Origin of the sequence: Roseomonas sp. OT10 (assembly GCF_020991085.1) — a bacterium.
Classification (GTDB): domain Bacteria; phylum Pseudomonadota; class Alphaproteobacteria; order Acetobacterales; family Acetobacteraceae; genus Roseomonas; species Roseomonas cutis.
The window spans coordinates 4,682,630-4,740,300 of sequence record NZ_CP087719.1 but is presented as its reverse complement, the minus strand read 5'-3'; the positions used below and the strand labels follow the sequence as shown (position 1 = coordinate 4,740,300).

Annotated in this window: 43 protein-coding genes (1 of these 43 cut by a window edge); 34 read left to right on the top strand and 9 right to left on the bottom strand. The window is 72.7% G+C overall.

All coding sequences use genetic code 11. The annotated features are described in order from the left end of the window. The 7 genes from LPC08_RS21575 to LPC08_RS21545 form a co-directional block, all read left to right on the top strand. Positions 1–851, top strand: the 3' portion of a protein-coding gene (locus tag LPC08_RS21575; RefSeq protein WP_230450287.1) for an efflux RND transporter periplasmic adaptor subunit. 130 nt of this gene lie to the left of the window's left edge; the window shows 851 of its 981 coding nt (coding positions 131–981); its start codon lies off the left edge, out of view; it ends in the stop codon at positions 849–851. A 1-nt stretch (position 852) separates the two neighbouring features. Further along, on the top strand, positions 853–3,912 hold the full coding sequence (locus LPC08_RS21570; protein ID WP_230450286.1) for an efflux RND transporter permease subunit: 3,060 nt from the start codon (positions 853–855) through the stop codon (positions 3,910–3,912). A gap of 106 nt (positions 3,913–4,018) precedes the next feature. After that, complete coding sequence (gene glsA / locus LPC08_RS21565) at positions 4,019–5,032, top strand: glutaminase A (RefSeq protein ID WP_230450285.1); 1,014 nt, start codon at positions 4,019–4,021, stop codon at positions 5,030–5,032. 23 nt (positions 5,033–5,055) lie between these two features. Then, complete coding sequence (locus tag LPC08_RS21560; protein ID WP_230450284.1) at positions 5,056–6,717, top strand: MFS transporter; 1,662 nt, start codon at positions 5,056–5,058, stop codon at positions 6,715–6,717. Then, a complete protein-coding gene (locus LPC08_RS21555) occupies positions 6,714–7,694 on the top strand; it encodes an asparaginase (RefSeq protein WP_230450283.1) in 981 nt (326 codons plus the stop codon). The genes LPC08_RS21560 and LPC08_RS21555 overlap by 4 nt, the downstream gene beginning before the upstream one ends. A gap of 139 nt (positions 7,695–7,833) precedes the next feature. Continuing rightward, positions 7,834–8,964 (top strand): patatin-like phospholipase family protein, encoded by a 1,131-nt coding sequence (locus LPC08_RS21550; protein WP_230450282.1) that lies wholly within the window; start codon positions 7,834–7,836, stop codon positions 8,962–8,964. Positions 8,965–8,968: 4 nt separating this feature from the next. Continuing rightward, positions 8,969–10,429 carry a GntP family permease gene (locus tag LPC08_RS21545; RefSeq protein ID WP_230450281.1) on the top strand — a complete coding sequence of 487 codons (1,461 nt, stop codon included), beginning with the start codon at positions 8,969–8,971 and terminating at the stop codon, positions 10,427–10,429. 443 nt (positions 10,430–10,872) lie between these two features. Here the strand turns inward: LPC08_RS21545 and LPC08_RS21540 are convergent, their stop codons facing one another. Then, positions 10,873–11,934 carry an AI-2E family transporter gene (locus LPC08_RS21540; protein ID WP_230450280.1) on the bottom strand — a complete coding sequence of 354 codons (1,062 nt, stop codon included), beginning with the start codon at positions 11,932–11,934 and terminating at the stop codon, positions 10,873–10,875. Positions 11,935–12,146: 212 nt separating this feature from the next. On the opposite strand from LPC08_RS21540, the gene LPC08_RS21535 reads away from it, so the two are divergent. The 3 genes from LPC08_RS21535 (at position 12,147) to galE (ending at position 16,101) form a co-directional block, all read left to right on the top strand. Next, positions 12,147–13,595, top strand: coding sequence for an alpha/beta hydrolase (locus LPC08_RS21535; protein ID WP_230450279.1), 1,449 nt, complete (start codon positions 12,147–12,149; stop codon positions 13,593–13,595). A 48-nt stretch (positions 13,596–13,643) separates the two neighbouring features. Beyond that, a complete protein-coding gene (locus LPC08_RS21530) occupies positions 13,644–14,654 on the top strand; it encodes a lipid A deacylase LpxR family protein (protein WP_230450278.1) in 1,011 nt (336 codons plus the stop codon). 403 nt (positions 14,655–15,057) lie between these two features. Further along, positions 15,058–16,101 carry a UDP-glucose 4-epimerase GalE gene (gene galE, locus LPC08_RS21525; RefSeq protein WP_230450277.1) on the top strand — a complete coding sequence of 348 codons (1,044 nt, stop codon included), beginning with the start codon at positions 15,058–15,060 and terminating at the stop codon, positions 16,099–16,101. On the opposite strand, the gene LPC08_RS21520 is transcribed toward galE, so the two are convergent. Next, positions 16,083–16,736, bottom strand: coding sequence for a TetR/AcrR family transcriptional regulator (locus tag LPC08_RS21520; RefSeq protein ID WP_230450276.1), 654 nt, complete (start codon positions 16,734–16,736; stop codon positions 16,083–16,085). The genes galE and LPC08_RS21520 overlap by 19 nt on opposite strands. A 245-nt stretch (positions 16,737–16,981) precedes the next feature. Here LPC08_RS21520 and LPC08_RS21515 point away from each other — a divergent pair, with 245 nt between their 5' ends. Both LPC08_RS21515 and LPC08_RS21510 read left to right on the top strand, forming a co-directional pair. Continuing rightward, positions 16,982–17,728, top strand: a complete 747-nt coding sequence (locus LPC08_RS21515; protein WP_230450275.1) for a maleate cis-trans isomerase family protein — start codon at positions 16,982–16,984, stop codon at positions 17,726–17,728. Between the two features lie 367 nt (positions 17,729–18,095). Further along, positions 18,096–19,082, top strand: a complete 987-nt coding sequence (locus LPC08_RS21510) for an SMP-30/gluconolactonase/LRE family protein (protein WP_230450274.1) — start codon at positions 18,096–18,098, stop codon at positions 19,080–19,082. Between the two features lie 16 nt (positions 19,083–19,098). Here LPC08_RS21510 and LPC08_RS21505 read toward each other — a convergent pair whose 3' ends face one another. Next, entirely contained in the window at positions 19,099–20,388 is a 1,290-nt protein-coding gene (locus LPC08_RS21505; protein WP_230450273.1) for a leucine-rich repeat-containing protein kinase family protein, read from the bottom strand. Between the two features lie 89 nt (positions 20,389–20,477). Between LPC08_RS21505 and LPC08_RS21500 the strand changes: the two genes are divergently transcribed. The 5 genes from LPC08_RS21500 to LPC08_RS21480 all read left to right on the top strand — a co-directional run bounded on the left by LPC08_RS21500 (position 20,478) and on the right by LPC08_RS21480 (position 26,219). Then, positions 20,478–21,251 carry a GntR family transcriptional regulator gene (locus LPC08_RS21500; RefSeq protein WP_255702289.1) on the top strand — a complete coding sequence of 258 codons (774 nt, stop codon included), beginning with the start codon at positions 20,478–20,480 and terminating at the stop codon, positions 21,249–21,251. Then, positions 21,248–22,198: an NAD(P)-dependent oxidoreductase gene (locus tag LPC08_RS21495; RefSeq protein ID WP_230450271.1), complete on the top strand. Its 951-nt coding sequence runs from the start codon at positions 21,248–21,250 to the stop codon at positions 22,196–22,198. Before LPC08_RS21500 ends, LPC08_RS21495 begins: the two co-directional genes overlap by 4 nt. Positions 22,199–22,220: 22 nt before the next feature. After that, positions 22,221–23,894 carry a thiamine pyrophosphate-binding protein gene (locus LPC08_RS21490; protein WP_230450270.1) on the top strand — a complete coding sequence of 558 codons (1,674 nt, stop codon included), beginning with the start codon at positions 22,221–22,223 and terminating at the stop codon, positions 23,892–23,894. A gap of 283 nt (positions 23,895–24,177) precedes the next feature. Next, entirely contained in the window at positions 24,178–25,461 is a 1,284-nt protein-coding gene (locus LPC08_RS21485) for an NAD(P)/FAD-dependent oxidoreductase (RefSeq protein ID WP_230450269.1), read from the top strand. Continuing rightward, entirely contained in the window at positions 25,458–26,219 is a 762-nt protein-coding gene (locus LPC08_RS21480; RefSeq protein ID WP_230450268.1) for an aspartate/glutamate racemase family protein, read from the top strand. The genes LPC08_RS21485 and LPC08_RS21480 overlap by 4 nt, the downstream gene beginning before the upstream one ends. A 779-nt stretch (positions 26,220–26,998) precedes the next feature. Here the strand turns inward: LPC08_RS21480 and LPC08_RS21475 are convergent. Then, positions 26,999–27,706, bottom strand: a complete 708-nt coding sequence (locus tag LPC08_RS21475; RefSeq protein WP_230450267.1) for an alpha/beta fold hydrolase — start codon at positions 27,704–27,706, stop codon at positions 26,999–27,001. 720 nt (positions 27,707–28,426) lie between these two features. Between LPC08_RS21475 and LPC08_RS21470 the strand changes: the two genes are divergently transcribed. The 6 genes from LPC08_RS21470 to LPC08_RS21445 all read left to right on the top strand — a co-directional run bounded on the left by LPC08_RS21470 (position 28,427) and on the right by LPC08_RS21445 (position 35,368). After that, a complete protein-coding gene (locus LPC08_RS21470) occupies positions 28,427–30,196 on the top strand; it encodes a DEAD/DEAH box helicase (RefSeq protein ID WP_441295847.1) in 1,770 nt (589 codons plus the stop codon). Between the two features lie 214 nt (positions 30,197–30,410). Next, positions 30,411–31,613 (top strand): acyl-CoA dehydrogenase, encoded by a 1,203-nt coding sequence (locus tag LPC08_RS21465; protein ID WP_230450266.1) that lies wholly within the window; start codon positions 30,411–30,413, stop codon positions 31,611–31,613. A 21-nt stretch (positions 31,614–31,634) separates the two neighbouring features. Continuing rightward, complete coding sequence (locus LPC08_RS21460; RefSeq protein WP_230450265.1) at positions 31,635–32,069, top strand: DUF2721 domain-containing protein; 435 nt, start codon at positions 31,635–31,637, stop codon at positions 32,067–32,069. Continuing rightward, complete coding sequence (locus tag LPC08_RS21455) at positions 32,066–33,355, top strand: class I SAM-dependent RNA methyltransferase (RefSeq protein ID WP_230450264.1); 1,290 nt, start codon at positions 32,066–32,068, stop codon at positions 33,353–33,355. The genes LPC08_RS21460 and LPC08_RS21455 overlap by 4 nt, the downstream gene beginning before the upstream one ends. Positions 33,356–33,587: 232 nt before the next feature. Then, entirely contained in the window at positions 33,588–33,872 is a 285-nt protein-coding gene (locus LPC08_RS21450) for a hypothetical protein (RefSeq protein ID WP_230450263.1), read from the top strand. 521 nt (positions 33,873–34,393) lie between these two features. Next, complete coding sequence (locus LPC08_RS21445; protein ID WP_230450262.1) at positions 34,394–35,368, top strand: MBL fold metallo-hydrolase; 975 nt, start codon at positions 34,394–34,396, stop codon at positions 35,366–35,368. Here the strand turns inward: LPC08_RS21445 and LPC08_RS21440 are convergent. Then, entirely contained in the window at positions 35,335–36,261 is a 927-nt protein-coding gene (locus tag LPC08_RS21440; protein WP_230450261.1) for a LysR substrate-binding domain-containing protein, read from the bottom strand. The two genes, LPC08_RS21445 and LPC08_RS21440, sit on opposite strands and share 34 nt — an antisense overlap. Positions 36,262–36,399: 138 nt before the next feature. Here LPC08_RS21440 and pcaH point away from each other — a divergent pair, with 138 nt between their 5' ends. From pcaH to LPC08_RS21400, 8 genes are all read left to right on the top strand, one after another. Continuing rightward, positions 36,400–37,167, top strand: coding sequence for a protocatechuate 3,4-dioxygenase subunit beta (pcaH, locus tag LPC08_RS21435; protein ID WP_230450260.1), 768 nt, complete (start codon positions 36,400–36,402; stop codon positions 37,165–37,167). 5 nt (positions 37,168–37,172) lie between these two features. Next, complete coding sequence (gene pcaG, locus LPC08_RS21430; RefSeq protein WP_230450259.1) at positions 37,173–37,802, top strand: protocatechuate 3,4-dioxygenase subunit alpha; 630 nt, start codon at positions 37,173–37,175, stop codon at positions 37,800–37,802. A 193-nt stretch (positions 37,803–37,995) separates the two neighbouring features. Further along, a complete protein-coding gene (locus tag LPC08_RS21425) occupies positions 37,996–39,429 on the top strand; it encodes an NAD-dependent succinate-semialdehyde dehydrogenase (RefSeq protein ID WP_230450258.1) in 1,434 nt (477 codons plus the stop codon). A gap of 213 nt (positions 39,430–39,642) precedes the next feature. Continuing rightward, positions 39,643–42,120, top strand: coding sequence for a glycogen/starch/alpha-glucan phosphorylase (locus LPC08_RS21420; RefSeq protein ID WP_370643262.1), 2,478 nt, complete (start codon positions 39,643–39,645; stop codon positions 42,118–42,120). A gap of 300 nt (positions 42,121–42,420) precedes the next feature. Continuing rightward, positions 42,421–43,149, top strand: a complete 729-nt coding sequence (locus LPC08_RS21415; protein WP_230450257.1) for an IS701 family transposase — start codon at positions 42,421–42,423, stop codon at positions 43,147–43,149. A gap of 39 nt (positions 43,150–43,188) precedes the next feature. Then, positions 43,189–43,779 (top strand): hypothetical protein, encoded by a 591-nt coding sequence (locus LPC08_RS21410; RefSeq protein WP_230450256.1) that lies wholly within the window; start codon positions 43,189–43,191, stop codon positions 43,777–43,779. A 270-nt stretch (positions 43,780–44,049) separates the two neighbouring features. Then, positions 44,050–45,087 carry an NAD(P)-dependent oxidoreductase gene (locus LPC08_RS21405; protein ID WP_230450255.1) on the top strand — a complete coding sequence of 346 codons (1,038 nt, stop codon included), beginning with the start codon at positions 44,050–44,052 and terminating at the stop codon, positions 45,085–45,087. A 27-nt stretch (positions 45,088–45,114) separates the two neighbouring features. Further along, positions 45,115–46,650: an ABC transporter substrate-binding protein gene (locus LPC08_RS21400; RefSeq protein WP_230450254.1), complete on the top strand. Its 1,536-nt coding sequence runs from the start codon at positions 45,115–45,117 to the stop codon at positions 46,648–46,650. Between the two features lie 483 nt (positions 46,651–47,133). On the opposite strand, the gene pcaB is transcribed toward LPC08_RS21400, so the two are convergent. Together pcaB and pcaDC are read right to left on the bottom strand one after the other, a co-directional pair. Beyond that, positions 47,134–48,489 (bottom strand): 3-carboxy-cis,cis-muconate cycloisomerase, encoded by a 1,356-nt coding sequence (pcaB, locus tag LPC08_RS21395; protein WP_230450253.1) that lies wholly within the window; start codon positions 48,487–48,489, stop codon positions 47,134–47,136. After that, entirely contained in the window at positions 48,486–49,664 is a 1,179-nt protein-coding gene (pcaDC, locus tag LPC08_RS21390; protein WP_230450252.1) for a bifunctional 3-oxoadipate enol-lactonase/4-carboxymuconolactone decarboxylase PcaDC, read from the bottom strand. Before pcaDC ends, pcaB begins: the two co-directional genes overlap by 4 nt. A 154-nt stretch (positions 49,665–49,818) precedes the next feature. Between pcaDC and LPC08_RS21385 the strand changes: the two genes are divergently transcribed. Next, a complete protein-coding gene (locus LPC08_RS21385; RefSeq protein WP_230450251.1) occupies positions 49,819–50,844 on the top strand; it encodes a M14 family metallopeptidase in 1,026 nt (341 codons plus the stop codon). 393 nt (positions 50,845–51,237) lie between these two features. On the opposite strand, the gene LPC08_RS21380 is transcribed toward LPC08_RS21385, so the two are convergent. Together LPC08_RS21380 and LPC08_RS21375 are read right to left on the bottom strand one after the other, a co-directional pair. Further along, positions 51,238–52,032: an IclR family transcriptional regulator gene (locus LPC08_RS21380; RefSeq protein WP_230450250.1), complete on the bottom strand. Its 795-nt coding sequence runs from the start codon at positions 52,030–52,032 to the stop codon at positions 51,238–51,240. A 4-nt stretch (positions 52,033–52,036) separates the two neighbouring features. Continuing rightward, a complete protein-coding gene (locus LPC08_RS21375; RefSeq protein ID WP_230450249.1) occupies positions 52,037–53,185 on the bottom strand; it encodes an FAD-dependent monooxygenase in 1,149 nt (382 codons plus the stop codon). Between the two features lie 224 nt (positions 53,186–53,409). Here LPC08_RS21375 and LPC08_RS21370 point away from each other — a divergent pair, with 224 nt between their 5' ends. Both LPC08_RS21370 and LPC08_RS21365 read left to right on the top strand, forming a co-directional pair. Beyond that, positions 53,410–54,621, top strand: coding sequence for a M20 aminoacylase family protein (locus tag LPC08_RS21370; protein ID WP_230450248.1), 1,212 nt, complete (start codon positions 53,410–53,412; stop codon positions 54,619–54,621). A 244-nt stretch (positions 54,622–54,865) separates the two neighbouring features. Next, positions 54,866–57,427 carry a cation:proton antiporter domain-containing protein gene (locus LPC08_RS21365; protein ID WP_230450247.1) on the top strand — a complete coding sequence of 854 codons (2,562 nt, stop codon included), beginning with the start codon at positions 54,866–54,868 and terminating at the stop codon, positions 57,425–57,427. Positions 57,428–57,671 lie beyond the last annotated feature (244 nt).

Here is a 57,671-nt window from a genome sequence, read left to right as displayed (position 1 = left end):
TCGGCGACCGCGTCCAGGCCGGCCAGCTCGTCGCGCATCTCGAGGATTCCACGCAGCTCGACGCGCTGCGCGCTGCGCGCGCCGCGGTCGCCGCCTCGCAGGCTCAGCTCGTGCAGGCCCGCAACCATTACGACCGGCAGAACCAGCTCCTGCGGTCCGGCTTCGCCACCCGCGCCGCCTACGACGATGCGATGCGCGCGCTGCAGGCCGCGCAGTCGCAGCTCGACGCCAACCTCGCGCAGCGCAGCACCGCCGAGACGCAGCTCTCCTACACGGATCTCTTCGCGGATTCGGACGGTGTCGTGACCCGGCGCGGCGCGGAGCCGGGGGAGGTGGTGGCGCCGGGCCAGATGGTCGTGACCATCGCCCGGGAAGGCGGCCGCGACGCGGTGTTCGACGTGCCGTCGCGGGTCATGGAAGGCGCGGCCCCGGACCCCGTGGTCACGGTCGCCCTGACCGCCAACCCGGCCGTGCGCGCCGTCGGCCGCGTGCGCGAGATCGCGCCGCAGGCCGATCCGGTGACGCGGACCTTCCGGGTCCGGGTCGGCCTGACCCGGCCGCCGGAGGCGATGCGCCTCGGCTCCACCGTCAATGGCAGCATCCAGATCGGCGGCGTCGCCGGGATCGCCATCCCGGCCACCGCCCTGACGCGCGCGGAGAGCCGGCCGGCCGTCTGGGTGGTGGACCCCGCGGCCGCGACGGTCTCGCTGCGCGCCGTGGAGGTCGCGCGCTACGACGCGGTGCGCGCCGTCGTCGCCTCCGGGCTGAAGGAGGGGGAGGTGGTGGTCACCGCCGGGGTGCAGGCGCTGCGCCCCGGGCAGAAGGTGCGGCTGCCGGGCCAGGCGTCCTGACGTGAAGCGCTTCAACCTGTCGGAATGGGCGCTGAACCACCGGTCGATCGTCGTCTACATGATGATCGTCGCCATCGCCGCCGGCACCCTCGCCTTCCTGCGCCTCGGCCGCGCCGAGGACCCGGTCTTCACCATCCGCACCATGGTCGTGCAGGCCAACTGGCCCGGCGCCTCGATGGAGGACACGCTCAACCAGGTGACGGAGCGGCTGGAGCGGCGCCTGCAGGAGACGGAGGGGCTGGACCGGCTGCGCAGCTTCACCCGCCCGGGGCAGAGCCTGATCTTCATCGACCTGCTCGGCAGCACCAGCGGCGCCCGCATCCCCGACATCTGGTACGAGGTGCGCAAGAAGGTCGGCGACATGCGCCACACCCTGCCCGCCGGCGTGCAGGGACCCTTCTTCAACGACGAGTTCGGCGACACCTTCGGCATCATCTACGGCTTCACCGCCGACGGCTTCACCCATCGCGAGCTGCGCGACTTCGTCGAGGATGCCCGCTCCGAGCTGCTGAAGGTGCCCGACGTGTCGCGCATCGAGATGATCGGGGCGCAGGACGAGCGGGTCTTCGTCGAATTCTCGATGGAGAACCTTTCGGGGCTGGGCATCGACCGCGCCATGCTGATCGCGGCGCTGCAGGCCCAGAACATCGTCGCCCCCGCCGGGACCATCGAGGGCGGGCCGGAGCGGCTGCTGCTGCGCGTCTCCGGCCAGTTCGAGTCGGAGCAGGACATCCGCGCGGTGAACTTCTCCGTCGGCGGCCGCATCCTGCGGCTGAGCGACATCGCCGAGGTCCGCCGCGGCTTCGCCGACCCGCCGCAGCCCATGTTCCGGGTGAACGGCAGGGAGGCGATCGGGCTGGGCATCGCCATGCGCGACGGCGGCGACGTGCTCCAGCTCGGCCAGAACATCGACCGGACGATCCGGCGGATCGTGGCCGACCTGCCGGTGGGGGTGGAGGCGCATGCGGTGGCCGAGCAGCCCCGCACGGTGGACATCGCCATCGGCGAGTTCATGGAATCGCTCTGGCAGGCCATCGCCATCATCCTGGTGGTCAGCTTCATCGCGCTGGGCGTGCGGCCGGGCGCCATCGTCGCCATCGCCATCCCCCTCACCCTCGCCATCGTCTTCCCCATCATGCAGGCGGTGGACATCGACCTGCAGCGCATCTCCCTGGGCGCGCTGATCATCGCCCTGGCCCTGATGGTGGACGACGCCATGACCACGGTGGACGCCATGATCAGCCGGCTCGCGGCGGGCGACACGATGGAGGCGGCGGGGACCTACGCCTACAGCAAGCTCGCCTTCTCCATGCTGGCGGGCACGCTGGTCACCATCGCGGGCTTCGTGCCCGTCGGCTTCGCGCAGAGCTCGGCGGGGGAATACACCTTCTCCATCTTCGCCGTGGTGGCGATCGCCCTGCTGGTCTCGTGGTTCGTGGCCGTGATCTTCGCGCCGCTGATCGGCGTGCTGATCCTGAAGCGGCCGAAGCCGGGTGCCGCCGCGGGGCCGGGGCGGCTGGTGCGGGCCTACCAGTCCTTCCTGGGCGGCGCGATCCGGCTGCGCTGGGTGACGCTGGCGGCGACGCTGCTGCTGTTCGGCCTCTCCGTGGCCGGCATGCGCCTCGTCAGCCAGCAGTTCTTCCCCGCCTCCGACCGCAACGAGCTGCTGGTGGACCTGACCCTGCCGCAGAACGCCTCCATCCACGCCACCGATGCGGCCGTGGCGCGGCTGGAGGAGCTGCTCGCCCACGACCCGCAGCTGGCCCCCGAGGTGGCGGAGTGGAGCAGCAACATCGGCCGCGGCGCCATCCGCTTCTACCTGCCGCTCGACGTGCAGCCGGCCAACGACTTCTTCGCCCAGATGGTGGTGATCTCGAAGGGCCTCGCCTCCCGCGAGCGGCTGCAGGACGCGCTGGAGAAGGTGCTGGCCGAGCAGTTCCCGGAGGTGGTGAGCCGCGTCTATCCGCTGGAGCTGGGCCCGCCGGTGGGCTGGCCGATCCAGTACCGGGTGAGCGGCCCCGACGTGGAGGTGGTGCGCGGCATCGCCATGGACCTGGCCCGCATCGTCGCCGGCCGGCCCGAGACGCGCCGCACCAGCTTCGACTGGATGGAGCCCGCCCGCCAGCTTCGCGTCCGGGTGGACCAGGACGAGGCGCGGCGGCTGGGCCTCAGCTCCGCCGCCGTGGCCAGCGCGCTGAACGCCGCCATCTCCGGCACCACGGTGACGCAGATGCGCGACGGCATCTACCTGATCAACGTGGTGGTCCGGGCGGTGGAGGCGGAGCGCATGTCCGTCGACACGCTGCGCACCCTCCAGATCCCCATCGCCGGCGGCCGCACCGTGCCGCTGAGCCAGTTCGCGACCTTCGACTACGAGCAGGAATACCCGCTGATCCACCGCCGCAACCGGGAGCCGACCCTGACCGTGCAGGCGGACCTGCCGCGCGGCGTGCTGCCGAACGACGTGGTGGAGGCGCTGGCACCGGCCATCGCCGAGGCCGCGGCGAAGGTCCCGCCCGGCTACCGCATCGAGACGGGCGGCATCGTGGAGGAGAGCGCGCGCTCCCAGGCCTCGGTGGCCGCGGTGGTGCCGGCGATGCTCTTCATCATGGCGACCGTGCTGATCTTCCACCTGAAGACCTTCGCGCGGCTGTTCCTGGTGATCAGCGTGGTGCCGCTGGGGCTGATCGGCGTGGTGATCGCGCTCCTCGCCTCCAACAGCCCGCTGGGCTTCGTCGCGATCCTGGGCGTGCTGTCGCTGATGGGGATGATCGCCAAGAACGCGGTGATCCTGATCAGCCAGATCGAGGACGAGCGAGCGGCCGGGCACAGCGTGCGGGAGGCGGCGGTGCTCGCCTGCTCCTCCCGCCTGCGGCCGATCCTGCTCACGGCGATGTCCACCGTCCTGGGCATGATCCCGATCACGCCGACGGTGTTCTGGGGGCCCATGGCCTTCGCCATCATGGGCGGGCTGATGGGCGGCACGCTGCTGACCCTGGTCTTCCTGCCGGTGCTCTACGTGACATGGTTCGAGAGCCGCCTCGCCACGCGGGCCGGCTGACCCGCCGTCGCGCGGCATGATGTAACGGGTGGCGCGTTCCTGTTTACAGGGCCGCGCCGAAGCCTCTCTTCTGCGCTCCGGGGGAAACCGTCAGGAGTTCCGCGTGATGCACAGCCGATTGTTCGCCGACGAAGCCGATGGGGAGGGCCTCGTCTCCACCGGCCGCCTGCCGCCCAGGGAGCGCGTGGACCTGCTGCTGGCGGAGGCGCACGAGCGCTACCGCGGGAATGACGAGGGCAAGGTCGCCGACTACATCCCGGCGCTGGCTGCCGTGCCGCGCCACCTCTTCGGCCTCTGCGTGGTCGAGACGGACGGCACCGTGCATGCGGTGGGCGACGTGGACCACGCCTTCTCGATCCAGAGCGTCTCCAAGCCCTTCGTCTTCGCCCTGGTCTGCCAGGCGATCGGCGCGGAGCCGGCGCGCGAGAAGGTCGGGGTGAACGCCACCGGCCTGCCCTTCAACTCGGTGATGGCGATCGAGCTGAATGCCGACCGCACCATGAACCCGATGGTCAATGCCGGCGCCATCGCCACCGCCAGCCTCGCCCCCGGCGACACGGCCGAGGCGAAGTGGCGCTTCATCCGCGACGGCCTCTCCCGCTTCGCGGGGCGCGAGCTCGCGCTGGACGAGGAGATCTATCGCTCCGAGGCGGAGACCAACCTGCGCAACCGCGGCATCGCCAAGCTGCTGGAAGGCTACGGCCGGATGTACTTCGACGCGCTGGAAGCCACCGACGTCTACACGAAGCAATGCTCGCTGCTCGTCACCGCCCGCGATCTGGCGGTGATGGGGGCGACGCTGGCCGATGGCGGGGTGAACCCGGTGACCGGCGAGCGGGTGATCGACGCGGCGCACTGCAAGCGCGTGCTGGCGGTGCTGGCCACCGCCGGGCTCTACGAGGAATCCGGCGACTGGCTGTACGAGGTCGGGCTGCCGGGCAAGAGCGGCGTGGGCGGCGGCATCGTCACCGTCGCGCCGGGCAAGGGCGGGCTCGGCACCTTCTCGCCGCCCCTCGACGAGGCGGGCAACAGCGTGCGCGGGCAACTCGCGACCAAGCTGCTCTCCGAACGGCTGGGGCTGAACCTGTTCGCCTCGCAGCCCCAGGACGTGGCCTCATGACGATGGCAAAGGAAGGGACGGCAATGCAAGGAACGGCAACGGCGCCGCAGGAATCCTGGGTGCCGATGATCGCGATCGCGCTCGGCCAGGCCATCATGTCCTTCAACGTGGCGGCGCTGCCGGTCTCCCTGGCGGGCATGGTCAACAGCTTCGGCGTGCCGCCCACGACCGTCGCGACGGGGATCGTGATGTACTCCCTCGCGGTGGCGGGCTTCGTCATGCTCGGCGCCAAGCTGGTGCAGCGCTTCGGCTCCACCCGGGTCTTCCGGATCGTCGTCGCGCTGTTCGGCGTGGCGCAGGTGCTGATGGTGGTCAGCCCGGCGGCGACGATCATGCTGCTTGCCCAGCTCCTCGCCGGGCTGGCCGCGGCCGTGATCGTGCCGGCGCTGGTGGCGCTGATCGCCCACCACTACCATGGCCAGCAGCAGGCGACGGCGGTGGGCGCTCTGGGCTCCGCCCGGGCCGCGGCCGGGGTCGCCGCCTTCCTGATCGGCGGGCTGCTGGGCACCTTCATCGGCTGGCGCCCGGTCTTCGGCATCCTGATCGCCGTCTCGGCGCTGGTCTTCTTCCTGAGCTTCCGGCTCAAGCCCCAGGCGGAGCGGCCGGAGGTCAGCATCGACCTCGTCGGCGTGGTCCTGGCGGCCGCCGCGATCGTGATGACCGTCTTCGGCTTCAACAACCTCAACCGCTGGGGCCTGGGGCTCGCGCGGCCGGGGGCGCCCTTCGACCTGCTGGGCCTCTCGCCCGCGCCGGTGATGATCGTGATCGGCCTCGTGCTGCTGCAGGGCTTCATCGCCTGGACGCGGCGGCGGCAGGCGTCGGGCAAGACGCCGCTGCTGGACCTGCGCGTCATCACCTCGGGGCAGGAACGGGCGGCGGTCAAGGCCATGTTCGCCGTGGTGGCGCTGGAGGCGATGCTGAACTTCTCCGTGCCGCTCTACATCCAGATCATCCAGGGCCGCTCGCCGATCGAGACGGCGGTCGCCATGCTGCCCTTCAACCTGACGGTCTTCTTCACCGCCATGCTGGTGGTGCGGCTCTACCCCATCCTGGCGCCGCGCCACATCGGCCGTCTCGGCTTCGCCCTCTGCACCCTGGCGCTGCTCTGGCTCGCCTGGGTGGTGCGCAACGACTGGTCGGCCGTCGCCGTCATGTTCGGGCTCATCGCCTTCGGCATCGGCCAGGGCGCGCTGGTGACCCTGGTCTTCAACGTGCTGGTCACCGCCGCGCCGAAGGAGCTGGCAGGCGATGTCGGCTCGCTGCGCGGCACCACGCAGAACCTGGCGGCCGGGGTCGGCACCGCGCTCGCCGGCGCGCTGCTGGTCGGGCTGCTGAGCAGCGCGATCCTCTACCGCGTCGCGGAGAACCCGCGCCTGCCGGCCGCGGTGGTGTCGCAGATCGATCTCGACAGCGTCAACTTCGTCAGCAACGACCGGCTGCTGGAGATCATGCAGCGCACCGGCGCGCCGCCGGAGGTCGTCGAGGAGGCGGTGCGCGTCAACGCCGAATCCCGGCTGCGCGCGCTGAAGATCGGGCTGCTGATCATGGCGGCCGTGTCGCTGCTGGCGATCATCCCCGCCGGGCGCCTGCCGGCCTACCGTCCCGGCGAGATCCCGGACAGCCCGCCGGTCCCCGCCCCCGGCGCCGCCGCGGCGGCGCGGCAGGAGGAGGAGGCCCCGGCATGACGAGGCCACGTCTTCTCGTCCTCTCGCTGGGCGGCACCATCACCATGGTGCCGGGCGAGGGCAGCGGGATCGCGCCGAAGCTGGGGGCGGCCGAGCTGGTCGCCTCCGTCCCGACGCTGGCGGAGGTCGCCTCGATCGAGGCACGCTCGCCGCTGCGCGTCGCCAGCCCCTCCCTGGGGCTGGCCGAGCTGGTCGCGGTGGCGGCGGAGATCGAGGCCGGCTTCGCCGCCGGCTGCGACGGCGCCGTGGTGATCCAGGGCACCGATACCATCGAGGAATCGGCCTTCCTCCTCGACCTGCTGGTGCCGGGGGAGCAGCCCGTGGTGGTGGTCGGCGCGATGCGCGGGGCGACGGCACCGGGCGCGGACGGGCCGGCCAACCTGCTGGCCGCCGCCCTCGTCGCCGCCTCGCCCGAGGCGCGCGGGCTGGGCACGCTGGTGGTGCTGAACGACGAGATCCACGCGGCGCGCTTCGTGCAGAAGTCGCACACGGCGCTGACCTCCGCCTTCGCCTCCCCGGGCTTCGGGCCGCTGGGGCTGGTGGCGGAGGGCCGGGTACGGCTGCACGCCCGGCTGCCGCGCCTGCCCACGCTGCCGGCCGCGGCGGGCGCTCCCGCGCCGGTCGCGCTGCTGCGCATGGCGATGGGCGAGGATGGAAGGCTGCTGCCAACCCTGCCCGGTTTGGGCTATGCTGGGCTGGTGCTGGAGGGGATGGGCGCCGGCCACGTTCCGGCCGGCCTGGCGCCGCTGCTGGGCGACCTTGCCCAGCGCATGCCTGTGGTGCTGGCCTCGCGCGTGGCCGCCGGGCCGGTCTTCACCAAAACCTACGGCTATGCGGGGGCGGAGATCGACCTGATCGGGCGGGGGCTGGTGCCGGCGGGGCTGCTGCCGGGCCTCAAGGCGCGGCTGCTGCTGGGCCTGGCGCTGCGCCCCGGCGCGCCGCGTCCAGTGGGCGAGGCATTCCTGCCGTACCAGTGACCCTGTGCCAGTGGCGTGTCACGGCACGGCGCATGCATCGATCTGGCCGCGGTGCGATCTGGCTGCCGACCGTCTTTCCGTTCCGGGCCATCCCGCCATGCCGGATGGCCCAAGGCCCATCATCGAACCGGAGGCCAGCATGAGTGAGACGACCGGCGGGAGCAATCCGCCAACCAGGCCTGACGCGCCCGCGGCCCCCGCGCCCTCCCGCCGGAATCCTGGCGCGGCGCGGCGCCACCCGCTGCCGGTCGACCTGGGGCTGCAGGGCGGCGGCTCGCACGGGGCCTTCACCTGGGGTGTGCTCGACCGGTTGCTGGAAGAGGGCGATCTGGAGATCGACGCAATCAGCGGCACCTCCGCCGGCGCCATGAACGCGGCCGTCATGGTCGCGGGCTACCAGGAGGGCGGGCGCGATGGCGCCCGTGCGGCGCTGGAGAAGTTCTGGGCGGCCGTCGCGCGCTCCGCCCTGCTCAGCCCGCTGAAGCGCAGCCCCCTGGACGTCCTGCTGGGCCGCTGGACGCTGGACACCTCGCCCGCCTTCCTGGCGATGGACATGATGGCGCGGCTGGTCTCGCCCTACGACCTGAACCTTACCGGCGCCAACCCGCTGAGCGCGGTGCTGGAGGAGACGGTCGATTTCGACCGGCTGGCGCATGCGGCGCAGCGCCTCTACGTCACCGCCACCAACGTCCAGACCGGCCGCGGCCGGGTCTTCCGCAATGCCGAGGTGACGCCGCAGGTGCTGATGGCCTCGGCCTGCCTGCCCACCCTGTTCCAGGCGGTGGAGATCGACGGCGAGCCGTACTGGGATGGCGGCTATGCCGGGAACCCGACCATCACGCCGCTGGTCCGCGACGGCGGCTCGGCGGACGACCTGGTGCTGGTGGCGATCAATCCCGTGACCCGCCCCGGCACGCCGCGCACCGCGGCCGAGATCCAGAACCGGCTGAACGAGATCTCCTTCAACGCCACGATCATCAAGGAGCTGCGCGGCATCGCCCTGCTGCAGCAGCTGATCGAGCAGTCGGGCATCAGCATCGATCCCGGCAAGGTGGAAGGGGCGCGCTGGGCCAGCTTCCGAATCCACATCATCTCCAGCCCCGCGATGATCGACCTCGGCTACTCCTCCAAGCTGAACGCGGAATGGGAGTTCCTGACCTATCTGCGCGACGAGGGGCGGCGCACGGCCAGCCGCTTCCTGACGGAGAGCGGAGAGAACCTCGGCCGGCGCTCCTCGGCGGATTTGGCCAAGCTGCTGGAGGGCGTGTGACGCCATGGGCCTCCTCGGCATCCTCGTCGGCCTCGGCCTGCTCATGGCCCTGGCCTTCCGGGGCTGGAGCGTGCTGCTCCTCGCCCCGCTGGGCGCCCTGGTTGCGGCGCTCTTCGCCGGAGAGCCGCTGCTCGCGCACTGGACCCAGACCTTCATGGGAGGCGCCGCCGGCTTCATCGCCGCCTTCTTCCCGCTCTTCCTGCTGGGGGGCGTCTTCGGCAAGCTGATGGACGACAGCGGCTCGGTCACGGCCATCGCCCATGGCATGACGGCCTGGCTGGGCACGCGGCGCGCGATGCTGGCGGTGGTGCTGGCCGGGGCGCTCGTCACCTATGGCGGCGTCAGCCTCTTCGTGGCCTTCTTCGTCCTCGCCCCCATGGCCCATGCCATGTTCCGCGCCGCCGACATCCCGCACCGGCTGATGCCCGGCGCCATCATGCTCGGCGCCTCCACCTTCACCATGTCGGCGCTGCCGGGCACGCCGGCCATCCAGAACGCCATCCCGATGCCCTTCTTCGGCACCTCGCCCTGGGCCGCGCCCGGCCTGGGCGTCATCGCCGCGGCGGTGATGGCTGGGCTCGGCCTGTGGTGGCTCGCCTTCCGCGAGGCGCGGGCGCGGCGGGCGGGCGAGGGCTACCGCTACGAGGGGCCGGGCAGCGAGGCCGCCGACCGCGCCGCCGGGGACCCGGCGATCCGCGAGCACTGTGTCGTCACCACCGAGTTCGACCCGGCCGAGGCGCGGCACGGCCGGCACGGCGCGACCGAGCCCAGCTTCGCCATCGCGGCGGCGCCGATCGCCGTGGTGCTGCTGGTGAACCTGCTGATGACCGCCGTGGTGCTGCCCAACATGGATACCGCCTTCCTGGCCGAACCGCGCTGGGGCGGCACCTCGATCGGCGCGGTGGCGGGCGTGTGGTCCGTGGTGGTCGCGCTCTTCGCGGCCTGCCTGGTGCTGGTGGTGCTGAATCGCCCCCGCCTGCCCTCGCTGCGCGAGACGCTGGATGCCGGCGCCAACTCCGCCGTCCTTCCCGTGCTGGGCGTCGGCAGCCTGGTCGGCTTCGGCGCGGTGGTGGCGGCCATGCCGGCCTTCGCGGCGGTGCGCGACCAGGTGCTGGGCATCGGCGGCGGGCCGCTCGTCTCCCTCGCGGTGGCGACCAACATCCTCGCGGCGCTGACCGGCTCCGCCTCGGGCGGCCTCACCATCGCCCTCGACACGCTGGGCCCTACCTTCCTGCAGATCGCGGACCAGCACGGCATCGATCCGGGCCTGCTGCACCGCGTTGCCGTCATCGGCGCCGGCACGCTCGACGCCCTGCCCCACAACGGCGCCGTCGTGACCTTGCTTGCCGTCTGCGGCACCAGCCATAAGGATGGCTACCTCGACATCTTCGTGGGCAGCGTCCTCAGCGCCCTCGCGGCGCTGGTGGTGGTGATCGCGCTCGGCAGCCTGCTCGGCTCCTTCTGATACCGACGGCAGGATGGACCTGACCCGTGGTGCCGTCGTGTTCCGGCGGGGGACCGGGAGGGGACGCCGTCCCCTCCCAGACCCTCCCCTGCCGGGGCCACAAGCGGGCCCCGGTCCCCGCTGGGAGTCTGGTGCTTCGTGGCCGCCGTCAGCCTGCGGGCTGAACCCTGACAGAGCGCGGACAGGCGGGACTCTGGAATAGCTTTGAAGGCGTCAGTGAGTGCTGCGGCCGTGCCCGCCGAGGAGCCATGCTCCTCGGCGCTGTGACCCCGTGTCCGGCTGTCCCGCGGCAGCGCTGATCGGGTCCAGGGCCCGCAGGGTCCTGGCGGAGTGGGGGTATCGGGGGCGAGGCAGCGCCTTGCCCCCGGGGAACGGGCGCACCCTGCGCCGGCACGGGACCGGCGCATCCCGCCGCCCGTATGAGCGGGCGGCGGCTGTCCGGTTCAGCCCGAGACGCCGCCGCGGCCTGAGAGAAGCTGCGCCACCCAGCGCGTGCTGTCGTACTGCGCGCAGACGATCAGCAGGGCGATGGTGATCGGGATGCCGATGAAGGCGCCGGCGATGCCCCAGAGGAAGGACCAGAAGAAGACGGCGAAGAGGACGAGGAAGGGCGAGACGGAGACCGCCCGCCCGGCCAGCCGCGGCTCGATGTAGCTGCCGGAGAGGAACTGGATGGCGTTCAGGCTGAGGAAGACGAAGAGAGGCATTTCCCAGGAGCCGAACTGCAAGGCGGCGAACAGGGTCGGGAAGACGGTCGCCACCAGCGGGCCGAGGAAGGGGATGTAGTTCAGCGCGAAGGCGATCACGCCCCATTCCACCGGCAGTTCCAGCCCCGCGGCCAGGGCGAAGGCCCAGATCGAGAGGCCGGTCAGAGCGCTCATCACGCTGCGCACCAGCATGTAGGTCTGCAGCTTGGCGGCGATCTGCTGGCACGCCCGCAGCAGCCGGGTGCCTTCGCCGTTGCGGCCCATGGTGACCAGCTTGTCGCGGATGATCCCCACCTCCAGCATGCCGAGGATGGTGAAGACCAGCGTGACGGTCAGGAAGCTGACGAAGCCCTGGAGCTGGCCCGTGACGTTCTGGGCCAGCCAGACCACCCAGCGCATGTCGAAGTGGTCCGCCACCAGCCCGGCGACGGGGATGCCGTGCCCCTCCAGCCACTCCGCCTGCCGCAGGTAGATCTCCTGGAAGCGGGAGGCGTTGGACACCGTCCACTGCCCGACGCGCGCGAAGCCCCAGGCCACCAGCGTGGCGAGCTTCACCACGGTGAACAGCGCCACCACCAGCGAGACGATGAGGGCCAGGCCCTTGGGGAGCCAGCGTTCGAGCAGGCGCTGCAGCGGCCAGACAACGGCGATGATGAAGAGCGCGAAGGCGGCGGGCACGAAGACCGAGGCGGCCTCGCGCAGCGCGGCGAAGACCAGCACCGCGGCGCAGAGCCCGGTGGTGGTGCGAAGGGCGGGATCACCGGCGAAGCGCACACGCAAACCCTGGTCCGTCGTCATGCGCCTCTCGCCCGGTGGCTTGCTCAGTCCGGCACGGAGGCATGGCGGGGATGCCCGGCGCCGTCAACGATTGTAACCCTATGGCTCGCGAGTTCGCGAGGGGATTCCTGGCCGGTCGCGGGCTCCTGGCCTATGAACGGCGGCAGGGGCGCCGGCCGGGCTGCCCAGCCCCACGAGGGATGTCCCATGGAACCGAAGGGTGCCTGCCCCTGATGCTGCGCCGTCTTCTGCGCCGATCCCTTTTCGTCGCCCTTGGCGCCGCCGTGGCGCTGCTGGGCCTGCGGATCTGGATCACCGAATCCGGCCCGGACCTCGAAGCCTGGCACCTGCGGGAGCCGCCCGAGCTGAGCGTGGCGCAGATCGACGCGGCGGACTGGGCCGGCTACCTCGCCGCCGAGGAGCGGGCCTTCACCTTCGTGCGCGACGAGGTGACGCACCGCCTCCCGCCCGAGGACCGGGTGCCGCTGAACCGCTACTTCGAGGGCAGCCCCGTCTATCCGGGACACTTCCGGCACGACTGGAACCGCTCCTTCCTCCTGGAGCCGGAGGGCCCGCCGCACGGCGCGGTGGTGCTGCTGCACGGGCTGACCGACGCGCCCTACAGCATGCGCCACGTCGCCGCCTTCTACCGCGACCGGGGCTTCGTCGCGATCGGCATCCGCATGCCCGGGCATGGCACCGTGCCGGCCGGGCTGGCCTCCGTGTCCTGGGAGGACTGGATGGCCGCCACGCGGCTGGCCATGCGCGAGGCGCGGCGGCGCGTGCCGGAGGGGCCGGTCCACCTCGTCGGCTTCTCCAACGGCGGCGCGCTGGCGATGAAGCACGCGATGGACGCGCTGGACGACCCGAAGCTGGTGCGGCCGACGCAGATCGTGCTGATCGCGCCCATGGTCGGCGTCACGGAATTCGCCCGCTTCGCCGGGCTGGCGGGTCTCCCCGCGCTGCTGCCGCGCTTCGCCAAGGCCGCCTGGCTGGGCATCGTCTCGGAGTTCAACCCCTTCAAGTACAACTCCTTCCCGGTGAACGGCGCCTCCGAATCCTGGCGCCTGACCCGCGCCTTGCAGACCCGGCTGGAGAAGCGCGCGCGCGACGGGCGGCTGGAGGGGCTGCCGCCCGTGCTGACCTTCCAGTCGGTGGTCGACTTCACCGTCAGCACGCCCGCGGTGATCCGCTCGCTCTACGGTGTCCTGCCGGAGAACGGCAGCGAGCTGGTGCTGTTCGACGTCAACCGCAACGCCAAGCTGGGCACGCTCTTCGCGCCGCGGACGGAGACGGCGCTGAACCGGCTGCTGCCGTCCGGGCCGCGGCGCTACCGCACCATCGTCATCACCAACGCCGGGCCGGGCACGGACGCCATGGTGGCGCGGGTGACCGAGCCCGGCGAGACGGACACGCGGGAGGTGGCGCTGCGCGACCGCTACCCGGCGGGGGTCTTCTCCCTCTCCCATGTCGCCCTGCCCTTCCCGCTGGGCGATTCGCTCTACGGGATGGAGCCGGATCCGGCGGACGAGGATTTCGGCGTGCATTTCGGGACGGTGGCCCCGCGCGGGGAGCGCGGCATCCTGGCGATCAGCCTGGACGCGTTGGTCCGCATGTCGTCGAACCCCTTCTTCGACGAGATGATGGAGCGGATCGGGCGGACCATCCCGGCCGCCCGCTGAACGCCCGCCGGGCTTGCCACCCCATTCCTTCTGGAGAATGATCCGCCCATGTCCGGAACCGGCCTCCGAGCGGCCGTCCTGCTCGTGATCGCCGCCACGCCAGCGCTGGCCCAGCAGCCACCCGCCGCGGCACCGGCCTATCCGCCCGAGCCGGCGGACACGGTCAGCCTGACGGTCGAGAACGACCTGTTCGGCGGCGGCTCCGACCGCCACTACACCAACGGGCTGCTGGCCACCTGGCGGCCCTCCGGCGCGCTACCGCAGCCGGTGGACTGGGCGAACCGCAATATGGGCTGGCTGCTGGGCGAGGGCGCGCCGCGCTGGGGCCTCTCGCTCGGCCAGAACATCTACACGCCGCAGCACACCGCCTATTACGTCCCCGACCCGAACGACCGGCCCTATGCCGGCCACCTCTACGGCGCCTTCACCCTCAGCCGGGGGACCGTGGCGCAGCAGACCCTGTTCGAGGTCCAGGCCGGCGTGGTCGGCCCCTCCGCCCTGGGCGAGCAGGTGCAGAACAACTGGCACCGCTTCCTGGGCATCGAGGTCTCGCGCGGCTGGGACCACCAGCTCAAGGACGAGTTCGTGCTGGACGTGCTGGCGGAGCGCCGCTGGCGCCTGCCGCAACAGCCGCTCTACGGCATTCCGACGGAGATCATCCCGGAGGTCGCCGTCTCCCTCGGCAACGCCTCCACCTATGCCTCGGCCGGCGCCGTGCTGAGAATCGGCACCGCGCTGGAGACGGATTGGGGCCCGACGCGAATCCGCCCCGCCCTCGCCGGCTCGGGCTTCTTCCAGCCGCGACAGGATTTCGGCTGGTACGCCTATGTCGGGCTGGAGGGGCGCGCGGTGGCGCGGGACATCTTCCTCGACGGCAACACCTGGCGCGACGGGCCGAGCGTGGACAAGCGCCCGCTGGTCGGGGACCTCCAACTCGGCATCGCCGGGGTGTGGCGCGGCATGCGCCTCGCCTACACCCAGGTCATCCGCTCCGAGGAATTCTACGGCCAGCGCGGCATCCAGTCCTTCGGCTCGATCAACCTCTCCTTCCGCTTCTGACAAGGGCCGCCGCGACGGCCCGGCGGCAGGAAAGGCGCTGCCTGTCCGGTCGAGGAGGGCCCCGCACCCGTTCCGGGGCGCGGCCGCGCGACGGCCCTGGCCGGCCGGTCCATGTCCGCCAGGGCGCCCTCGCTTTCCGCCCACCTGCCCCGGAAGCGGGCAGCCGGGGGGGATCGGGCCCGGGGAGGGAGCAGGCGAGGGTGCGGCCGCTGCCGCAATTCGGCCCTGTGGTCGCTTTATCTCACGCCCGTCACCGTTGTGTTGTAGGTTCGCCCCCGCGAACCGTTGCCCCGACGGGCCCTATGCGCAGAAGGACGCTACCCCTGCCGCCACGCCTCCGCCCCGTCCGTACCCCGGGCAGGCCCCCTCGACCCGCTCCCACCCGTTCCGGTCCGGAGGCGGCATGAGCAAGATCCTCGTCACCGGGGGCGCCGGCTACATCGGCAGCCACGCCACCCTGGCCCTGCTGGACGCGGGATACGAGGTGGTCGTCCTGGACAATCTCTCGTCCGGCCTGCGGGAGGCGGTGCCGCCCGGCGTGCCGCTAATCCAGGGCGACGTGGCCGATGCCGCCCTGGTCGGGCGCACGCTGCGGGAGCACGGGGCCCAGGCGGTGATGCACTTCGCCGCCTCGCTGATCGTGCCGGAAAGCGTGAAGAAGCCGCTCCTCTACTGGCGCAACAATGTCGGCGGCGTCCTGGGCATGCTGGAGGGCTGCGCCGCCGCCGGGGTGCGGCACGTGGTCTTCTCCTCCACCGCCGCCGTCTACGGGATCCCGGAGACCGTGCCGGTGGCCGAGGACACGCCGACCCGGCCGATCAACCCCTATGGCGCCAGCAAGCTGGCGGCGGAGCGGCTGATCGCCGATGCCGCGCAGGCGCACGGGCTGGGCTATGCCGTGCTGCGCTACTTCAACGTCGCCGGCGCCGATCCGCAGGGGCGCGCCGGGCAGCGTACGAAGAACGCCACGCACATCATCAAGGTCGCCTGCGAGGCCGCGCTGGGCATCCGCCCGGTGGTGGAGGTCTATGGCGGCGACTACCCGACGCCCGATGGGACGGGGGTGCGCGACTACGTCCATGTGACCGACCTGGCGGAGGCGCACGTCGCCGCGCTGGGCCATCTGCTCGCCGGCGGCGAGAGCCTGACGCTCAACTGCGGCTACGGGCGCGGCTACTCGGTGAACCAGGTCCTGGCCGCGGTGCAGCGGGCCTTCAACGCGGAGATCCCGGTCCGCATGGGGGGCCGCCGGCCCGGGGACCCGCCGGAGCTGGTGGCCCAGGTTGCGCGCATCCGCGACCGGCTCGGCTGGGTGCCGCAGCGGGACGACCTGGACCTGATCGTCTCCTCCGCCCTGGCCTGGGAGCGGCAGATGCTCGCGGCGTCCGAGGCGTCCAGCGCCTCCGCCGGGGTGACGGAAAGCCTCGCCTATTCCGGGCGGAGGTAGCGCAGCACTGCCTCGACGATCATGCGCCGGTGCGCGGCGGTGGATTCGGGGGAGTGCAGGTCGCGGTTGAAGATCAGGCCGAAGGTGTGGCGGTTGGCCACCCGATGGAAGCAGAAGGCGCTGATCAGCAGGTGCAGGTCCACTGGATCGACGCCCGGCCGGAACACCCCCTCGGCCTCGCCGCGGTCGAGCAGATTGCGGATCAGCCCCACCAGCGCGTCGTTGCGGCGGACGATGCCGGGATGGTCGGCGACATGCCGGCCGCCGTGGATGTTCTCGACAGAGACGAGGCGCACGAATTCCGGATGCGCGGCGTGGTAGTCGAAGGTCACTTCGACCATGCGCCGCATCGCCTCCACCGGTGCCAGCTCCTCCAGCTGCAGGCCGCGCTCGGTGGCACGGATGCCGCCGTACATCTCCTCCAGCACGGCGGCGTAGAGCTGCTCCTTGCCGCCGAAGTAGTAGTAGATCATCCGCTTGGTGGTGCGGGTGCGGGCGGCGATCTCATCCACGCGGGCGCCGCTCAGCCCCTTGTCGGCGAACTCGGCCGTGGCGGCATCCAGGATGTCGCGACGCGTCTGCTCGGGATCGCGGGTGCGGGCGCGCGGCGCACCGCCCGCCTCGTCTTCCGGCATCGCCTCTCCTGCCACGTCCGCCAAGGTGCCTCCGGTCTCCCCTGCCTGCCGGCCCGCGATGGGGCTCAGGCACGGCCTGCCCCGAGTGAACCGGGAGACGCCATCTGTCCAGACATGCCGCGCGGCCTTCGCGCCCCGCCGTCTGGCCGCCGCGACGCCCGGCTGCCCCAGGGGGGCCAGGCCTGCCGCCGCGGAAGCGGGCGCGGGCATGGCCCGCCAGGCCGGGGGCGCGCTAGCCTGGGCGCATGATCCCCGACCCTGGCGTCCTGCTGCCCCCGGCCCCCCGCCTGATCGCCACCATCACCCCGTCCGGCAACACCGTCGTGGAACGGACCACCCAGGCCATGCTGCGGGACCTGCCCGGGGCGGCGGCGCTGTTCGCCCGCACCCCCGTCCGCGGCTCCCGGGACCCGTTTCCGGATCGCCACAACCTCGAGGGGATGCTGCAGGCGGCGGAGTTGCTGTCCGACGCCGCGCCACAGGCGATCGTCTGGAACGGCAGCAAGGGCATGGCCATCGGCCTGGACCATGACCGGGCCCTGGCGGCGGCGATCACCGAGCGGACGGGCATCCCGGCCACCACTTCGGCCTTGCGGCTGATGGCCCTCGTCGAATCGACCGGGTGCCGCCGCCTGGGACTGATCACGCCCTATACGGAGGCGGCCCAGGCCCGGCTGGTGCAGCGGCTGGCAGCGGAAGGGCTGGAGATCGTGTCGGAAAGCGGTCTCGGGATGACCGACAACCTCTCCTATGCCTCCGTCCCCTACGACACGATCCTCGGGCAGGTCGAGCGGGTCCGACAGGCCAGACCGGACGCCATCCTGGCCTGGTGCACCAACTACCCGGCCGCGCCCCTGGCGGAGCTGGTCGAGCGGCGCTTCGGCATGCCGCTCTGGGACGCGACGGCGCTGGGAATCCTCGCAGGGCTGGAACTGGCCGGCATCACCGATCGCCCCACTGGCTGGGGAAGCCTCCTGGCCGGCTGCGCGTGACAGAGGGCCGCCGGGTCTTGCCGGCCTGGGGGATGCGGCCTTCCTTCGCGGTACGGCGGGGCACAGCAGGGTGCGAGGGCCTCGCCGCCTTCCGCGTGCGTTGAACCAGCAAGGGGCTGGGACCCTTGCCGGCCGGGCGTCAGAGGACGCCGAACAAGTAGAGCAGGATGATGATCGGGATCGGAATGCCGATCAGCCAGGCAAGGATGCCTTTCATGGGTCGTGTCTCCATACGAGGGTGATGGAGCAACGTGACGCCCCGGACCCGGTTGCCCCGGACCTGCTACCCCGGATCGGCTGCGCCGGGCGCATGGCGCCACACCGGCCCGCATGGCAGCCTCCGCCCCCGCTGCAGGAGGAGATGGCCGTGACCGGTGCCAGCGACGGCGACCCCAACCGGACGCCCAGGAACGAGACTCCCTGGGAGTCCAGCCCGCGATATCCCGACCGGCGGATCCGCTCCCTGGACCCGTCCTTCGACCGCTACCGCCTGATGAATGCCGGCGTCGAGAAGCTGGCGGGCGGCACGCGCTGGGGCGAGGGGCCGGTCTGGTTCGGCGCGCACCGCTGCCTGCTGTGGTCCGACATCCCCAACAACCGCATCCTGCGCTGGGACGAGGAGACGGGGGGCGTCACGGTCTTCCGCCGCCCGTCCAACTTCGCGAACGGCAACACCCGCGACCGCGAGGGCCGGCTGGTCACCTGCGAGCACGGCGCCCGCCGCGTCACCCGGACCGAGCATGACGGGCGGATCACCGTCATCGCCGACGGGCACGAGGGCCGGCGGCTGAACTCGCCCAACGACGTGGTGGTGAAGTCGGACGGCACGATCTGGTTCACCGACCCGCTCTTCGGCATCCTCGGCGACTACGAGGGCGACACGGCTGAATCCGAGCGCCCGATGGCCGTCTACCGCGCCGATCCCGCGCGCGGCACCCTGGCCGTGGTGGCGGAGGGCATCAACGCCCCCAACGGCCTCGCCTTCAGCCCGGACGAGAGCCTGCTCTACATCGTCGAATCCCGTGCCGAGCCGCGTCGCATCGTGGCCTGCGCCGTGCGCGGCGACGGCACGCTGGGGGAACCCCGCCCCTTCATCACCACGGCGCCGGGCGAGACGCCCGACGGCTTCCGCCTGGACGAGGCGGGCAACCTGTGGTGCGGCTGGGGCATGGGCGAAGGGATGGACGGGGTGCGCGTCTTCAACAGCGCGGGCGCCCCGATCGGCCAGATCGACCTGCCGGAACGGGCCGCCAACGTCGCCTTCGGCGGCCGGCACCGCAACCGCCTGTTCATGGCGGGTTCCCGCTCGCTCTACAGCGTCTTCGTGCACACGCGCGGCTGCGCGGGCGGGTAGCGCGGCCGGTCGCGGCCTAGCCGGGCGCCGCCCGCTCCAGCGCCGCCGCCACCTCGGCCATGCCGGGCCGCGCCGCCGTGTCCGGCTGCACGCAGCGATGCTCCAGCAAGCGCAGCCAGGCCGGGGCGTTCTCGCAACGGTCCAGCAGCTCGCCCAGGAGCAGGCCCCAGGCCCGGACCTCCAGCCGCCGCAGCGCGCCGCCCTCGGCACCCTGCGGCAGGTGGCTGGCCGCGCCGAAATCGCTCAGCACCGCCTGTCCGTCGCCGCCGTCCCACAGGATGTTGTGGGCATAGAGGTCGCCATGCAGCAGGCCGCGCGCGTGCAGGTGCGCGGCCGCGGCGGCGATGCCCCGCACGAGGCGGAGGAGGGTCGCGGGCGCGAGGCGCAGCGCCGGGTCGTAGACGTCGCGCGAGCAGCTCTCCAGGCTGGGCGGGCCGGCGAGGACGCGCCAGCCCTCCGGCAGCAGGGGCATCAGCAGGCCCTCCACCCCCTCCGGATGGCCACCGAGCCGCGCCAGCCCGCCGGACAGGTGCGGGTGTTCCCCGGCGGCGAGGCAGGCGGCCATCTCGCGCTCCGGCAGCCCGTCGCTGGTCATGCCGCCCTTGAACAGCTTCAGCGCGACCGGCCGCCCGTGCCACAGCGCATGATGCACCCGGCCGGAGGTGCCCTCCCCCAGCATGAGCCCCAGGGCCAGGTCGGGCCACGCGGCCCGGGGCGCGGCCGGTGGCGGAATCCCCCGGTCCAGCGGATTGGCGCCCCAGGCCAGCCAGGCCAGGCGGGGCAGCTCCCCCAGCCAGGGCGGCAGCCGCCGGAAGCGGTTCACCGAGAGGCGGAGGAGTTCGAGCTGCGCCGACCCCGCCAGGCTGGAGGGCAGCTCCGACAGGTGGTTGCCCGCCAGCATCAGCTTCTGCAGCGCCGGCCGCTCGCCCAGGGAGGCGGGTAGCCTGGCGATGGCGTTGTCGGTCAGGATCAGCCAGCGCAGCGCCGGCGGCAGCGCCTCGCCCGGGACCTCCCGCATCCCGGTGCCGCGGAAGCCGACCTGGCTGAGCGCCGGGCAGTCCCCCAGCACCGACGGCAGCCGGTCGAAGCGGTTGCCGGAACAGAACAGCACCCGCAGCCGCTTCAGCCGGGCGAAGTCGGGGGGCAGGCAGGTCAGTGCGTTGTGCCCCAGGTCCAGCACCTCGAGCGTCTCCGCCAGGCCCAGGATCTCGGGCGGCAGCTCGGTGAGGCCCAGGCCGCTCAGGCGCAGCTCGCGCACCCCGGTCAGGTCGCCCCGGCGCAGGGCCTGCAAGGTATCGGTGCTCATCGCCCGGCTTTGTCCCGGCCGGGGGCGGAAGGGAAGCCGGGAATGACGCCTTGATACGTGCGCAGTTCTGCATACAGTTGTGCGTACCAATGCCCTCCGATCCCGACCTTCCGTCGCCGCGATCCGCAGACCGGGTCTACGACCAGGTGAAGGCCATGGCCGTGGCCTACCGGCTGCGGCCTTCGGAACGCATCAACGAGGTGGAGCTGGCCCGCCAGCTCGGCGTCAGCCGCACGCCCCTGCGCGAGGCGCTGAACCGGCTGGCGGCGGAGGGCTTCCTGGCCGCCACGGCGAACCGCGGCTACACGATGCTGCCCCTGGACCCGCAGCGGGTCCTCACCCTCTACGACTACCGCGCCATCCTCGAGGTGGGGGCGCTGCGCCTGGCCTGCGAGCGCGCCTCGGATGCCGAGCTGGCGGAGCTGGCCGCCTTCGCCGCGCGCAGCCGCGACGAGCCCGACGACGATGCCCATTCCCTGCGCCTCCTCTCCCTGGACGAGCGGTTCCACGAGGAACTGGCGCGGCTGTCTCGCAACGACGAGGTGCTGCGCGCCCTGCGTTCGCTGAACGAGCGGATCCGCTTCATCCGCTGGATCGACATGCAGAACGGCCGCCGCGCCACGACGCAGCGGGAGCACCTGCGCATCCTGCATCACCTGCGCGCGCGCGAGGCCGATGCCGCGGCCGCGCTGCTGCAATCCCACATCGCCCGCCGGCTGGACCAGATCAGCGAGATGATTCGCACCGGCTTCGCCGAGATCTACACCGGGAATGCCATGGCCGAGCAGGCCATGCCGAAAAACGCGGCCGAGCAGGCCATGCCGAAGAACGCGGCCGAGCAGGCCGTGCCGAAGGTCGCATGACCGACGCCGAAATCCCCGCCGAAAAAGGACACCCCATGCGCGCCGTCTTCGTGGATGCCGGACCGGGCCTGGCCGAGGTCGCCGAGCGCCTGCACCGCGACACCGATATCCCCCTGCACATCCACCGCGACCCCGATGTGAAGCCGGACAGCCTGCCGGAGGTGCTGGGTGGCGCGGAGATCGCCATCATCGACCACACCTATCTGCCCACCGAGGTGGCGAAGCGCTGCGCCGGGCTGAAGCACGTGGTCTTCCTCGGCACGGGCGCGCGCAGCTACATGAACCCGGAGGAGCTGGCGGCCGAGTGCGGCGTCGAGGTCCATATCATCAAGGGCTATGGCGACACCGCGGTGGCGGAGATGGCCTTCGCCCTGATGTGGGCCGCCGCCAAGGGCCTGGCTTCCATGGACCGCGGCATCCGCATCGGCGAGTGGCGCCGCACGGAGGGCATGGAGCTGACCGGCAAGACGGTCGGGCTGATCGGCTTCGGCGGCATCGGGGCGGAGATGGCGCGGCTCTGCCGCGGCGTCGGCATGCGCGTGCTCGCCTGGAACCGCACCCCGCGCGAGGTCCCGGGCGTGGAGTTCACCGACCTCGACACGCTGCTGGCGCAGAGCCACGTCGTCTCCCTGCACCTGCTGCTGAACGACGAGACGCGCGGCTTCCTCTCGGCGGAGCGGATCGCGGCGATCCGGCCGGGCGCCATCTTCATCAACACCGCGCGCGGCGCCATCACCGACGAGGCGGCGCTGGCGGCGGCGGCGGAGAGCGGTGCGCTGCGCCACATCGGCCTGGATGTCTATGCCGAGGAGCCGCTGCCGGCCGGGCATGCCCTGTCGAAGGTCGAGAACGCGACCCTCGCCGCCCATTCCGCCTTCCGCACGCCGGAGGCGACGGACAACCTGCTGGAGGCGGCGCTGAACCATTGCCGCCGCATCGCCGGCTGAGCAGGGCAAAGAGGGAAACGCCATGAGCAACGCCAAGAGCAACGCCAACGCCAGAACCGGCGGCCAGATCCTGGTGGACCAGCTCCGCGCCCAGGGCGTGGACCGCGTCACCTGCGTGCCCGGCGAGAGCTACCTCGCCGTGCTCGACGCGCTGCACGACAGCGGCATCGACGTGTTGACCTGCCGCTTCGAGGGCGGGGCGGCGATGATGGCGGAAGCCTACGGCAAGCTGACCGGGCGGCCGGGCATCTGCTTCGTCACGCGCGGGCCGGGGGCGACCAACGCCTCCGCCGGGGTGCATGTGGCGATGCAGGATTCCACGCCGATGATCCTCTTCGTCGGACAGATCGCCGTGGAGATGCGCGAGCGCGAGGCCTTCCAGGAGCTCGACTACCGCGCCGTCTTCGGCACCATGTGCAAATGGGCGGTGGAGATCGACACGCCCGAGCGTATCCCCGAACTCGTCTCGCGCGCCTTCCACGTCGCCATGCAGGGCCGCCCCGGCCCCGTGGTGATCGCCCTGCCGGAGGACATGCTGACGGCGATGGCGACGGTGGCCGATGCGCCCCGCGTCACCCCCGCCGTGGCCTCGCCGGCGCCGGCCGATATCGCGCGGCTGGGCGCGATGCTGGAGACGGCGCGGCGCCCGCTCGCCATCCTCGGCGGCTCCGGCTGGGATGCGGCGGCGGTGGACGCCATGGCGGAGTTCGCCTCCCGCTGGTCGCTGCCGGTCTGCACCTCCTTCCGCCGCGCCGACCGCTTCCGCTGGGACCACCCCTGCTATGTCGGCGACCTGGGCATCGGCCCCTCGCCGAAGCTGCTGGCCATGGTGAAGGAAGCGGACCTGCTGCTGCTGGTCGGCGGCCGCATGTCGGAGATGCCCTCGGGCTCCTACACGCTGCTCGACATCCCCGTGCCGAAGCAGGCCCTGGTGCATGTGCATCCGGGCGCCGAGGAGCTGGGCCGGGTCTATGTGCCCACCCTCGCCATCCAGGCCGCGCCGCGCAGCTTCACCCCCGCCCTGGCCGGCCTGTCGCCCAAGGGCACGGCCGCCTGGGCGAGCGCGACCGAGGCGGTGCACGCCGCCTATCTCGACTGGTCCGGCACCACCCGCACCCTGCCGGGCGAGTTCCAGTTCGGCGAGGTGATGCGCTGGCTGAACGAGACCCTTCCGCCCGACACAGTGCTGTGCAACGGCGCCGGCAACTTCGCCGGCTGGATGCACCGGCACTGGCGGTTCAGCCGGCTCGGCACCCAGCTCGCCCCCACCTCCGGTTCCATGGGCTATGGCGTGCCGGCGGCGATCATGGCGCAGTGGCTGAAGCCGGGCGGCCTGGCCCTGGCCATCGCCGGCGACGGGGATTTCCTGATGACCGGCCAGGATTTCGCCACCGCCGTGCAGCACGACATCCCGCTGGTGATCGTCGTCATCGACAACGGCATGTACGGCACCATCCGCATGCACCAGGAACGCGAATACCCCGGCCGCATCTCCGCCACCCGCCTGCGCAACCCGGACTTCGCCGCCTATGCCCGCGCCTTCGGCGGCCATGGTGAGACGGTGCGCGCGACGGCGGAGTTCGCCCCCGCCTTCGAGCGGGCGCGTGCCTCCGGCAAGCCGGCCATCCTGCACTGCTTCCTCGACCCCCGCGCCCGCTCCGTCGGCCGCGACATGCCGGAGGGGCAGCCGGTTTGAGCGGCTGCGTTCGTGGCCCGGGGGAAAGGCTCTGCCTCTCCCCCGATACCCCCTCTCCGCCAGGAGCAGAGCCCCTGGACCCCCGTTCACAGACGCGTCGGCACGCCGGGGAGCCATGCTCCCCGGCGACGGCGGCCTCCGCGCCTATGGCCTTCCATGATGCCGGCCTGACGGCCGCCACGCAGCGCCAGGCTCTCGCCGGGGTCCGGGGGCCGGCCCGCCCCCGGGGTTGGGGGTATCGGGGGAGGCGGCGCCTCCCCCGGGCCACGCCGGACCACGCCGCATGACCCCCCGCCACGTCGCCGTCCTGGGCGCCGGCATCGCGGGCGCGGCCTCGGCCATCGAGCTGCTGCGCGCCGGGCACCGGGTGACGATCCTGGAGCCGGGCCCGCCGGGCGGGGAGCAGGCGGCGAGCTTCGGCAATGCCGGCTGGCTGTCCTCGCATTCCGTGCTGCCGCCCAGCGTGCCGGGGCTGTGGCGGAAGGTGCCGGGCTTCCTGGCCGATCCGCTGGGGCCGCTGGCGATCCGCTGGTCCCACTTCCCGCGGGCCCTGCCCTGGCTGCTGCGCTACATCGCCGCCGGGTCCAGCGAGGCGAGGTTGCTGCGCATCGCCCAGGCGCTGCGGCCGCTGCTGGTGGAGTCGCGCGAGCTGCACGCGGCGCTGGCGCAGGAGGCCGGGGTCGCGGCGCTGATCGAGCGGCGCGGCGTGATGCACGCCTTTACCTCGCGCGCGGGCTTCGAGGCCGAGGCGATGGGCTGGCGCATCCGCCGCGCGGTCGGCATCGGCTGGACGGAGCTGGAGGGCGAAGCGCTGCGCACGGCGGAGCCGAACCTGGACCCCGCCTATGCCTTCGGCGTGCTGGTGGAGGAGGCGGGGCGCTGCCTCGCGCCCGGCGACTACGTCGCGGCGCTGGTGCGGCTGGCCCAGGCGCGGGGTGCCGTCCTGCGCCCCGTGGCGGCGACGGGGCTGCGGCTGGAGGGCGCGGTGCTGCGCGGCGTGGCGCTGGCGGATGGCTCGTCGCTCGACTGCGACGCAGCAGTGATCTGCTGCGGCGCGCGGTCGAAGGGGCTGGCGCGGCAGGCGGGCGATGCCGTGCCGCTGGAGAGCGAGCGCGGCTATCACGTCATGCTGAAGGACACGCAGCAGCACGGGCCGGTGCATTCGATGAGCCTGTCGGCCGCGAAGATGGTGGTGAACCCGATGCGCGACGGGCTGCGCGCGGCGGGGCAGGTGGAGATCGCCGGCCTGGACGCGCCGCCCAACTGGAAGCGCGCGGAGATCCTGCGCGACCACCTGCTGAAGAGCTTCCCGTCCCTGCCGCAGCCGTTCCCGGCCGAACGCGTGTCCTTCTGGATGGGGCATCGTCCCTCCACCCCGGACGGCCTGCCGGTGCTGGGACGGTCGAGCGCCAGCCCGGACGTGATCCACGCCTTCGGCCACGGCCATGTCGGGCTGGTGGCCGGGCCGCGCACCGGGCGGCTGGTGGCGCAGCTGCTCTCCGGCCAGCCGGCCGAGATTCCCGTGGATCCCTTCTCCGCCCGCCGCTTCCGTGGAGGCTCCCGATGACCAGCACCCCCATCCTCCCCGTCGCAAAGCGGGGAGTCGCGCGCGGCGGCAAGGCGCTCTACGGCGTCCCCCTGGGCATCCTGATGCTGGAGGCGCGCTTCCCGCGCATCTTCGGCGACATGGGCAACGGCACCACCTGGCCCTTTCCCGTGCTCTACCGCGTCGTGCGCGGGGCCAGCCCGGAGAAGGTGGTGCTGAACGGCGCCAACGGCCTGCTGGGCGATTTCCTCGACGCGGCCAAGGACCTCGTCGCGCAGGGCGCCGAGGCCATCACCACCAATTGCGGCTTCCTCTCCCTGTTCCAGCGGGAGATCGCGGCGCATGCCGGCGTGCCCGTCGCGACCTCCAGCCTGATGCAGGTGCCCTGGGTGCAGGCCATGCTGCCGCCCGGCCAGCGCGTCGGCCTCGTCACCGTCTCCGGCGGCTCGCTGACGCCGCGCCACCTGGAGGCGGTGGGCGTGCCGCTGGACATCCCGATGGAGGGCACGGAAAGCGGCCAGGAGTTCTTCCGCGTGCTCATCAAGGCAGAGAAGGACGACATGGACATCGACCTCGCCGAGCAGGACGTGGTGGAGGCGGCCCGGCGCCTGGTCGCCCGCCACCCGGAGGTCGGGGCCATCGTGCTGGAATGCACCAACATGCCGCCCTACGCGGCAGCGGTGCAGCGCGCCACGGGGCGGCCCGTCTACGACATCTACTCGATGATCACCTACTTCCACGCCGGCCTGCGCCCGCGCGACTTCGCCCTTCCAGCGTGAACGGGCGGGTGGGCCGGCCCGCCGGCTTCACGCCGTCGCCACCGCGGCTTTCGTGCCTCGTCTGAAGGACGCTCACTCCCAGGGCGGCGCTCCACAAGACGCCCACACGGACAGGGCATCACCCCGGCCGCCGATCCGGGCCCCGAAGCCTCCGCCGGGCCCATGAAGCCGATGTGGCGCGCAGGTGGACTGATACGGACGGCAGGATGTCCCTTGATCCGTGCCGGCGTGGGGTGTGCCCGTTCCCCCGGGGGCAAGGCTCTGCCTCGCCCCCGTACCCCCACTCCGCCAGGACCCTGCGGGCCCTGGACCCGATCAGCGCTGCCGCAGGACAGCCGAATACGGGGTCGAGGCGCCGAGGAGCATGGCTCCTCGGCGGGTACGGTCGCCGCCCTCGCTGACGCTCTCTGAAGCTTCTTCAGAGTCCCGCCTGTCCGCGCTTCGTCAGGGTTCAGCCCGCAGGCTGACGCCCACCGGAAGCGTCAGACTCCCAGCGGGGTCCGGGGCCCGCTTGTGGCCCCGGCAGGGGAGGGTCTGGGAGGGGACGGCGTCCCCGCCCGGTCCACCGCAGGAACACCACAGCACGACAGGTCACGACATCCTGCCGTCAGCATCATGCGGACGGGGGGATTCCCCGGGCCTCGGCGGGAATACCGGCTCCTGCGGTGGCCGTCGGCCTGCGGACCGGACCGGCAGGGCGTGCGGAGGGACAGGGCGCCAAGCAGGCATCAGAGGCGTCTGCAGGTGCGGGCCGCCGGCATCGGCGACCTCGCCTGTCCTCAGGGGCCGGGTGCTGTCAGCCAGTCCCGCAGCAGGCGGTTGGCCATCTCGGGCGCTTCCATCACCGGCAGGTGGCCGCAGCCGGGAAAGGTGTGCAGGGTGGCGCCCGGGATGCCGGCGGCCATTTCCTCGGCCAGCGCGGGCGGCGTCAGCTGGTCCTCGGCGCCGACCGCCACCAGGGTGGGCATGGCCAGGCCGGGCAGCAGCGGCCGGGAGTCCGGCCGGGCCAGGATGGCGCTCTGCTGTCGCAGGAAGGCGTCGCGGCCGACCCGGGCCGCCATGTCCAGGACCTCCTGCCCCAGCGGCCCCTGCAGGTTGTCGGGATGCAGCAGGTGTGGGAGCAGCCGCGGGGTGACGCCGCGGAACTGGCCCGAGCGGGTCAGCGTCATCAGCCCACGGCGGCGGCGTGACTGCTCCGCCGTGTCCGGCCGGGCGGAGGTGTCGAACAGCGCCAGGCGCAGCACCCGCTCCGGCGCCTGCCGCAGGATCTCGAAGGCGACATAGCCGCCCATGGAAAGCCCGGCCAGGGCGAAGCGCGGCGGGGCGGCGGCCAGGGTCCGCCGCGCCATGGCCGCGACGCTTTCGTCGAGCGTCAGGTCGGCGACGGTGGCCTCGGCGATGTCGGCGAGGCTGGTGACCTGGTCGCGCCACAGCCGTGCGTCGCAGAGCAGGCCGGGCAGGAGCAGCAGCGGGGTTCGCTCGGTCATGGGCATAGCGATAATCCGGATCGCGGAGGCGCGGTATGCCGGGGCGGCGGGGGCAGGCCTGCCGCCGGCCAGGGCCGGCCCGCCAGGGCCCGCCGGCCGCGATGCCGGCGTCCCACGCATGGCTGCCGCCCTGTCCGGGGAGCGGCAAACCCGCCCCCGGCTGCGGAAAACCTTGCTTTCATGGGCTTCCTCCCGCATATGCGGGGCGTCCCCGGGGCGCTCGCGCGGCCCTGGCCGTCCTGCTGCGATCGCCTGCCCGCGATGAACAGCGCACCGCCGCCGGGCGGGCCACGCGCCCTCGGGACAGAGAAGAGGACAGCCGCGGAGAGGCCGCGGCACAACCAGCCCGGCGCATGCGCCGGGCGCCGCAGGAACCGACCCGTCTTGACCGACCCGCGTCCCGACGCCCCCGTGGCGAAGACCGCCGAACACATCCAGAACCAGTTCTCCGGGGACCAGGCCCCCGGCACCACGCCGGACGAGACCATCCCCGAGGTCGCGCCCGATCCGGAGCGCGAGGACACCGTGCCGGCCGAGCCGGAGCGCCCCGCCGAGGAGACGACGGAGGAGCGGCCGGAGCAGTTCTACACCGACGCGGCGGTCCCGAATGTCGACGTGCCGCCCGAGGGTAGCGCGATCGAGCCCCGCCCGCCCCTGCACGATGTCCCGGGCTCGACCGCGGCCGAGCTGGGCGCCTTCGCCGCCGAGGCTGCCGGCCACCTGCCGGACGAGCCGGCCGAGGCCCTGGCCCCGGAGGCCGCCTCTCCGCCCGACGCCCCCCCGGCCGAGGCGGGGGCCCTGGCCTCCGACGGCGCCGCGGCGGAGCTGCCGGAGGGTGCCACCTCCGAGGAGGAGGAGGCGCCCGACCCCGAGCCCCTTCCCGGCTTCGACTCCCTGGGCCTTTCCGAGCCGATCCTCCAGGCCCTGGCCGATGCCGGCTACGTCACGCCGACGCCGATCCAGGAGCAGGCCATCCCGGTCGTGCTGATGGGCCGCGACGTGCTCGGCTGTGCCCAGACCGGCACGGGCAAGACGGCGGGCTTCACCCTGCCGATGCTGGAGATCCTGGCCGGCAGCCGGGCCAAGGCGCGCATGCCGCGCAGCCTGATCCTGGAGCCGACGCGCGAGCTGGCGCTGCAGGTCGCCGAGAACTTCGTGAAGTACGGCAAGCACCTGAACCTGGAGCATGCGCTGCTGATCGGCGGCGAGAGCATGGGCGACCAGCGGGCCGTGCTGGAGAAGGGCGTGGACGTGCTGATCGCCACGCCGGGCCGGCTGCTGGACCTGTTCGAGCGCGGCCGCATCCTGCTGGCGGACTGCAAGATCCTCGTCATCGACGAGGCGGACCGCATGCTGGACATGGGCTTCATCCCCGATGTCGAGCGCATCGTCTCCATGCTGCCGCCGCTGCGCCAGACGCTGTTCTTCTCCGCCACCATGGCGCCCGAGATCCGCAGGCTGGCCGATGCCTTCCTGCAGAACCCGAAGGAGATCACCGTCTCGCGCCCCGCGACGGTCGCCTCCACCATCACCACCGGCCTGATCCTCACCCAGCCGCACGCCAAGCGCGAGGCGTTGCGCAAGCTGCTGCGGCGCGAGGCGGTGCACAACGCGCTGATCTTCTGCAACCGCAAGCGCGACGTGGACATCCTCTACAAGTCCTTGCAGAAGCACGGCTTCTCGGTGGGCGCGTTGCATGGTGACATGGACCAGCCCAGCCGCTTCGCGACGCTGAACAAGTTCAAGGCGGGCGAATTGCAGCTCCTCGTCTGCTCGGACGTGGCGGCGCGCGGCCTCGACATCGGCGGCCTGTCCCACGTCTTCAACTTCGACGTGCCCTTCCATGCCGAGGACTACGTCCACCGCATCGGCCGCACCGGCCGGGCGGGGCGCGAGGGCCATGCCTACACCATCTGCACCCCCGACGACGCCAAGCTGCTGGCGGCGGTGGAGAAGCTGACGGGCATGCCGATCCCGCGCATGGAGGTCGACGGCATCGAGGGCGTCGAGGCGGGAGAGATGGAGGCGGCGGCGCACAGCCCGCGTGGCGGCCGCGGTCGCCGCGAGGGTGGCGAGCGTGGCCGCGACGGCGGGCGGGACCGCGGCGGGCGCGGCCATGTCCGCGTCGGGCCGCGCCCGGACGAGCGGGCCGGCCGTCGCCGTGACGAGCCTCGCCGCGAGGAGGCCCGCCGTGACGAGCCCCGCCGTGACGAACCCCGCCGGGCCGAGGCGCCCCGCCGCGAGGAGGCGCAGGACATCCCCGTGCGCGAGGGCCGTCCGCCCCGCCACGAGGAGGCCCGTCCCCGCCGGCACGAGGGGTCCTCCCGCCACGAGGAGCGCCCGCGCCACGAGGACCGGCCGCGCCGCGACGGCCGCGACCGCGACGACCTGGGCCCGCCGGTACGCGGCTTCGGGGACAGCATCCCGGCCTTCATGCTGATCCCCATCCCCCGCCCGCGCCGGACGGCGGAGGACGCCGAGGCGGCCTGATCGCCGCCCGGACGGCGTGGCCGTCCGCGACGGCGGCGTCGGAACCCGGCCCCCCGGGGACCCTGCTCCTGGGCGGCTTGCCCCCCGGACGGGCCGGGGCCACCATCCCGCCCCTGCGGGGCCCCGGGCCCCGCCACCCGCGATCCTGCGCGGGACGTCGCCGCGACCGGCCGGGCCGCGCCTCCGTCCCGCCGGACCAGCCAGGAGACGCCCGATGAATTCCGTCACCCCCGTCAAGGCGACGCGTCCGACCTTCCAGTGGGACGACCCGCTGCTGCTGGAGGAGCAGCTGACGGAGGAGGAGCGGATGATCCGCGACGCCGCCCGCGCCTTCTGCCAGGACCGGCTGGCGCCACGCATCCTGGAGGCGAACCGCCGCGAGCACTTCGACCGCGCGATCATGAACGAGTTCGGCGAGCAGGGCTTCCTGGGCGCGACGCTGGAGGGCTATGGCTGCGCCGGCGTCGGCTACGTCTCCTACGGGCTGATCGCGCGCGAGGTGGAACGGGTGGACAGCGGCTACCGCTCCGCCTTCTCGGTGCAGTCCTCGCTGGTGATGTACCCCATCCATGCCTTCGGCTCGGAGGCGCAGAAGGAGAAGTACCTGCCGAGGCTGCGCAGCGGCGAGTGGGTCGGCTGCTTCGGCCTGACCGAGCCCGATGCCGGCTCCGATCCCAATTCCATGCGCACCCGCGCGAAGAAGGTCGAGGGCGGCTACCTCGTCTCCGGCTCCAAGACCTGGATCAGCAATTCCCCCATCGCCGATGTCTTCGTGGTCTGGGCCAAGGATGACGAGGGGGTGCTGCGCGGCTTCATCCTGGAGAAGGGGATGAAGGGCCTCACCGCGCCCAAGATCGAGGGCAAGTTCAGCCTCCGCGCCTCCGTCACCGGCATGATCATGATGGACGAGGTCTTCGTGCCGGAGGAGAACCGCCTGCCGGGCGTGAAGTCGCTCGCCGGCCCCTTCTCCTGCCTCAACCGCGCCCGCTACGGCATCTCCTGGGGCGTGCTGGGGGCGGCCGAGGATTGCTGGCACCGCGCCCGCGACTACACGATGAACCGCATCATGTTCGGCCGGCCGCTGGCGCAGACCCAGCTGATCCAGAAGAAGCTCGCCGACATGCAGACGGAGATCACGCTGGGCCTCCAGGCCGCGCTGCGCGTCGGCCGGCTGTTCGACGAGCACAAGGCGGCGCCGGAGATGATCTCCCTGATCAAGCGCAACAACTGCGGCAAGGCGCTCGACATCGCCCGCATGGCCCGCGACATGCACGGCGGCAACGGCATCGTGGACGAGTACCACGTGATCCGCCACGCCATGAACCTGGAGACCGTGAATACCTACGAGGGCACGCACGACGTCCATGCGCTGATCCTCGGCCGCGCCCAGACGGGGCTGAACGCCTTCGGCGGCTGAGGGCCGTCGAAGGGCGGCGCGATGGGGACCCTCCTCGATTTCTCCCGCGCGGGGGACGTGTTCGAGATCCGCGCGATCATGCAGGCCGCCATCGCGCCCGCCTTCCTGCTGACCGCGCTGATGGGCGCGCTGAACATGCTCTCCGCCCGGCTTGGCCGGGTGATCGACCGGGAACGCGCCATCCGCGCCGGCGCCGCGGCCATGTCCGGCGAGCGCCAGCAGCTCGCCCGGCGCGCCCGGGCGGCGCACCGGGCCATCACCGCCTGCGTCGTCGCGGCGCTGCTGATCTGCGCCCTGATCGTCATCTCCTTCGCCGGGCCCTTCTTCGGCCTGCGCACCGGCTTCGTGCTGGGGGCGATCCTGGTGCTGGCCCTGCTCGCCCTGATGGTGGGGCTCGGCTTCTTCCTGGAGGAGGTCCGCCTGACCGCCCGCTACCTGCCGCGCGAGGACGATTGAGCGACGCCATCGAGGTGACGGTCGACCGGATCGGCTCCGGCGGCGACGGTCTCGCATCCTGGCCCGGCGGCGATGCCGCCGTCCTGCCCTTCACCCTGCCCGGCGAGCGCGTCCGCGCCCACGCGACCGGACGGCGCGGCCCGCTGGTCCTGGCCGAGGCGGAGGCGATCCTCGCCCCCAGCCCGGACCGGGTGGCCGCGCCCTGCGCCCATTTCGGCACCTGCGGCGGCTGCGCCCTGCAGCACTGGGCGCCGGAGCCCTATCGCGCCTGGAAGCGCGGGCGGGTGGTGGAGGCGCTCTCCCGCGCCGGCTTCCGCGATGCCCCGGTGGGCGAGGCGGCGGTGAGCCCGCCCCGCAGCCGGCGGCGCGCCGACCTGGCGATCCGGCAGGGCGCGGCGGCGCCGCTGATCGGCTTCCACGCCCGTGGCGCGTCCGGGGGCGGCGCCCCGGTGGTGGACATGCGGGAATGCCACGTCCTGCACCCGCGCCTCTTCGCCCTGGTGGCGCCGCTGCGCGCGCTGCTGCCGCGGCTGCGGGCCTTCCGGCGCGAGGGTTCGGCGGTGGTCAACCTGCTCGACACCGGACCGGACCTGCTGCTGCGCACGGATGCGCCGCTGGATGCCGCCGACCGGCGGGTGCTGGCGGAGTTCGGCGCGGCCCAGGGCCTGCCGCGCATCGCCTGGGCCCTGAAGGACGGGCCGGCGGAGACGGCCGCTCAGAATGGCAGCGTGTCGCTGACCCTGGGGGGCGTGGCGGTGGCCCCGGCCCCCGGCGCCTTCCTCCAGGCGACGCCGGAAGGCGAGGCGGCGATCGCCGCCGCCGTTCTGGCCGGCCTGCCCGCGAAGCGACCGCCGAAGGCGCGGATCGCCGACCTCTATGCCGGGCTCGGCACCCTGTCCCTGCCGCTCGCCGCCCTGGCCCGGGTGGAGGCCTTCGAGGGCGCGGCGGAGGCGGTGGCCGCGCTGGCCGCCGGGGCGAACAAGGCCCAGGCGAGGGTGGCGGCGAAGCGGCGCGACCTTGCCCGCCAGCCCCTGGCCCCGCCCGAGCTGGCGGCCTACGCCGCCGTGGTGCTGGACCCGCCCTATGCCGGCGCCCCGGAGCAGTCGGCGCTGCTGGCGCGCAGCGCGGTCTCGCGGGTGGTCTATATCTCCTGCAACCCCGGGGCGCTGTCGCGCGACGCCGCCCTGTTCGCCCGGTCCGGCTGGCGCGTGCTGGCCGCGACGCCGGTGGACCAGTTCCTCTGGTCGCCGCATGTCGAGGCAGTGGCGGTGCTGGCGCGCGGCTGACCCGCGCCGCTATGCCGCCTCCCCCGGGGGGCCACCAGCGGGTCCCGGACGGGCTCTGCCCCGGAAGGTCCGGAAGTCCCGGAAGGCGGCGCCCTGGCCGCCGGCGGCCATACCCCATCCGCCAGGACGCAGCGCCACCCCGCCCGCGGCGTTCCTTCGCCAGGGGCGACCCGGACGGGCGGCCCTGCGCTACGGGAGAAGCCGCGTGGAACCGATGAAGCCCATGAAGCCCATGAAGCCCATGGAACCGATGAAGCCGATGCGCCCGATGCACGGCAACGAGGCATGGTGGCCGAAGGAGCTTGGCGAGCCATCCTCCAGCGGCGGGCAGAACGGCATGCGGTACGCCTTCTTCCCGGAGAAGCGCCGCCTCGCGGTGGAGCAGGAGGGGCGTGTCACCCTCTACGACAGCGGCGAGCACGCCATCAGCGGCGTGTCGCAGGCGTCCGGCGGCGCGCCCCGCTTCACCGACGCCAAGGGGACGGTCCGGCTGGAGGACCTGCGCGCGCTCGGCTGATACGGACAGTGCGATGCGTTGGTCCGTGGTGGCGTGGGGGGTGCCGGTTCCCCGGGGGCAAGGCGCTGCCTCGCCCCCGTACCCCCACTCCGCCAGGACCCTGCGGGCCCTGGACCCGGTGGGCGCTGCCGCGCGGATGACTGCGACGGGGTCGCGGCGCCGAGGAGCCATGCTCCTCGGCGGGACCGGCCGCCGCACTCGCTGACGCCCTCTGAAAGCTTTCTTCAGAGTCCCGCCTGTCCGCGCTCCGTCAGGGTTCAGCCCGCAGGCTGACGGCAGCCATGAAGCACCAGACTCCCAGCGGGGACCGGGGCCCGCTTGTGGCCCCGGCAGGGGAGGGTCTGGGAGGGGACGGCGTCCCCTCCCGGCCCGCCGCCGGAACACCACAGCACGACCGGTCAGGCCATCGCGATGCGGTGTGAAGCGGCCGGGTCTGGACCGGCCGGCGGGGCGGGCCATCTCCCTGGCACCGGGCCGACCGGATCGCGCGGGCCGGGAACGGGGAGAGGGAAGCCCATCGCATGACGAAGCGTCGCCACCTGATGGCCGCGGGCCTCGCCGCGCCGGCCCTGCTTTCCCTGGCCGCGCGGCCGGGGCTGGCCCAGCCTGCACCGGCCTCCGGGCGGCAGGCCCCCGGCTTCTACCGCACGCGGATCGGCGCGTGGACGCTCTGCTCGCTCAGCGACGGATATGGCCGTCGCCCCAGCCCGACCGAGGGGTTCGTCCGCAATGCCACGGCGGACCAGGTTTCGGCCGCCCTGCGCGACGCCTTTCTGCCGGTCGAGCACCTGGATATCTCCTATACCGTTCCGGTGCTGGAGACCCCGGAGGGGATCACGGCCTTCGACATCGGCACCGGCGGCCAGCTCGGCGCCACGGCCGGGCGGCTGGCGGAGAACATGCGGGCGGCCGGGCTGGATCCGGCGCGGGTGACGCGCATCGTCTTCACGCATTTCCACGGCGACCACATCACCGGCCTGACCGATGCCGCGGGCACGGCGCTGTACCCCGCCGCCGAGCTGTACGTCCCCGAGCCGGAATGGGCCTACTGGATGGACGAGGCCACCGCCTCCCGCGCACCGGAGGCCATGCGCGGCGCCTTCGCCAACGTCCGACGCCGCTTCGCCGCCTATGATGGGAAGATCCGCCGGTTCCAGCCGGGAGCGGAGATCCTGCCGGGGATCCGCTCCGTCGCCACCTACGGGCATACGCCGGGCCATTCCTCCTTCGTCGTGACGGAGGGGGCGGACAGCCTGCTGATCCTGGGCGACATCACCAACCGGCCGGAGCTCTTCGTCCGCAACCCGGGCTGGCACGCCATCTTCGACATGGATCCGGTGCAGGCGGAGGAGACGCGGCGCCGCGTGCTGGACATGGCCGCCGCCGAGCGTCTCCGCATCGCCGGCTACCACTGGCCCTTCCCCGGGCTGGCGCATGTGGCGAAGGACGGGACGGGCTACCGCTACGTGCCGCTGCCCTGGTCGGGGGTGGTGTAGCGCGGGGCCCTTCCCTCCCCGGCCACCAGCCCCAGCAGCCGCAGCTTCAGGGGCGAGGCATCGGCGGGCCGGTGCACCAGCGCCAGCTCGGACCAGGCTTCCTCCGCCAGGGGCAGCAACTCCACCCCCGGCATGTCCAGCCGGGCGAGGCCCGCCGGCACCAGGCTGACGCCGAGGCCGGCGGCCACCAGCCCGATGACGCTGGTGACGCTGTCCACCCGCAGGCCGATGCGCGGGGCGAAGCCCGCCTGAGTGCAGAGCGTCCAGACGCGGTGCGCCAGGCCGATGCCGTGGGGGTCGCGCAGGGCGATGAAGCCCTCCTCCGCCAGCTCGGCCAGCGGCACCGGGCGCGGCAGGCGCGCGGCCAGGGAGAGCGGCACCGCCGCCAGCAACGCGCTGCGGGTCAGCGGGATGGGCCGTAGCTCCGGCGGCAGCGCGGCTGTGGCGTCGCGCAGCACGGCCACGTCCAGCCGGCGCTGCTCCAGGGCGGCGATCTGCGCCTCCACCAGCGCTTCTTCGAGATGCAGTTGCGCCTCCGGGACGAGGCGGCGGCAGAGGTGGAGCAGGCTGGGCAGGGCCGGCTCCAGCATGGCGGTGCTGACGTAGCCGATGTTCAGCACCCCCAGCTCGCCACGGGCGGCGCGGCGCGCGATGCGGACCGCGCGCTCCTCCTGCTCCAGCGCCGCCACGGCCTCCGGCAGGAAGGCGGCCCCCGCGTCCGTCAGGGCGATGCCACGGCCGGCGCGGCGGAACAGCCGCACCCCCGTCTCCCGCTCCAGGGCCTGGATCTGCTGCGTCAGCGCGGGCTGGGCGATGCCCAGGGCCTCGGCGGCGCGGCCGATGTGCAGCTCGCGCGCCGCGGCGACGAAGTAGCGGAAGCGCGGGGCAGCCATGGCGGAATGATAAGTTTTCATGATGAATTACGCCAGAGAGCGCCATTGATCGGGCGCCGGCAAGGGTGCGATCTGTCGGTAACCGGGGATGCGCCCCGGATCGCTTGTCGCGTCCTGGGGAGGATCATCGTGGATATCATGGCGGATACCGGGGCCCGCGCCCTGCAACGGGACCGGCAGAAGCTCGTGCAGCACGAGTTCATGATGCGGGACCGCGCGATCCACCCGCCGGCCTTCACGCCGATCTACAAGACCAGCGTGCTCCGCTCGCCGCGCCTGGCCCTGTTCTCGCTGCAGAACTCCCTGGCGGAGGTGACGGGGCCGGTCTTCGGGCACAACGAGCTGGGGCCCTTGGACAACGACCTGATCCTCAACTACGCCAAGGACGGGGAGCCGATCGGCGAGCGCATCATCGTCCACGGCCAGGTGCTGGACGAGAACGCGAAGCCCGTGCCCAACGTGCTGGTGGAGTTCTGGCAGGCCAATGCCGGCGGCCGCTACCGCCACAAGAACGACACCTACCTGGCGCCGATCGACCCGAACTTCGGCGGCTGCGGCCGCACCGTCACGGACGAGGAGGGGCACTACTCCTTCCGCACGGTGAAGCCCGGCGCCTATCCCTTCCGCAACTACGTGGATTCCTGGCGCCCGGCGCACATCCACTTCTCCGTCTTCGGATCGGGCTTCGTGCAGCGGCTGATCACCCAGATGTATTTCGAGGGCGACCCGCTGATCCCGCACGACCAGATCATGGCCACCATCCCGGACAAGGCCGCCGTGCAGCGGCTGATCGCCTCGCTCGACCTGCGCGCGGGCGTGCCGCTCGACAGCCTGGCCTACCGCTTCAACATCGTGCTGCGCGGCAAGCGCTCCACGATCTTCGAGAACAAGCTGCACTGGAACTGACGTCCATGCTCCAGGCGCTGAACTACCTCGGCGAGACGCCGTCCCAGACCGCCGGACCCTACGTCCATATCGGCCTGATCCCGCACCAGGCGGGCTTCGACATCTTCGAGAACAACCTCGGCCAGGAGATGCTGACGCCCGAGGTGAAGGGCGAGCGCATCACCATCGAGGGCCGCGTGCTCGACGGCATCGGCTCCTCCTGCAAGGACATCCTGCTGGAGATCTGGCAGGCCGATGCGGAAGGGCGCTTCAGCCACCCGGCCGACCCGCGCGCGGCGGAGGCCGACCCCGCCTTCCGCGGCTGGGGCCGCACCGGCACCGACTTCGCCACGGGGCTCTACCGCTTCGAGACGATCAAGCCCGGCCGCGTGCCCGGCCGCCGCGGGCGCAAGCTCATGGCCCCGCACATCAGCCTGTGGATCGTCGCGCGCGGGATCAACATCGGCCTCTCCACCCGCCTCTACTTCTCCGACGAGACGGAGGCGAATGCCGAGGACCCGGTGCTGAGCATGATCGAGCCTTCGATCCGGCGCGACACGCTGATCGCCCAGCGCAGCGAGCGGGACGGCAAGGTGGTCTATACCTTCGACATCCGCCTGCAGGGCGAGAGCGAGACGGTCTTCTTCGACGTCTGATGCCGGCCCCGGCTACCGCCCCTGGCGGGCGGTAGCCGGTTGCCCATCCTGACGCGGCCGCCCGCCCGTCCTATCTTTCCGGGAGCAGCGCCGGCCATCGCGGCCGGTGCCGGACCGGCCAGCCCGGTGCCGGCGGGTGCCGGTCGTGCCTGTGGCCGGGCCGCGTGCCCGGCTGGCGACAGCGGAGAGCAGCATGTACCCAGACGTCCAGCTTCTGATCGACGGCCAGTGGCGCGCGGCCTCGGGCGGCAAGACCATCCCCGTGCTGAACCCGGCCACCGAGGAGGTGATCGGCACCGTCGCGCATGCCGGCCGCGGCGACCTGGACGAGGCGCTGGCGGCGGCTGAGAAGGGCTTCGCCACCTGGCGCAAGGTCTCGGCCTTCGACCGTTCCAAGCTGATGCGCAAGGCCGCCGACATCCTGCGCGGCCGGGCGGATGCCATCGCCAGGCTGCTGACGCTGGAGCAGGGCAAGCCGCTGCCCGAGGCGAAGATGGAGGTGCTGGCCGGCGCGGACGTCATCGACTGGTTCGCCGAGGAAGCCCGCCGCGCCTACGGCCGCGTGATCCCGGCGCGGGCCGAGGGGGTGTACCAGCTGGTGGTGAAGGAGCCGGTCGGCCCCGTCGCCGCCTTCACCCCATGGAACTTCCCGATCAACCAGGTGGTGCGCAAGCTGTCGGCGGCGTTGGCCGCGGGCTGCTCCATCATCGTCAAGGCGCCGGAGGAGACGCCGGCCTCGCCCGCCGAGCTGCTCCGCGCCTTCGTCGAGGCGGGCGTGCCGGCGGGGGTGGTGAACCTCGTCTACGGCGTGCCGGCGGAGATCTCGGAATACCTCATCCCGCATCCGGTGATCCGCAAGGTAACCTTCACCGGCTCCACCCCCGTGGGCAAGAAGCTGGCCGCCCTGGCCGGCGAGCACATGAAGCGCGTCACCATGGAGCTGGGCGGCCACGCGCCCGCCATCGTCTTCGACGACGCGGATGTGGAGGCGGCGAGCCGCATCCTGGCCGGCTCCAAGTTCCGCAATGCCGGGCAGGTCTGCGTCTCGCCCACGCGCTTCCTGGTGCAGGAGAAGGTGTTCGACCGGTTCGTGGACGGCTTCGTCGCCGCGGCGAAGCAGGTGAAGGTCGGCAACGGGCTGGAGGAGGGGGTGACGATGGGCCCGCTCGCCAACGACCGCCGCATCCCCGCCATGGAGGCGCTGCTGGGCGACGCCCGGCAGAAGGGCGCGGAGGTCCGCACCGGCGGCGAGCGCATCGGCAACAAGGGCTACTTCTTCGCCCCCACGGTGGTGACAAACGTCACCCGCCAGATGCGCGTGATGAACGAGGAGCCCTTCGGCCCGATGGCGCTGATGGTCCCCTTCCGCGACTTCGACGAGGTGGTGGAGGAGGCGAACCGCCTGCCCTTCGGCCTCGCCTCCTACGCCTTCACCCGCTCGGCGAAGACGGCCCAGGCCATCGCGTCCCAGGTCGAGGCGGGGATGATGACGATCAACCACCTGGGCCTTGCCCTGCCCGAGGTCCCCTTCGGCGGGATCAAGGACAGCGGCTACGGCTCCGAAGGCGGGTCGGAGGCGATCGAGGCTTACCTGAACCCGAAGTTCGTGTCCCAGGCGGGGCTCTGACCCCGGCCCGCGGCGCCGGCCCCTGACGCGGGGCCGGCGCCGCTTTCCCTATCGGCCTTCCCCCCCCGGCCCCGCCCAGTGGCGGTCCGGGCGCATCGCGGCCTCGCCCGGGGGGCCATTCTTCACCGGCCTGCAACCGAAGCGCGAAGAGACTGGACATCCGCGGGGTCGCCGCGGAGAGAATGGACGATTCCAGCCCGGAAGGATGGACGCTTGAACGACGACTCTCCGCTCGCCGCACCGCCGGCTCCCGCGACGACGCCGGAGGCGTCCTCCGAGGCGGAGGCGTTGCGCCGCTGCATCCTGGACAAGCTGATCTACGAGGTCGGCGGGAATCCGGAGCGGGCCAGCGCGCGCGACTGGTTCCTCGCCGCCTCCCTGGCCACGCGCGACCGGATCGTGGACCGCTGGCGCGCCTCCAACGCCCAGGCGGTGGAGCAGGGGGAGAAGCAGGTCTGCTACCTCTCCCTGGAATTCCTGATCGGCCGGCTGCTGGCCGATGCGCTGGGCAACCTCGGCCTGACCGGGACGATGCGGGAGGCACTGGCCGGGCTGGGGGTGGATCTGGACCGGATCTTCCGGGAGGAGCCGGACGCGGCGCTGGGCAATGGCGGCCTCGGCCGTCTGGCCGCCTGCTTCATGGAGAGCATGGCGAGCCTGCGCATCCCCGCCTATGGCTACGGCATCCGCTACGAGAACGGCCTGTTCCGGCAGCTGATCCAGGACGGGCAGCAGCGGGAGGTGCCGGAGGACTGGCTCTCCTTCGGCAACCCCTGGGAGTTCGAGCGCGCGGGCGTCGCCTATGACGTCGGCTTCGGCGGCCATGTCGCCGCCCAGCCCACGGGCGACGGGGGCACGAAGCTGGCCTGGCATCCGGGCGAGGTGGTGAAGGCCATCGCCTACGACACGCCGGTGGTGGGCTGGCGCGGCGCCTGGGTGAACACGCTGCGGCTCTGGTCGGCGCGCGCGGTCGACCCGCTGCAGCTCGACGCCTTCAACCAGGGCGACCATGTCGGTGCCCAGGCGGCCCGGGTGAGGGCGGAGGCCATCTCCCGCGTGCTCTATCCGGGCGACGAGACCCCGGCGGGGCAGGAGCTGCGGCTGCGGCAGGAGTACTTCTTCGCCTCCGCCTCGCTGCAGGACCTGCTGCGCCGCCACCTGCGCCAGTATGGCGAGGTCGGCAACCTGGCCGAGAAGGCCGCCGTGCAGCTCAACGACACCCATCCCGCGATCGGCGTGTCGGAGCTGATGCGGCTGCTGGTGGACGAGCATGGCGTGGCCTGGGAAGGCGCCTGGGACATCACCCGCGCCACCTTCTCCTACACCAACCACACCCTGCTGCCGGAGGCGCTGGAGACCTGGCCCGTCTCGCTGATGGAGCGGCTGTTGCCGCGCAACATGCAGATCATCTACCTCATCAACGCCCGCCACCTGGACAAGGCGCGACGCGACGGGGCGGGGGATGCGCTGCTCGCCTCGGTCTCGCTGATCGACGAGCAGCACGGCCGGCGGGTGCGGATGGGGCACCTCGCCTTCATCGGCTCGCACCGCATCAACGGCGTCTCCGCGCTGCACACCGGGCTGATGCGGCAGACGGTCTTCGCCGAGCTGAACCGCGTCTACCCCGGGCGGATCGTCAACAAGACCAACGGCATCACCTTCCGCCGCTGGCTGCTGCGCGCCAACCCGGCGCTGACGGCGCTGCTCGTCGACGCGCTGGGCGAGGGCGTGCTGGACGATCCGGAGCAGCTGGAGCGGCTGGCCCCCTATGCCGACGATGCCGGGTTCCGGGAGCGCTTCGCCGGACAGCGGCGTACCGCGAAGGAGGCGCTGGCGCGGATCGTGCGCGAGCGGACGGGGGTGGCGGTGGATCCCGCCGCGCTATTCGACGTGCAGATCAAGCGCATCCACGAATACAAGCGCCAGCTCCTGAACATCCTGGAGACGGTGGCGCTGTACAACGCGATGCGGGCGCAGCCGATGGCAAGCTGGGTGCCGCGGGTGAAGATCTTCGCCGGCAAGGCGGCCGCCAGCTACCATCAGGCGAAGCTGATCATCCGCCTGGCCAATGACGTCGCCCGCGTCATCAACAGCGATCCCACCGTGCGCGGGCTGCTGAAGGTCGCCTTTCTGCCGAACTACAACGTCTCGCTGGCGGAATCGATCATCCCGGCCGCCGACCTGTCGGAGCAGATTTCCACCGCCGGCATGGAGGCCTCCGGCACCGGCAACATGAAGTTCGCCCTGAACGGCGCGCTGACCATCGGCACGCTGGACGGCGCCAACGTCGAGATCCTGGAGCGCGTCGGCCAGGAGAACATCTTCATCTTCGGCCTGACCGCGGCCGAGGCGGGCGAGCGTCGGCGCAAGGGCTTCGACGCCCGGGCTGCCGTGGCGGCCTCGCCCGCGCTCGAGGGCGTGCTGGACGCGGTCGCCTCGGGCGTCTTCTCGCCGGAGGAGCCGGCGCGTTACCGCGGGCTGGTGGCCGGGCTGCTGGACCATGACAGCTTCCTCGTCACGGCCGACTTCGACGCCTACTACGCCGCCCAGCGCGAGGTGGCGGCACGCTGGACCAACCCGGCCGCCTGGTGGCGCAGCGCGGTGCTGAACACCAGCCACGTCGCCTGGTTCTCCTCGGACCGGACGATCCGGGAATACGCCGAGGACGTCTGGGGGCTGCCGCCTCGCTGACGCGGTCGGCGCGATGGGCTGACGGCAGCCATGGGAGGCCGGGGCCGGCCAAGGGGCCCCGGTGGGGGAACAGCAATGCGCTACGCGGCCTCATCGCAGGCATGAATGCGACGGCCGTCATCCCATCCAACCGGTCCCGCAAGATCGCCATCCCGCACGACACCGTCCTCTACAGCCAGCGCAACCGCATCGAGCGATGCTTCAACCGCCTAAGCTCGACTTTGGCCATTTGAGCTGAGGAGAGGCGGCGGAGCGGGTTGACTGGGTAAGGTGGTCGCGTCCCCGCCAAGAGACGCCGCCATGCTCTGCCTGCCGACCCGCTTCGCCGCGGTGATCCTGAGCTTTGCGCCCCTCTTTTTCCAGCGGAGTTGGCGTTGCGCGGAGGTGCTGCTGATCGGGACCATTCTGGCGCCGGGCAAGCGCACGGTGACGAGCCTGCTCCGTGTCACCGGGCTCGCGCGAGAACGGCGCTTTGTGAACTACCATCGAGTGCTCAGCCGGGCGGCTTGGAGTTCCCAGGCGGCGTCGCGCCTCCTGCTGAGCCACCTGATCGAGGCCTTTGCGCCGAGAGGGCCGGTGGTGCTGGGCATCGACGACACCATCGAGCGCCGCCGCGGCAAGCGGATTTCGGCGATGGGCATCTGCCGCGACCCGGTGCACTCCAGCCACGGGCACTTCGTGAAGGCCTCTGGCCTACGCTGGATTAGCCTGATGCTGCTGGCACCGATCCCCTGGGCCGGGCGGGTCTGGGCGTTGCCCTTCCTCACTGCACTGGCGCCCTCGGAGCGGTACTGCCGGGTGCGGGGCCTCCGGCACAAGAAGCTCACCGACTGGGCACGCCAGCTGGTGGTGCAGGCCCGTCGATGGCTGCCTGGGCGGGATATCGTTGTCGTCGGTGACAGCGGCTTCGCCGCCCTGGAACTGCTGGCCTCCCTGACCCGCCACAAGGTTACCGGCATCACCCGCTTGCGCCTCGATGCGGCGCTCTACGACCCGGCGCCACCCCGGCTGCCCGGGACCAATGGATGACCCCGTACCAAAGGCGCTCGGCTCCCAAACCTGTCCGAGGTGCTGAGGGATGGCGACACGCGCTGGCAGGCGCTGCAGATCCAGGGCTGGTACGGTGAAGGCGAACGCGAAGTCGAGATCTGCACCGCGACCGCCGTTTGGCGCCACGGCGGGATGCCCATCGTGCCGATCCGCTGGGTGCTGATCCGCGATCCCCAGCGCCGGTTCAGCCCGCAGGCCCTGCTGTGCACCGATCTCCACCGCGCGCCCGAGCAGATCCTGGGCTGGTTCGTCCAGCGCTGGCAGTTGGAGGTCACCTTCCAGGAGACCCGCGCCCACCTCGGCGTTGAGACCCAGCGACAGTGGTCGGACCTCGCCATCGCCCGCACCACCCATGCCTGCTCGCGCTGTTCTCCCTCGTCACCCTCCTGGCTGCCCGGCTCAAGTCTGCGGAACAAGAAGCTGCGGCCAGCAGTGCCTGGTATCGCAAACCACGTCCAACCTTCAGCGACACCCTCGCCGCCGTGCGACGTTATATCTGGCGAGAGCAGGGTTTGCTCACGTCACGGCGCAGCACCCACAGCGCAAAACCCCGCCCAGCCCTACAACGCGCCTTGGCCTATGCCATCTGCCACGCCGCGTGACAGCTAAAGTCGAGGTAAGCACCGCTGTGGCAGGCCTTATCCGAGGGCTGCGCCGATCCATCTGCGCCGCGCCCGAACGCCGCCACGATGCCCGCATTGCCGCCGAGGGATCAGCGCCCCGCCTCGATGGCCGTCCCGCCTCCATGGCGGGCCGTCTTCCGCATGGCGGAAAACATGGTGCCGCCCTGCCCCTTCCCGGGACATGCCGGCAGGCCGAACATGCCGCCCCGGGACAGCAGCCCGGGCAGAGGGAGAGCCACATGGCGAGGACCGCGGCATGAGCAGCCGGCAGACCGTGGTCATCGCCACGCCGCTGGAGGCGGAGCACGTCGCCGCCCTGCGCGAGGTCGCGCCCGACCGGCTGGAGGTGCTGCACGAGCCGGACCTGCTGCCGCCCACGCGCTACGTCGCCGACCACAAGGGCGCGCCCTTCACCCGCGACGCGGCGCAGGAGGCGGCGTGGCGGGCGCTGCTGGCCCGCGCCGACATCCTGTGGGACTTCCCCCCGGCCGAGCTGCTGGACGCCATGCCGAGGCTGCGCTGGATCCAGGCGACCAGCACGGGCGTCGGGCCCCTTGCCGCCCGGCTGCGCCTGGCGGAGCGCGGCATCACCGTCACCACCGCGCGCGGGGTGCATGCCGGGCCGCTGGCGGAATGGGTCTTCATGGCCCTGCTGCAGCACGTGCGCGGGCTGGACCACCTGCGGCGGGAGCAGGCGGCGCGCCGCTGGGTGCGCTATTGCGGCGAGGATCTGGCGGGGCGGACGCTGCTGCTGCTCGGGGCGGGCGACCTGGCGCGCGGCTGCGCCCGCATCGGCAAGGCCATGGACATGCGGGTGGTGGCCCTCGCCCGGCACCCGGAGCGGGAGCGCGCCCATGCCGCGCTGTTCGACCGCGTCGCACCCGTCTCCGACCTGCTGGCCCTGCTGCCGGAGGCGGATGCGGCGGTCGTCACCGTGCCGCACACGCCCGAGACGGAGGGCCTGTTCGGCGCCGCCGCCTTCGCCGCCATGCGGCCCGGCGCGGCCTTCGTGAACATCGGCCGCGGCGCCGTGGTGGACCATGACGCGCTGCGCGACGCCCTGCGGTCGGGGCATCTGGGCTTCGCCGCGCTGGACGTGACCGAGCCGGAGCCGCTGCCGCCGGAGGACCCGCTCTGGGGCATGCCCAACCTGCTCATCTCCCCGCATTCCGCCAGCACCGTCTCCCGCGAGAACGCCCGCATCGCGGCGATCTTCCGCGGGAACCTGTTGTCCTGGCTGGACGGGCGGCCGGATGCCATGCGCAACATCCTGCCGCCCGGGCAACTGTACTGACCGGCGGCGCGGAAGGATAAGGATGCCATGAGCCTCGTGCGACGCTTGGCCCTCGGGCTCTCCCTGCTGGCGGCCGGGCCGGCGCTGGCGCAGAACCTGTCGATCGGGATCCAGTCGCCGCCCAGCACGCTCGACCCGCACTGGCTGCTGAACCTGTCGAACACCGGCGCCCTGCGGAACATCTACGAGACGCTGGTCGCGCGCGACGCGAAGATGCAGCTGCGCCCCGCCCTCGCCGAGTCCTGGCGGGTGCTGGACGACACGACCTGGGAGTTCAGGCTGCGCCCCGGCGTGCGCTTCCACGACGGCGCGCCGCTGACCTCGGCCGACGTCGTGGCCTCCCTCCAGCGCGTGCCGAACGTGCCGGGCAACCCGAACCCCTATACCGTCTACCTGGCGGGGGTCACCGGGGTGGAGGCGGTGGACGACCTCACCCTGCGCATCCGCACCGCCGGGCCCGCGCCGATCCTGCCGACCAACCTGACGCAGATCTTCATCGTCCCGCGCTCGGTCGCGCAGAAGGGGAACGCCGAGTTCAACAGCGGCGAGGCCGCGATCGGCAGCGGTCCCTTCCGGATGGTGAGCTGGTCCACCAACGCGCCCCTGGCCATGCGGCGCAACGATGCCTGGTGGGGCGGGCCCGTACCGTGGGAGACGGCGAGCCTCGTGCCGATCCCCGTCGACAGCGCCCGCGTCGCCGCCCTGCTGGCCGGGGATGTCGGCTTCATCAACAACGTCCCGCTGCAGGACGCGCCGCGCATCGGCGGCGACGCGCGCTTCGCCCTCTTCGCCGGACCGTCCATCTATGCGGCCAACCTCTATGTCGATGTCGAGCGGCCGAACCCCCCCGGCGTGGAGGCGGAGGGCCGCAACCCGATGCGCGACGTCCGGGTGCGCCGCGCCATGTCGCTGGCCCTGAACCGGGAGGCGATGGCACGGCAGATCATGGACGGCTACATGGATCCCACCGACCAGCCGGCGCCGCCCTTCATCTTCGGCGCCCTGCCGGATCGCCCGGTCCCCGCCCAGGACCTGAACGCGGCCCGCAGCCTGCTGGCCGAGGCGGGGTTCCCGCAGGGCTTCGGCCTGAACCTGTTCTGCTCGCCCAGCCGGACGCCGCGGATCTGCCAGGCCATCGCCGCCGCTTGGACGCGCATCGGCATCCGCACCACGGTCGAGGTGGTGCCGCAGGCCACCTTCCTCACCCGCCGCAACAAGCGCGAGTACGGCGCCTTCGTCACCGCCTTCGGCTCGCTGACGGGCGAGACCTCCTACCTGCTCGGCTCGCAGCTGCATTCCGCCGGGACGGTCCCGGGCCTCGGGACGCTCAACTTCACCGGCCTCGGCTCGCCCCGGACGGACAGCCTCATCCAGCGCGCCCGCGCGACGCTCGACGACGCAGAGCGGGCGCAGCAGCTCCGGACGCTGATGCAGACGACGGTGGACGAAAGCCTCATCATCGGCATCGGCCTGCTGCGCTCGGTGAGCGCCGGACAGGCCGGGCTGGCCTACCAGGCGCGGGCGGACGAGGAGATCCTGGCGGTGGAGATCAAGCCGCGCTGACCGACTCCGCCCCACCGGGCCGGCCGGACGCAACGGGCCGCTTCGGGGAACTGCCTGGCCTGGATCATACGGATAGCCTGGTGCGCTGACCTCTGCCGGCGTGGCGCCCGTTTCCCCCGGGGGCAAGGCGCTGCCTCGCCCCCGATACCCCCACTCCGCCAGGACCCTGCGGGCCCTGGACCCGATCAGCGCTGCCGCGCGGATGATTGCGATGGGGTCGAGGCGCCGAGGAGCTTGGCTCCTCGGCGGGTACGGCCGCCGCACTCGCTGACGCCTTTGATGTTTCTTTCAGCGTCCCGCCTGTCCGCGCGCCGTCAGGGTTGAGCCCGGAGGCTGACACCCACCGGAAGCACCAACTCCCAGCGGGGACCGGGGCCCGCTTGTGGCCCCGGCAGGGGAGGGTCCGTGGAGGGGACAGCGTCCCCTCCCGGTCCGCCGCCGGAACACGACAGTACAACGGGTCCGATCGTCCCGCCGTCGGGATCAGGCCCCTTGTCCGTGCCGCGCCAGCACGCGGTCCACGAAGGCCCCGGCCGCGCCGAGGTAGTTCGCCGGCTCGGTCAGGCGCTCGATCTCCGCGCGGTCCAGCTTCCCCGTCACCGCGGCGTCGCGGGACAGGGCCTCGGCGAGCGGGACGTGCTCCTCCAGCGCCACGTCGCAGGCATGGTGGACGGCGTCGTGGGCGGCGCCGCGGCCGAGCTTCGGGGCGAGGCCCATCATCACCGCCTCCGCCACGATCAGGCCGCCGGTGGCATCGAGGTTGCGGCGCATGCGGGCGGCATCGACCGTCATGCCCTCGGCGATCAGCAGCGCCTGGGCCAGCGCGCCGTGGGTGAGGTTGAAGGTCTGGGGGATGGCCAGCGCCTCGGCCTGCCAGGGGCCGGTGCCGCGCTCGTGGTCGTCCGCCATGGCCGCCATCACCTGCGGCACCAGCGCGTGGACGCCGCGCGCCTGGGCGAGGACGTACTCGCAGGCGATCGGGTTGCGCTTCTGCGGCATGGTGGAGGAGCCGCCCCGGCCGGGGGCGTGCGGCTCGAACACCTCCGCCACCTCCGTCTGCATCAGCAGCATGATGTCGGTCGCGATCTTGCCCAGCGCGCCGCAGAGCAGGCCGCAGAAGCCCACCGCCTCCGCCACGCCGTCGCGGGCGACGTGCCAGGGGATGTCCGGCTCGGCCAGCTCCAGCTCCTCCGCCAGCGCCTTCGCCACCTCCAGGCCACGGTCGCCCAGCGAGGCCAGCGTCCCCACCGCGCCGCCGAACTGCACGCGCAGCAGGCGGGGGCGGAGCTGCTCCAGCCGCTCGCGCATGGTCAGCAGCGGCGAGAGCCAGACGGCGACCTTGTAGCCGAAGGTCACCGGCAGGGCGTGCTGGAGGTGGGTGCGCCCGGCCATCACCGTGTCGCGGTGCAGCCGCGCCTGGGTGGCCAGCGCGTCGCAGACGCGGTCGAGGTCGCGCCCGATCAGATCCAGCCCCTCGCGCAGGCAGAGCACCAGCGCGGTGTCCAGGATGTCCTGCGTCGTCGCGCCCCAATGGGTCCAGCGCCCCGCCTCCGGCCCGGCCAGCGCCGTGAGCTGCTTCACCAGCCCCACCACCGGATAGCCGGTATTGCGGGTGGAGGCGGCGAGCGCCGCCATGTCGATGGCCTCGATCCGGGCGGCGGCGCTGATGGCGGGGCCGGCGCTCTCGGGAATGATGCCGAGGCGGGATTCGGCGCGGGCCAGCGCCGCCTCCACCTCCAGCATGCGGGCGAGCCAGGCGCGCTCGCCCACCGCGGCGCGCATCGCGTCCGTGCCGTAGAGGACGCCGAGGACGGCGCCGTCGGCGGGGTTCGTGCTCATGCGGAGGCGGCCTCCATCTCCCGCAGTGTCTCCTTGGCCAGCTTCAGCGCGTGGTTGGCCGTAGGCACGCCGGCATAGGCGCCGACCTGGAGCAGCACTTCCGCGATCTCCTCCGGCGTCACGCCCGTGTTGCGGGTGGCCTTCACGTGCAGGACGAACTCGCCCTCCCGCGCCAGGGCGGCGGTGATGGCCAGCGTCAGCAGCGAGCGGGTGCGGCGCGGCAGGCCGGGCCGGGTCCAGATGCCGCCCCAGACGTTGCGCGTGATGTACTCCTGGAAGGGGGCGTCGAGCGGGGTGATGCCGGCGCTGGCCCGCGCGACATGCGCCTCGCCCAGCACGGCCTTGCGCACGGCGAGCCCGGCGGCGTAGGGGTCCTCCGCCACGGCCTCGGCCGCCAGCGCCTCCTGGGTGCGGAGGTGGTCGGAGAGCGCGGCGGTGACCGCCTCCGCCGCCTCGAAGGTCGGGATATGGGCGACGCCGGGGATCACCACCAGCGAGGCGCCGGGAATGGCGTCGCGGATCGCCTCGGCGGCGCTGACGGGGCTCGCCTGGTCGCGCTCGCCCACGATCACCGTGGCGGGGCAGGCGATGCGGCCGGCCAGGCTGTCCCCCCGCGCGACATGCAGCGCCTCGGCGGCGGCGGCATAGCCCTCGGGCTCGGTGGAGAGCAGCATCCGGCGCAGCGCCTTGGAGGAGGCGAGGTCGTGGTCCACCACCCAGCGTGCCATCACCGCGTCGGCGATCGCTGCCATCCCCTCGGCCCGCACGGTCGCCGCGCGCTGCGACCAGAGGTCGAAGGGCGGGAATTCCAGCGCCGTGTCGCACAGCATGAGCGAGGCCACCCGCGCCGGCGCCAGCGCCGCCAACTCCATGGCGATGCGTCCGCCGATGGACAGCCCGGCGACATGCACCCGGTCCAGCCCCAGCGCGTCCAGCAGAGCCACCAGGTCTCCGGCGAAGCCTGCCATGCTGCCGGGGCCCGGGGTGACGGTGCTGAGGCCGTGGCCGCGCAGGTCAGGGCGGATCACCCGGTAGCGGCGGGACAGGCTGGCCGCCTGTTCGTCCCAGACGCGCAGGTCGGTGCCCAGGCTGTGCAGCAGCAGCACCGGCAGGGCCGAGGACTCCGGCCCCTCCACCACGACATGCAGCTCCGCCGCCCCGCAGTTCACGAACATCGCGTTCCCCTTCCCACCTCGCCTGTCACCGCGGCCCCGGGGACCGCCAGCGGGGGCGGAATGTGCCCCGCCCGGGGGATGGGGGGAAGCCGGACGAGAGCGCTTGCGGCCCGGGAGAAAGGGTGCAGCCTTCCCCGTAGCCGAGGGGAGAGCCATGCGTCCGATCATCCTGCCGGAAGCCCTGGACTTCGACACGCCCGGACGGCGTGACCACTGGGTGGCCCTGCCGCAGGACTCGATCTGGGGCGACCATCTGATCCCGCTGACCATCCTGGTCGGGCCGGAGGCGCGGGCGGGCGAAGGGCTGGTGGCCTTCGGCTCCACCCATGGCAACGAGTACGAGGGGCCGGTCGCCCTGCGCCACGTCCTGCGCGGCCTCGACCCCGCCCGGGTGCGGGGACGGATCGTGATCGTGCCGGTGCTGAACCCGGCGGCCTTCCGCACCGGCACCCGGGATTCGGTGGCCGAGGACGGGGTGAACCTGAACCGCGCCTTCGTCCCCGGGGCGGGCGCGGCGCCGCTGGGCGGCATCACCCACCGCATCGCCGCCTTCGTGCGGCAGTACCTCTGGCCGCAGGTGAGCGTCGTGCTGGACCTGCACGCCGGCGGGCAGGTGGCGCGCTTCCTGCCCTGCGCCAGCTTCCATGCGGTGGCGGACCCGGTGCAGCACGCCCTGATCGAGGCCACGGCGCGGGATTTCGGCGCCCCCGCCATCCTGACCTACCAGAACGAAACCCCCGGCCTGCTGACCAGCGAGGCGGAACGGCTGGGCAAGGTCACCGTCGGCTGCGAGCTGGGCTGGGGCGGGGCGGTGCAGCCGGCGGGCGTGGGCTTCGCGCGCCGCGGCGTCCTGGCGGCGCTGGTCCGCCACGGCCAGTACGCAGGGGATCTGCCGCCCCCCGTGCCGGGGCAGCGCCACCTGTCGATGGTCGAACGCGCCTGCTTCGTCCCGGCACCCTTCGCCGGGCACTACGAGCCGCTGCGGGACTGCGGCGCCGAGGTGCGCCAGGGCGAGGCGGTCGGGCTGCTGCACGACTTCGACCGCATCGACCTCGACCCGGAGCCGATCCGCGCCGGATGCGACGGGGTGGTGGTGGCCCAGGCCTGGGGCGCCCCGGTGCGGGCCGGCCAGCACGTGCTGGTGGTGGGCACCGTGGTGCCGCCACGCCGGGACGGCTGAGCCCCCTTCGGCCAGGATGGCGTCTGCTCCCGGCGCGGCGCGTGTTGCTGCCGCCGGACCGGGGGGAGGCGCTGCCTCGCCCCCGGGACCCCCCTCCGCCGGGGCCACGAGCGGACCCCGCTGGGAGTCTGGCGCCGCGTGGTCGGTGTCAGCCTGCGGGCGGCACCCGGGGAGAACGCGGACAGGCAGGGCACCGAGGAAGAATCAAAGGCCGCGCGTGCTGCGGCCGCCGTCGCCGGGGAGCGATGCGCCCCGGCGTGCGACGCGTCCGTGAAAGGGGGTCCAGGGGCTCTGCTCCTGGCGGATGGGGGGTCCGGGGGGCAAGGCGGAGCCTTCCCCCCGGCGCGGCCGGCCATCCGGCGCCCCCGCCAGGGGAACGCGCCATCCTGTGGATCAGGCCGCCGGCGGCCCCGCGCCCATGGCCTGCGACAGGGCTGCCGCGGCCCCGCGCACCGCCTGCTCGATGTTGGTGCGGATGGTGTCCGGGCCGAACTGGGCCGAAGGTCCGGCCACGCTCAGGGCGGCGATCGTCATGCCGTCGGCGCCCCACACGGGTGCGGCGCAGGAATCCACGCCGGGCTCGTAGGCGGAGGCGCTCCAGGCGCAGCCGCGGGCCGCGTCCTCCGCCAGCAGCGCGGCCAGCGCGGCATGGGTGGCCGGCGAGCGCTCCGTGGCCCGGGCCAGGGGGTCGGGGCCGAGGAGGGCGCGGCGCTCCTCCGGCCCGCGCCCTGCCAGCAGCAGGCGTCCGGGCGTGGTCAGGTGGGCCGGTACCCGGCTGCCGATGCGGATGTGGCTGACCAGGGGCGTGTCCGGCATCTCCCGCGCCAGATAGAGCGCTTCGCCGCCGCTGAGCACGACGAGGTAGGCGGAGAGGCCGGTCCGGGCCGCCAGCCGCGCCAGCACCGGCCGGGCCAGGGAGACGAGGTCGCGCGAGGCCAGGGCCGAGGCGGCGAGCCCCAGGAAGCGCAGCCCCAGCCGGTGCTCGCCGCCCCCGGCGCGCTCCAGCACGCCTTCATGGGCCAGCGTGTCGAGCAGCCGGGCGAGGGTGGCGCGGTTGATGCCGGTGCGCCGCGCCGCCTCGCTGAGGTTGCCGGTCTCGCCGCCGGCCGCCACGTATTCCAGCAGCCGGATGGCCCGCTGCACCGGCGAGATCAGGTGCTCCGGCGCCTCCTCGGCCGTCTCCGCCACGGGCTCAGGCCGCCGCGGCCGGGGGCGGGGCATCCAGCGGCACGGTCCAGGCATCGTAACCGTAGACCCAGTCGGCATTGCCCCCCGCCCGCAGCCAGGCATTGCCGCGGGAGCCGATCTGGATCGCCGCGGTGCGCTCCATCCGCGCGCGCTCGTAGCGGGCCAGGGCGGCGGGGATGTCCGCCTCGCCCTCGATCAGGCAGCGGGCCAGCACGATGGCATCCTCCACCGCCATGCCGGCGCCCTGGGCCATGAAGGGCATCATCGGGTGGCAGGCATCGCCCAGCAGGGTGATGCGGCCGCGCGACCAGGCGGGCAGCGGGTCGCGCTCGTACAGCGCCGTCTTCAGCACGCTGTCGCAGCCTTCCAGCAGCGCCCGCGCCTCGGGATGGTAGCCGGCGTACTCGGCGCGCAGCTCCTCGACGCTGCCCTGGGTGGTCCAGGACTCCTCGTGCCAGCTCTCCTGCGGCGTGGTGGCGAAGATGAAGGTCTCGCGCCCCGCGCTGATGGGGAAGGTGACGATCTGGCTGGCGGGGTTCGGACCCCACCACTTGGTGAAGCGGTCCAGGCCGGGCAGGTCCAGCCGCTCCCGGGGGACCACGGCGCGGTAGGCGACCACCCCGGTGAAGCGCGGGCTCTCCGCCCCGAACAAGGCGGCGCGGACCACGGAGTGGATGCCGTCGGCGCCGACCAGCGCGGCGACCGTCGCCTCCCGGCCGTCGGCGAAGGCGAGGCGGACGCCTTCGGCCGTCTCCTCGATCGCGGTGGCGCGGTGGCCCAGGCGGATGACCTCGGCCGGCAGTGCCTCCTCCAGCGCGCGCAGCAGGTCGGCGCGGTGCAGGGTGAGCTGCGGGGCGCCGTACTTCGCCTCCGCCTCGCCGGACATGGCGAGGACGGAGGTCTCCTCCCCCGTGTCCCAGTTGCGGCTGACGCGGTGGGTGGGGCGGGCGCCGTGCTCGCGCAGCGCCGCGCCGATCCCGAGCCCGTCCAGGGCCCGCACGGCATTGGGCGTCAGGTTGATGTCGGCGCCGACGCGGGAGAACTGCCGCGCCTGCTCGAAGACCAGCACGTCGCGCCCGGCGCGCTGCAGGGCGATGGCGGCGGCCAGGCCGCCGATGCCGCCGCCGATGATGCCGATGGGGGACGCGCCCATGCCGTTGCTCCCTGCTGGCGGCGGCGCCGCCCTTGATCCAGTCAGATCATAAATGAACGATACGATCAAATATGTACCGACCCCGCGTGGCGCCCGTCAACCTGTTTCCGCGCCGGCCATCCGCCCGGGCGGGCCAGCCCTGGCAAAGCGGGGCCGGGATGGCCATGCTGCGGCCCCTTCGCCGCCGCGCCGCCACCGGCCCATGGCCAGACCGGAACCGCCCCATGACCGATGCCCCCCCGAACGATGACCTGGCCGTCCGGCTCGACGCCCTGCAGCCCGAGCTGGTCGCCATCCGCCGCGACATCCACGCCCACCCGGAAACCGCCTTCGAGGAGAGCCGCACCGCCGCGCTGGTCGCCGGCAAGCTGCGCGAATGGGGGCTGGAGGTCACGGAAGGGCTGGGCGGCACCGGCGTGGTGGCGACGCTGAAGGGCCGGCGTCCCGGCCAGCGCGCCATCGGGCTGCGCGCCGACATGGACGCGCTGTTCATCCCCGAGGCGACGGGCAAGCCCTATGCCTCCACGGTCGAGGGCAAGATGCATGCCTGCGGCCATGACGGGCACACCACCATGCTGCTGGGCGCTGCCAGGGTCCTGGCCGAGGACCCGGATTTCGGCGGCACCGTCGCCTTCATCTTCCAGCCGGCCGAGGAAGGGCTGAAGGGCGCCCCGGCCATGATCGAGGACGGGCTGTTCGACCGCTTCCCGGTGGACGCGGTCTACGGCATGCACAACATGCCGGACCTGCCGGTCGGCCGCTTCGCCATCCGCCCCGGCCCGTTCATGGCGGCGGGCGACCGCTGGAAGGTCACCTTCCGCGGCACGGGCGGCCATGGCGGCGCGGCGCCGCACCTGTCGGTGGACCTGACCGTGCTGCAGGCGCAGTACATCCTGGCGCTGCAGACCATCGTCAGCCGCAACGTCGCGGCGGTGGATTCCGCCGTCATCAGCGTCGGCGCGGTGCAGGGCGGCGCGCTGGGCTCCACCAACGTCATGCCCGCCGAGGTCGTCCTGGGCGGCACCAGCCGCACCTTCACCCCCGCCATCCGCGAGCTGGTCGAGCGCCGCATGCGCGAGCTGGCCGAGGGGCTGGCCGCCCTGGCCGGCGCCACGGTGGAGTTCGAGTACAACAAGCCCGGCATCCCGCTGGTGAACCACGCCGAGCAGACCCGGATCGCGGCCGAGGTGGCGGCCGGCCTCGTCGGCGGCGACAAGGTGGACGAGAACGCCGTCCCCACCACCGGCGGCGAGGACTTCGCCTACATGCTGGAGCGGAAGCCCGGCGCGTTCATCTTCATGGGCAACGGGGCCGGCGGCGCGACCTCCGAGGGGCTGCACACGCCGAACTACGACTTCAACGACGACGCCATCCCCTACGGCATCCGCTACTGGGTGTCCCTGGTCCGCCGCGAGATGGGCGAAACCGGGGCATAGCCGGGCCGTCGCGCGCCGCCCAGGACGAATCAAGGGCCGCGCGGGCCGGGGCCACCGTCGCCGGGGAGCGGAGCTGCCCGGTGCAGGGCGCGTCCGTGGAAGGGGGTCCAGGCGCCCTGCTCCCGGCGGATGGAGGGTCCGGGCACGGCGCGCCACAACGCTGCTGCCTTGATGGTGTAGTGATCCTGTCCGCGGGGCGATCCGGGCTTTTCTCGGGGGGCCGGGGCGCCGATACCGGGGTTCGATGTTCGCAGATCTGCCGCATACCCTTCTTGCCATCGCGACGCTGCTGGTCGTGGTCAGCGCGATCCAGCCGCTCGCGCACCGCCTGGCGCTGTCGGACACGGTCCTGCTGGCGGTGGTGGGGATCGTCATCGGCGGCGGCGCGACGCTGCTGCTGGAGAGCCCCTACATCCATGCCTTCGACAAGATCGCCGAGACGCTGATCCACTTCCCGGTCAACGCCGAGGTCTTCCTGCTGATCTTCCTGCCGCTGCTGGTCTTCCACGGCGCGCTGTCGATCGACGTGCGGCGCCTGGCGCGCGATGCCGCCCCGGTCCTGGTGCTGGCGGTGGTCGCCGTGCTGGTCACCACCTTCGCCATCGGCTTCGCGCTGCAGCCGCTGGCCGGGCTGCCGCTCGCCTCCTGCCTGATGCTGGGGGCCATCGTCGCCACCACCGACCCGTCCGCCGTGGTGGGCATCTTCCGCTCGATCGGCGCCGATGCGCGCCTGACCCGGCTGGTCGAGGGGGAGAGCCTGCTGAACGACGCGGCCGCCATCTCCATCTTCAGCATCCTGCTGGCCCAGGTGACGGGGCAGCACCCGGCGGGGCTGCTGGCCTCCTTCGGCACCTTCCTGAGCTCCTTCCTCGGCGGTCTGGCCTTCGGCTTCGTGCTGGCGCGGCTGACGGTGGCGGCCATGCCGCTGCTGGACCGCAGCCGGGTGGCGGAGGTCTCGCTGACCCTGGCGCTGCCCTACCTGGCCTACCTCATCGGCGAGGAGGTCCTCGGCTTCTCCGGCGTGGTCGCGGCCGCGGCGGCGGGGCTGACCGTGGGCGCGGTCGGACCTTCGACCCTGCGGCCGCGCAACTGGTCCTTCCTGCAGGATGTCTGGACCCAGATCTCCTTCTGGGCCAGCTCGCTCGTCTTCATCCTCGCCTCCATGCTGGTGCCCAAGCTGCTGCTCGGCGCCACGCTGTGGGACGGGGTGCTGCTGGCGGCGCTGGTGATCGCGGCCATGCTGGCGCGGGCGGCGGTGCTGTTCGGCCTGCTGCCGCTGCTCGCCCGCTGGGGCCTGTCGCAGCGCGTGCCGCGCCCCTTCAAGGTCACCATCCTCTGGGGCGGCCTGCGCGGCGCCATCACCCTGGCGCTGGCGCTGGCGGTGACGGAGAACCCGGCGGTGCCGCCCGAGGTGCAGCGCTTCGTGGCCATCGTCGCCACCAGCTACGTGCTGCTGACCCTGCTGGTGAACGGCACCACGCTGCGGCCCCTGGTGCGCTTCCTGAAGCTCGACCGCCTCTCCCCCGCCGACCAGGCGCTGCGCAACCAGGTGGTGGCGATCGGGCTGGGGGAGGTGCGCGACCGGCTGCGCCGGACGGCGGCCGAGTTCGGCTTCTCCGCCCCCGCCACGGGGCACGTGCTGTCGCTCTACGACCGCCGCGTCAAGGTCGCGACCGCCACCAACACCTTCGACACGGCGATCGGCGACCGGGAACGGGTGACGCTGGGGCTGATCACCTTCGCCTCCCACGAACGGTTCGTGCTGCTGGAGATGTTCCAGGACCAGGGCCTGTCGCAGCGGATCATGGAGAACCTGCTCTGGACGGCGGAGAGCATGATCGACGGCGCCTGGGCGGAGGGGCGGCTGGGCTACATCAAGGCCGCGCGCCAGCGCCTGCGCCCGCCCCTGCGGCTGGTCGTGGCGCAGTGGCTGCACCGGAACTTCCGCATCGACGCGCCGCTGATGCACTGCCTGGCCGAGCGGTTCGAGACGCTGCTGCTGACCCACCTGGTCTCCGTCGCGCTGGACCGCTTCATGCGGCGGCGGATGGAGCCCGTGCTGGGGCAGCGGGTGACGGAGGTGGTGGGCGACATCGTCGCCCGGCGCGAGGACCTGTTGCACGACGCGATGGACACGCTGCGCCTGCAGTACCCCGGCTATGCCGAGGCGCTGGAGGCGCGGATGCTGCGCCAGATCGGGCTGCGGCTGGAGGCGGAGGAATACGCCAACCTGCGCCGCGAATCCCTGATCGGCGAGGAGCTGCACGAGGAGCTGGGCCGTGGCCTCGACGATCTGCGCGAGCAGGTCGGGCGGCCGCTGAAGTTCAACCTGCGGGCCGGGCTGGACAACCGGATCAAGGAGTTCCCCGTCTTCGCCGGGCTGCAGGAGGCGGTGCTGCACGACCTGGCGATGACCCTGACCAGCCGCTTCGTCACCCCCGGCGAGCGGCTCTGGCGCCCGGGCAGCCGCGTGGGCTCGGTCTACTTCGTCAGCTCCGGGGCGGTGGAGGTGACCGTCGGCGAGGAAGAGCTGACGGTCGGCCCGGGCGAGATCCTGGGGGAGGCGGAGGCCCTTTCCGGGGCGCGCCGCCGCGTCAGCCGGGCGCGGGCCGTCAGCTTCAGCCACCTGCTGGAGCTGCGCGTCGAGGAGTTCCGCCGCCTTCTGGCCGAACTGCCGGACCTCGCCGCCCGGATCGAACGGGTGGCCGCGGCGCGGGCGCCGGCCATGACCCCGGATGCGCTCGGGCCAGCGCCGGAGGTGGTGCCGGGCGAGGCGCTGCGGCAGGCAGGCCTGTCCTCGGTCTGATCCGGGTGGCGGCGCGAGGGGGGGCGCCCGTGGCCCGGGGGCAAGGCGCTGCCTCGCCCCCGTACCCCCACTCCGCCAGGACCCTGCGGGCCCTGGACCCATTTGGCGCTGCCGCGGGACAGCCTGCGACGGGGTCATAGCGCCGAGGAGCCATGCTCCTCGGCGGGTACGGGGTCCGCGCTCGCTGACGCCTTCTGGGCTTCTTCTGGAGTCCCGCCCGTCCGCGCTCCGTCAGGATTCAGTC

Bases quoted from the DNA above. Each gene is read 5' to 3' on its own strand.
- LPC08_RS21460 (WP_230450265.1), top strand. From the start codon at position 31,635: ATGGGGACCCTCCTCGATTTCTCCCGCGCGGGGGACGTGTTCGAGATC.
- LPC08_RS21365 (WP_230450247.1), top strand. From the start codon at position 54,866: ATGTTCGCAGATCTGCCGCATACCCTTCTTGCCATCGCGACGCTGCTG.
- LPC08_RS21485 (WP_230450269.1), top strand. From the start codon at position 24,178: ATGACCCCCCGCCACGTCGCCGTCCTGGGCGCCGGCATCGCGGGCGCG.
- LPC08_RS21480 (WP_230450268.1), top strand. From the start codon at position 25,458: ATGACCAGCACCCCCATCCTCCCCGTCGCAAAGCGGGGAGTCGCGCGC.
- LPC08_RS21560 (WP_230450284.1), top strand. From the start codon at position 5,056: ATGCAAGGAACGGCAACGGCGCCGCAGGAATCCTGGGTGCCGATGATC.
- LPC08_RS21465 (WP_230450266.1), top strand. From the start codon at position 30,411: ATGAATTCCGTCACCCCCGTCAAGGCGACGCGTCCGACCTTCCAGTGG.
- LPC08_RS21555 (WP_230450283.1), top strand. From the start codon at position 6,714: ATGACGAGGCCACGTCTTCTCGTCCTCTCGCTGGGCGGCACCATCACC.
- LPC08_RS21530 (WP_230450278.1), top strand. From the start codon at position 13,644: ATGTCCGGAACCGGCCTCCGAGCGGCCGTCCTGCTCGTGATCGCCGCC.
- LPC08_RS21375 (WP_230450249.1), bottom strand. From the start codon at position 53,185: ATGGGCGCGTCCCCCATCGGCATCATCGGCGGCGGCATCGGCGGCCTG.
- galE (WP_230450277.1), top strand. From the start codon at position 15,058: ATGAGCAAGATCCTCGTCACCGGGGGCGCCGGCTACATCGGCAGCCAC.
- LPC08_RS21515 (WP_230450275.1), top strand. From the start codon at position 16,982: ATGATCCCCGACCCTGGCGTCCTGCTGCCCCCGGCCCCCCGCCTGATC.
- pcaB (WP_230450253.1), bottom strand. From the start codon at position 48,489: ATGAGCACGAACCCCGCCGACGGCGCCGTCCTCGGCGTCCTCTACGGC.
- LPC08_RS21540 (WP_230450280.1), bottom strand. From the start codon at position 11,934: ATGACGACGGACCAGGGTTTGCGTGTGCGCTTCGCCGGTGATCCCGCC.
- LPC08_RS21385 (WP_230450251.1), top strand. From the start codon at position 49,819: ATGCGTCCGATCATCCTGCCGGAAGCCCTGGACTTCGACACGCCCGGA.
- LPC08_RS21500 (WP_255702289.1), top strand. From the start codon at position 20,478: ATGCCCTCCGATCCCGACCTTCCGTCGCCGCGATCCGCAGACCGGGTC.
- LPC08_RS21550 (WP_230450282.1), top strand. From the start codon at position 7,834: ATGAGTGAGACGACCGGCGGGAGCAATCCGCCAACCAGGCCTGACGCG.
- LPC08_RS21545 (WP_230450281.1), top strand. From the start codon at position 8,969: ATGGGCCTCCTCGGCATCCTCGTCGGCCTCGGCCTGCTCATGGCCCTG.
- LPC08_RS21405 (WP_230450255.1), top strand. From the start codon at position 44,050: ATGAGCAGCCGGCAGACCGTGGTCATCGCCACGCCGCTGGAGGCGGAG.
- LPC08_RS21505 (WP_230450273.1), bottom strand. From the start codon at position 20,388: ATGAGCACCGATACCTTGCAGGCCCTGCGCCGGGGCGACCTGACCGGG.
- pcaG (WP_230450259.1), top strand. From the start codon at position 37,173: ATGCTCCAGGCGCTGAACTACCTCGGCGAGACGCCGTCCCAGACCGCC.
- LPC08_RS21490 (WP_230450270.1), top strand. From the start codon at position 22,221: ATGAGCAACGCCAAGAGCAACGCCAACGCCAGAACCGGCGGCCAGATC.
- LPC08_RS21495 (WP_230450271.1), top strand. From the start codon at position 21,248: ATGACCGACGCCGAAATCCCCGCCGAAAAAGGACACCCCATGCGCGCC.
- LPC08_RS21415 (WP_230450257.1), top strand. From the start codon at position 42,421: ATGCTCTGCCTGCCGACCCGCTTCGCCGCGGTGATCCTGAGCTTTGCG.
- LPC08_RS21445 (WP_230450262.1), top strand. From the start codon at position 34,394: ATGACGAAGCGTCGCCACCTGATGGCCGCGGGCCTCGCCGCGCCGGCC.
- pcaDC (WP_230450252.1), bottom strand. From the start codon at position 49,664: ATGTTCGTGAACTGCGGGGCGGCGGAGCTGCATGTCGTGGTGGAGGGG.
- LPC08_RS21440 (WP_230450261.1), bottom strand. From the start codon at position 36,261: ATGGCTGCCCCGCGCTTCCGCTACTTCGTCGCCGCGGCGCGCGAGCTG.
- LPC08_RS21370 (WP_230450248.1), top strand. From the start codon at position 53,410: ATGACCGATGCCCCCCCGAACGATGACCTGGCCGTCCGGCTCGACGCC.
- LPC08_RS21450 (WP_230450263.1), top strand. From the start codon at position 33,588: ATGAAGCCCATGGAACCGATGAAGCCGATGCGCCCGATGCACGGCAAC.
- LPC08_RS21520 (WP_230450276.1), bottom strand. From the start codon at position 16,736: ATGCCGGAAGACGAGGCGGGCGGTGCGCCGCGCGCCCGCACCCGCGAT.
- LPC08_RS21475 (WP_230450267.1), bottom strand. From the start codon at position 27,706: ATGACCGAGCGAACCCCGCTGCTGCTCCTGCCCGGCCTGCTCTGCGAC.
- glsA (WP_230450285.1), top strand. From the start codon at position 4,019: ATGCACAGCCGATTGTTCGCCGACGAAGCCGATGGGGAGGGCCTCGTC.
- LPC08_RS21400 (WP_230450254.1), top strand. From the start codon at position 45,115: ATGAGCCTCGTGCGACGCTTGGCCCTCGGGCTCTCCCTGCTGGCGGCC.
- pcaH (WP_230450260.1), top strand. From the start codon at position 36,400: ATGGCGGATACCGGGGCCCGCGCCCTGCAACGGGACCGGCAGAAGCTC.
- LPC08_RS21535 (WP_230450279.1), top strand. From the start codon at position 12,147: ATGCTGCGCCGTCTTCTGCGCCGATCCCTTTTCGTCGCCCTTGGCGCC.
- LPC08_RS21425 (WP_230450258.1), top strand. From the start codon at position 37,996: ATGTACCCAGACGTCCAGCTTCTGATCGACGGCCAGTGGCGCGCGGCC.